Consider the following 57008-nt stretch of genomic DNA (forward strand, 5'->3'; position numbering starts at 1 on the left):
TCCAGCTGTGAGGCGCCGAGCATTTGCAGTGAGGTGGCCCTCGGGTCCGGAGCCTCCTCGGCGGTGAGGGTGACGTTGAGCCCCAGGCCGACCACGATGACCGGATCGGGCGCGGCCACTTCGGCCAGGATGCCGGCGAGCTTGCCGGTGCCCACGAGCACGTCGTTGGGCCACTTCACGCCCGCCTCGATTCCGGTCGTGGCCTTGACGGCGTCGACCAGCGCGACGCCGGTGAGCAGCGGCAGCCACCCCCAGCCCTCCGGCGGGACGGCGTCGGCGCCGACGCCGATCGACAGGGCGATCTGGGAGCGTGCCGGCGCCGACCAGCTGCGGCCATTGCGGCCGCGGCCGGCGCTCTGGTGTTCGGCGAGCAGCACGGCGCCGCGGATGTCCTCGCCCGCCCCGTGGCGGGCCAGCAGGTCGGCGTTTGTCGACCCGGTCGTCTCGACGACGTCGATGCGTTGCAACGGAAGTTCGGCCAGCGACGCGACGTTCAAGGGGGCACGGTTCACCCCAGCGAGCCTAGTGGCCCCTGCTCACAGGTCGCGGGACACCTTTTCGGTCACCCGCCGCCGCTCCAGCGCCGCGGGATCGGGATTGACCACCTGAACCAGTGAGGCGCCCGCGACGAAAACCGCGAGCAGGTTGGCGACGGCGTCGTCCGCGGTGGACCACGGCAATGACGACATCACCCGGTCGCCGGCCGCCAGGCCCGATGCGGCAGCGCAGTTCGCAGCGGCGGCAAGCACGTCATCGACCGAGCGGCCCTCCAGCGCCGCACCCGGTCGCAACTCGGCGCTGTACTGGTCACCGTGCACTCGCACCGCGGTCGCGTAATCGGTGACGCCGATCGGCAGATCGGGTGCCGGCTTCCCGAACGGATCGAGCGACAGGACGGCGACCTCACCGCCGGCCACCGCCTCGTCGGCCTCGTCCAGTCGCTCCGATGTGCACAACGCCAGATCCGCCGCCCCCGACAACACGACTTCGGCGCCGATCCACCACGCGCCCAGCAGAACTGCCGCCGTCTGCCAGTGCGCAGGCAAGAGCACCGCGACCCGAGTGCCCGGCCCGGCGCCGAGCTCGTCGCGTAGCAGGTTGGCGGTCTTGGCCGCCCAATTGGCCAGTGTCACTGTCGACAGCTCGATACGCTCGCCGGTCGCGTCGTCGTAGTACGTGATCCGCGGACCCATGGGGTCGGCCTTCAGCAGCGGATCTAGCACCGCCGCAGTCAGATTGGTCATCAGTTGACGCACTTGGGGTCGTCGGACCCCGCGGTGATGATCGGCGACGGCGGGGGAGCCGTCCCGTCGCCGGCCTGACCGGCGGCCTGGTCGACTTTCGCCGATGTCGGCAGCGACCCTTCCAGGCCTGAACCCGGGCCGGTGTAGTCACTGGCCAGCACCACGCGCACGCTCCCGGCGGGTATCGATGCGTCGGCCACCACCGGCAATCCGCCGAGTTCCTTGGCGACGGCCTGCGCGCCGAGGTCGTCCGCCTTTGCGGCCTGCACCTGGCTGCGGACAACGTGGTCTTTGTCGTTGTTGCCTATGTTGCCTGCCCCGAAGCCCTTGGCGCTCAGCACTTCTGACACAGCGCCGGCAAGCCCGTTGATGTCAGTGTCGTTGACCACGTCGGCCTTGGTCTGCTCGGGGGAGTAGGCGATCTGCTCGGTCTTGCCCTCGGCCTGATCGTGCAGCAGGCTGTCCACCCACTCCTGCACCTGGCTGGGGTCGACCCGAACCACCGACTGCATGCCGTCGTCACTCCAGCCGGCCTCGTCGAGAACAGGGATCGTCGCGAACGCCACGTTGCCGCCTGCGAGGTTCTCCAGCTGCTTGATGAAATCCATGATGTCCCAGCCCGACGAGAGGACCACGGAACGCTGGATGGCGTCCTGCAGCCTGTTCAAGGTCGACGGGCTGGTCAGTGTCTTACCCGAAATCACCTGATGCGCCAGGGAAGCCATCACCACCTGTTGGCGCACCACCCGGTCCAGGTCGCCGCGGGGGAGGTCATGGCGCTGCCGGACGAAACTCAAGGCCTGCGGGCCATTGAGCTTCTGCCAGCCGGCCGGGAAGTCGGCACCGGAAAGTGGTTCGTAGACAGCGTCTTTGAGGCACACATTGACACCACCGAGCGCGTCGGTGATCAGCGAGAAACCGAGCAGTCCGATCTCGGCATAGTGGTCGACCGTCACGCCGGTCAGGTCGGCGACGGTCTTGATCAGTGCCTCACGGCCGGCCTCGACCGCCTTGGGTTCGGCCTCGGCCGGATCCATGCCCTGCTGCTCGACGAGTTGCTTCATCTTCTGCAGCTTCACCTGGCCGTAGACGCCGTTGATTTTCGTCTTGTCCAGCCCGGGCGCCTTGACGTAGGAGTCCCGGGGGATCGAGATCGCCGTCGCCGACTTCCCGTTGTTGGGGATGCGGACCAAGATGATCGTGTCGGTGTTCGTCGACACATCATCACCGGCATGCAGGGCAGCGAGTTCATCTTCGGACAGCGGGTTGCCGTGCGCATCGGTGCGGCTGTCCATCCCGACCAGCAGGATGTCGATCGCGCCGTCCTGGCCGCCGCCGCCGAGCGCGGCCGTGCTCATGTGGAAGATGCCGTCCTCGAAGGACCGGATCTTGCCCCAGGCGACACCGGTGCTGACCATCACGGTCACAGCAATCAACGCGAGCACGGTTCGGACCACCCGCTGGGCGCCCGTCCGTGCTTCGGTGTCAGCAGGCATCAGCCCAGGCTACTGGCGAGACGGGCGCATCCCTGGTAGCCCAAACCGGCGTGCCAGACTCGTAATCGTGTTGGGGAAGATCGTGATTACCGGTGCCAGCGGCCAGGTGGGACGTTTTCTTGCAGGTGAGGCGGCCAGGCGGGGCCTCGACGTCAGCGCTTTGACGCATGCGCAATGCGACATCACCGATCCCGGCGCGGCCCAGCGGTTCGTCGCGGAATCGGATCTGGTGGTCAACTGCGCGGCGATCGCAGGAGTCGACGTCGCCGAGGCCGACCCCGATACCGCCTACGCCGTCAACGCCACCGGCGCGGAGAACGTCGCACACGCCTGTGCCCGGGTCGGCGCGTCGTTGGTGCACATTTCTACCGACTACGTCTTCGGTGGTGAGCAACGCCGCCCGTATGACGTCGGTGACGCGACCGGGCCGGTGGGCGTCTATGGACGCACCAAGCTCGCCGGTGAAATCGCCGTGCTGGCCGCCATGCCCGACGCACACGTCGTGCGGACCTCGTGGGTTTACACCGGCGACGGCGGCAACGATTTCGTGTCGGGCCTGCGTCGGCTGGCCGGCACCGATCGCACCACCGATGCGGTCGACGACCAGGTCGGTTCACCGACCTACGTCAAAGACCTGGCCGACGCGGTGTTCGAGATCGGCGAGGGCCGCATACGGGAGCCGATCCTGCATGTCGCCAATGAAGGCGCCTGCACCCGCTTCCAGCTGGCGCAGGCAGTGTTCGAGGAGCTCGGCGCCGACCCGAGGCGGGTTCGGCCGGTGAGCACCGCGCAGGCCGGCCGGCCGGCGCCGCGTCCGGCCTATTCGGCGCTGTCGATGGCGATGTCGGTGCGGGCCGGGCTCAAGCCGCCGCGGCCGTGGCGTGAGGCTTTGGCCGAGGCGCTGGCCCAACCCATTACCGACCGACAGTTACCCTCTACGCCGTGACGTCGAGCCGACCCCTGACCGTGGTGACGGTGACGTACTCCCCGGGTTCACATCTGGATCGGTTCCTGTCGTCGTTGACGGTGGCCACCGACCGGCCGGTCACGGTGGTGTTGGCCGATAACGGCTCCACCGACGGAACACCGGAGGAGGCGGTGGAGCGCTATCCCGGCACCCGCCTCGTGCGTACGGGCGGCAACCTCGGTTACGGCAGCGCCGCCAACCGCGGTGTGGCGACCGTTCCCGTCGACGACGAGTTCGTGATCGTCGCCAACCCCGACGTGGTGTGGGGTCCGAACAGCATCGACGAACTGCTGGCGGCCGCCGACCGCTGGCCCCGCGCCGCGGCCCTGGGGCCGCTGATCCGCGACCCCGACGGCTCGGTCTACCCGTCGGCACGTCACCTGCCCAGCCTGGTGCGCGGCGGCATGCATGCGGTGGTGGGCTTCGTCTGGAAGACCAACCCGTGGACGAAGGCCTACCGACAGGAATACCTGGAGCCGACGGAGCGGCCGGTGGGCTGGCTGTCGGGATCGTGCCTGCTCATCCGGCGCGCGGCATTCGATCAGGTCGGTGGCTTCGACGAGCGGTACTTCATGTATATGGAAGACGTCGACCTCGGCGAGCGGCTGGGCCGGGCCGGGTGGCTCAACGTCTACGTGCCGTCCGCGGAGATACTGCACGCCAAGGGGCATTCGACCGGCCGCGACCCGGCCAGCAACCTGCGCGCACATCACGAAAGCACCTACATTTATCTTTCCGATCGCCATTTTGGCTGGTGGCGTGCGCCGCTTCGATGGACGATGAAGGGCGCGCTGAAGGTCAGGTCGCGCGCGGCGGTACGCAAGTCCCGCCGCGAGCTGGCGAAAAGTAGGGGGATCCGGTGAGTGAAATTGACCCGTCGAAAGTCGATGCGGTGGTGCTGGTCGGGGGAAAGGGCACCCGCCTGCGGCCGCTGACCGTGTCGGCGGCCAAACCGATGCTGCCGACCGCGGGGCTACCGTTTCTGACTCATCTGCTGTCCCGCATCGCGGCCGCCGGCATCGAACACGTCATCCTCGGCACCTCGTTCAAGGCGGCGACGTTCGAGAACGAGTTCGGCGACGGGTCCAAGCTCGGCCTGCAGATCGAGTACGTCGTCGAGGATCAACCGATGGGCACCGGCGGCGGGATCGCCAACGTGATTCCGAAGCTGCGCAACGACACGGTGATGGTGTTCAACGGTGACGTGCTGTCCGGCATGGACCTGCGCCAGATGTTGTCCAGCCACCACGAGTCGCAGGCAGATCTGACCCTGCATCTGGTGCGCGTCAGCGATCCGCGGGCGTTCGGCTGCGTGCCCACCGACGCCGACGGTCGCGTGGAAGCGTTCCTGGAGAAGACCGAAGATCCGCCGTCGGATCAGATCAACGCAGGCACCTACATCTTCAAGCGCGAGATCCTCGATCAGATCCCGCGCGGACGTGAGGTGTCGGTGGAGCGCGAGGTGTTCCCGGCCCTGCTGGCCGAGGGGGTGAAGGTCTGCGGCTATGTCGACGCCAGTTACTGGCGGGACATGGGCACGCCGGAGGACTTCGTCCGCGGCTCGGCCGATCTGGTTCGTGGACTCGCGCCGTCCCCGGCGCTCGGCGGACGGCGCGGAGAATTCCTGGTGCACGACGGTGCTTCGGTGTCGGCCGGCGCGGTGATGGTCGGCGGGACGGTGGTCGGTCGCGGCGCGGAGATCGGCCCTGGCGTCCGGTTGGACGGCGCGGTCGTCTTCGACGGGGCGCACATCGAGGCGGGTTCGGTCGTGGAGCGTTCGATCATCGGCGCCGGAGCCCGCATCGGACCGCGTGCGTTACTGCGTGACGCCATCATCGGCGACGGCGCGAACATCGGCGCGCGCTGCGAACTCCTGCGCGGTGCGCGGGTGTGGCCGGGAGTTGTCATCCCGGACTGCGGGGTTCGCTACTCGTCCGACATCTAGCTCCGCGAGCGGCCGACGGCCACCAGGTGTTCGACTGCGGCATCGGTGCCGTCGGGCAGCGCGTCGACGGGCCACCACCGCAAGTCCAGTGACTCGTCACTGATCGCGATGTGCGCATCGTCGGGCGCACGGGCGATGAACTGCAGATCCAGATGGCGCGTGGGCACTCCCAGTGAGCAGGTGAGTGCGTGAACGTGGATGGCGCCCAACGACGCGTCGAGGCGCAGGCCCTCGATCCCGGACTCTTCGGTCGCCTCACGCATCGCGGCGGCGACGATGTCGGTGTCGGAGTCCTCGCAGTGCCCACCGAGCTGAACCCAGCGCCCCAATCGTGGATGCAGGGTCAGCAACACTTGGTCGCCGGCATAGTTGAGCACCAACGCGGAAGCGGTGATATGGCCTGGAACGCAGGCCCGCTCGCAGGCGTCGGTGCGGGCAAGCAAGAAGGCCAAGACGGCTTGGCGCAACGCATCCTGGCCGGCGTCGGGCACGTCCCAGTCCGTCAGCAACTCGATCGCCGATTCGCGGACACCCAGGTACGTCACCGCCGCACCAGCAGATCACCGACCGGCGGCGGGTCGCGAGGCGCGGGGGGCTCGACCGGATAGCCGATCGCGACCGCACCCAGCGGCTCCCAATCCGGCGGCAGGTCAAGGGTTTCGCGGACAAGCTCGGCGGCGAAGATGGTCGAGCCGATCCAGCAGCTGCCGACTCCGCGCACGGCCAGCGCGACCAGGAGGGCCTGCACCGCCGCGCCGACCGCGACGGTGAACATCGTGTGTTCGGCCTCGGTGCGAGCCGGGTCGGGATAGTCGTGCGCGCCCTCGGGCACCAGGAACGGGATGACGACCTCGGGCGCGTCATAGAGGATTTGGCCGCGGGCTACGCGACGTTCGACGGCATCGGCCGGCTTGCCGTCACCGCTCAGGTCGGCACGCCAGGCGTCCTTCATCCGGTCCAGTAGTGCGGTGCGACGCATCCGGTCCTGCAACCACACGAACCGCACCGGTCGCGTGTGATGGGGAGCCGGTGCGGTGAGCGCCTCGGCGACCGCCGCCTCGATGAGTGTGGGATCGACCGATTCGGCCGCGAACTGGCGCACCGAGCGGCGCAACAGTTGGGCCTGACGGCGGCCGAGTTCCAGCGACTCGGCGGTGCCCAGCCAGAACAGGTCGTCCTCACCGCCGCGCAGCAGCCGTGCGGCGGTGGAGCCGTCATCGTCGAGCTCGAGGCCGCGGACCACCGCGACCGGTACCGCGGTCAGTTTGCCCTTCACAAGGTCTGCGGCGGCGGCGATTTCATCGGCGACGGCTACCTCGGTGACCAACAGTTCGTTGCCATGCCGGTCGACGGCGCCGGCGTAACCGTAGAGAACCGGCAGTCCGGCCGAACCGATTGCGGCGTCGGTCTGCCCGTTACGCCAGGCGCGGCCCATCGTGTCGGTGACGAGTACCGCGACAGTCACACCCAGCCGCTCGTGCAGTGCCCTGCGCAGTGCGGCAGCGCTTCCGTCGGGATCGACCGGTAGCAGGGCCAATTCGGTAGACCCGACGTTCGAACCGTCGACGCCCGCGGCCGCCTGCACGATGCCGTTGCGGTTCTCGGTGATCAGCGTGCGGCCCTTGCGGGCCAGCACTCGCACCGCCTCCCTGTCGATGAGTCTGCGGCGCAGTGCATCCCGTTCGTCGGGATCTGCGGGTGCGGCGACAATGCGGCCCTCACATTTGGACATCACCTTGCTGGTGACCACGACGATGTCGCCGTCGCGCAACCAGGGGGCGGCTGTGATGAGGGCGGCGGCAAGATCGTCGCCGGGGCGGAACTCCGGAAGTCCGGGCACCGGCAGGATTTCGACGGGAGCCGCGGAACCGTGGTCGCCGCCGGGCGGCGCCGTTGGACTCGAGCCGACTGTCACGGCATCACACCCGTGAGTGCCAGCCCGGCACGAACCATCTCGGCGGTGGCCGTCGGGTCGGACATCAGCAGGGGTACCGATTTGACGGTGATTCCCGGGATTTCGGCGTGGTCGCCCTCGGAGACCATCCAGTAGTCCAGGATCCCGGTCGCCGACCGTGCGCCGTAGTGATGGGCGACGGCCTGTGAGGAGGTTTCCACCCCGATCACCGACAGGCATTCGTCGGCCATGCCGCGCAACGGCTTTCCGCCGATGATGGGGGAGTAGCCGATGACCGGGGCTGGTGTGGAGCGCAGCGCCGCGCGCACGCCGGGGATCGCCAGGATTGCACCGATGCTCACCACCGGGTTCGACGGCGCCAAGATCACGACGTCGGCGTCGGTGATCGCGTCCACGACACCGGGTCCGGCAGTGGCGTTTTCGGAGCCCACGAACGCGAAGCTGTGAGTGGTCACCTGGGCGCGATAACGCACCCACCACTCCTGGAAGTGAATGGCCTTGCGGTCGCCGGTGTCCGGATCGTCGATCACCACATGGGTTTCGCACCGGTCGTCGCTCGCGGGGAGCAGGGTGGCGCCGGGAGTCCAGCGGTGGCACAGCGCCTCGGTCACCTGGGACAGCGGATATCCGGCGCGCAGCATTTGGCTTCGCACCAGATGCGTGGCCAGATCCCGGTCGCCCAACCCGAACCAATCCGGTTGCACGCCGTAGGCCGCCAATTCCTCTTTGGCATGCCACGTCTCGTTGCGATGTCCCCAGCCACGCTCGGGGTCGATACCTCCACCTAAGGTGTACATGCAGGTGTCAAGGTCGGGACAGATGCGCACGCCGTGCATCCACGCGTCGTCGCCGATGTTGACCACGGCGGTCAGCACGTGATCAAGATCGCCTGTGGCTCCGGAAATTTGGCGGGCGAACTGGCCCAGTCCGAGCAGTCGCTGCACTCCCAGCAGGAAGCGGGCGCCCCCGACGCCGCCGACCAGAACGGTGATCTTCACACCGACCGACACTAGGCGGTCGGCCCTCTCGGCGACGCACGCGGTCACGATCGGGTCACTCTCAAGACACGCCGGGGCATCGACTCGCCGGATTTTCCAAGGAAAATGGTATTAATTTCGGTTCATTCGCTTGCGCGAAGCACCTTCGAAGTGTCTAATCACATCAGTGTCATTTCCCGGTCGGACCAGCCGGTTTCGGTGTCTCAGACCGCGATTCGACCAAGTGTTCGAACGAGTTGGGCACACTTCAATAGTGGGCGACATGCAAAAGATCTACGAAACCAGGTGAGGAGGCGGAAATGTCCTATGAGCACGTCATCGGCGCGATGGGGATGCCGCAGTCCATTCCCGGATCGCAGACGATGGGGGTAATGGCACGCGCTCACTTGAGTTTGGTGCCAGACCCGATCATCGATGCGACCCCGGAGTCAATCGACGAGGAGGACCAGTGGCAGGAGCGCGCGCTGTGCGCGCAGACCGATCCTGAAGCGTTCTTCCCCGAAAAGGGTGGTTCCACCCGTGAGGCCAAGCGCATCTGCTTGGGCTGTGAAGTCAAGGACGCGTGCCTCGAGTACGCCTTGGCCAACGATGAGCGCTTCGGTATCTGGGGCGGGCTCTCCGAGCGGGAGCGTCGTCGCCTCAAGCGCGGCATCATCTAGTACGACATCTGACAAGACACCTAGTTCCATGACGACGCGGGCCCTCGAGGCCCGCTTAGTCGTCTTCGAGGCTCGGGTCGATGACTGACGGCTCGACCCCGAGATAAGTGGCCACCTGCGCGACCAGAATGTCGTGCAAGAGATCGGTCAGATCGATCGAGTCCTTGGCCCGCCGCTCGATCGGCTTGCGAAACAGCACTATTCGGGCGCGCGTCGAGTTACCGCGGACATCCACCCCGGCAGGAATCAGCCGGGCCAATGCGATCGGCCCATCGGCCACCACCTCGGCCGGCCACTGCACACTGTCCGGATCCTTCGGCGCGATGCGCGGGATCTCGTCGACGGCAACGTCCAGGCCGGTGAGCCGTTGTTGCCAGCGCCGCTCGATCGGCTCGTAAGCCTCCAGCACCGCCATGTCGAATCGCTCCGCGCGACTGCGCCAGCCCGGCACCGTCGGAGGCAGCAACGGCCCCCGCATCTCACGCCCCCGGCGCGATCCCGGGCTGCCACCGGACCGGCCACCTCGCCGGGAGCTGCGGGAATCGGCCACGGATGTGATCGTAACGGTTGGGAATCGGCCGCCCGGCGGCTGCGCGTGTCCCCGGCCAACGTGTGAATGAACCGCGATAACCTCACGGACGTGAATGTTCCTCGTCGCTGCTGCCGGCCTGGATGCCCCCACTATGCGGTGGCGACGCTGACGTTCGTCTACTCCGATTCCACTGCCGTCGTCGGCCCGCTGGCAACGTCCCGCGAACCGCATTCGTGGGACCTGTGCATCGGTCATGCCAACCGGATCACCGCCCCGCGCGGTTGGGAGCTGGTTCGCCACGCCGGGCCGTTGCCGGAGTTCCCGGACGAGGACGACCTCGTCGCGCTCGCCGACGCTGTGCGGGAAGGTCGCGAAGTGCCCGTGCGGGCACCGATCGCCGGTTTCTCCGATCCCAGCGGCGCCGCGCACGCGCCCGCGACGGGAACTCCGATCATGCCGTCGGCCGCACATCGACCCGCCACTGCCGGGCGCCGCCGTGGGCACCTGCGGGTACTGCCGGACCCCACCGACTGACGCGATAGCCGCTCTTGCCGGGAGCCCGGAACAGATAGGCTGGCGGCCAAGAGTCCCTCTCGGTCAGGAGATCTGTCATGTCGAGGCCCGCCGACGCGGTTCGCCGTGTGATCAAGGCTTATGACCTGCGCGGGTTGGTCGGACGCGAGATCGACGACGCGTTCGTCTCCGACGTCGCCGCCGCGTTCGCCCGCCTGATCCGTGGGGAGGGCGGCGACCGGATCGCGATCGGTTACGACATGCGCGAGAGCTCGCCGGCACTGGCCGCGGCGTTCGCCGAGGGCGTCACCGCGCAGGGCCTCGATGTCGTGCGTATCGGGCTGGCGTCGACCGACCAGCTCTACTTTGCTTCCGGCTTCCTCGGCTGCGCCGGCGCGATGTTCACGGCGAGCCATAATCCGGCCGCCTACAACGGCATCAAGTTGTGCCGCGCCGGTGCCAAACCGGTCGGCGAGGAGACCGGCCTGGCAGTCGTCCGCGATGAGGTGATCGCCGGAGTGCCCGGCTATGACGGCCCGCGTGGGCAGGTGCGGGATCAGGATGTGCTGGCCGACTACGGCCAATTTCTTCGTTCGCTGGTCGACCTGGCCGAACTGCGTCCGCTGCGGGTGGCCGTCGACGCCGGCAACGGCATGGCCGGGCACACCACGCCCGCGGTCCTCGGGCCCATCGAGTCGTTGACGGTACTGCCGTTGTTCTTCGAACTCGACGGTTCCTTCCCGAACCATGAGGCCAATCCGCTGGAGCCGGCCAATCTGGTCGACCTGCAGAAATTCGTGGTGGAGACCGGTGCCGACCTAGGCCTGGCATTCGACGGCGACGCCGATCGTTGTTTCGTCGTCGACGAACGTGGCGCCCCCGTTTCGCCGTCGGCGGTCACCGCGCTGGTCGCCGGCCGCGAACTGACCCGGGAGATCGGCGCGACGGTCATCCATAACCTGATCACCTCACGCGCGGTGCCCGAGCTGGTCGTCGAACGGGGCGGAACGCCAGTGCGTTCGCGCGTCGGCCACTCCTACATCAAGGCGCTGATGGCCGAGACCGGGGCGATCTTCGGTGGCGAGCATTCGGCCCACTATTACTTCCGCGACTTCTGGGGTGCCGACTCCGGCATGCTGGCCGCGCTGCACGTGCTCGCCGCACTCGGCGAACAGGACCGGCCGCTGTCGGAACTGATGGCGAACTACCAGCGTTACGAAGCCTCCGGGGAGATCAACTTCCGGGTGGCCGATGCGCCGATGTGCGTCGAATCGGTTCTGAAAACCTTTGGTCGCCAGACTGTTTCGCTGGACCATCTGGATGGTGTGACGGTCGACCTCGGCGACGGCGCCTGGTTCAACCTGCGCACCTCCAACACCGAACCGCTGCTGCGGCTCAACGTCGAAGCGCGCAGCGTCGAGGAGATCGACGACATCGTCCGGCGGGTCTCCGAGGACATCGCGGCCCAGCCGAGTCAGGCGGCGCCATGAGCGCTGCGCACGCCACCGTCGATCTCGACGACACCGAGGGCTTGTTGGAAGCCGACCGTGACGGATTGCTGCGGGCCGCAGCGATGGCCGGCGCTCAGGTTCGGGCCACCGCAGCCGCTGTCGACGAGGGTGGGTTGGCGCTGCTGTCGTCTGACTACCGGCCGCGGACCGTCATCTGGGTCGCCGGGCGCGGCGCGGCCGAGAGTGCGGGCTCGATGCTGGCCGCCACCCTCGGCGGGGTCGCCGGTGAGCCGATCGTGGTGGCGTCGGAATCGCCGCCCTGGATAGGCCCGCTCGACGTTCTCGTCGTGGCCGGAGACGACGCCGGGGATCCGGCGCTGGTGACCGCCGCCGCGACGGCCGTCCGGCGCGGCGCCCGGGTGGTGGTGGCGGCCCCGTACGAGGGACCTCTTCGCGACGCGACCGCCGGACGTACCGCGGTACTGGAGCCCCGGGTGTGGGCGCCCGACGAATTCGGGCTGAGCCGCTACCTGGCGGCCGGGCTCGCGACGTTGCAGGCCGTCGACCCGGCGCTGCAGACCGATCTGGCCAGCCTGGCCGACGAGCTCGACGCGGAGGCGTTGCGCAACAGCGCCGGTCGCGAAGTATTCACCAATCCGGCGAAAGCGTTGGCCGAGAAGATGTCTGGCCGGCAGGTGGTGCTCGCCGGTGACAACCCGGCCACCCTGGGGCTGGCCAGGCACGCCGCGGCGGTGTTACTGCGGCTGGCCGGGCAGGCGGTGGCCGCCGCCGGGCTCGCCGACGCCCTCGTCGCAGTACGTAGTGGGATCGCCAACCAGTTCGGCGATCCGGCGGACGCGTTGTTTCACGACGACGAGCTCGACGGCCCGCTGGCCAAGGGCCCGCGGGTGCTGGCGTTGACACTGCACGACGAACGTCCGGTGCTCGCCGCGCGAGTGAGCGGTCTGGACGGCGTCGATTTGGTCGGAGCCGAAGACATCGGGGAGGCGGGGTCGGTTCAGGCTCCGGCCGGGCGGCCGGAACAGCAGCTCGCCACGCTGGCCGTGCGATTACAGATGGCGGCGGTTTACCTCAGGTTGGTGGGGGGATAACGTCACAGTGGAGTTGCTACGTGGTGCGATACGCACCTATGCATGGGGATCTCGGACGGCCATCGCGGAATTCACCGGAAGACCCTCGCCGACAGCACATCCCGAAGCCGAGCTGTGGCTCGGCGCCCACCCTGGCGATCCGGCCTTTCTGGAAACTCCCGACGGTGAGACGTCTTTGCTCGCAGCGGTGCAATCGGATCCGGACGGCCAGTTGGGGCCGGCGGTGCGGGGTCGCTACGGCGATGTCCTGCCGTTCCTGGTGAAGGTGCTGGCCGCCGAGGAACCGCTCTCGCTGCAAGCTCATCCCAGCGCCGAGCAGGCCGTCGAGGGTTGCGTGCGGGAGGACCGCATCGGCGTGCCGCTCAACTCGCCGATCCGGAACTACCGCGACCGCAACCACAAACCCGAACTACTGGTCGCACTAAGCGAATTCGATGCACTCGGCGGCTTTCGACCGGTCGCGCAAACGGTCGAGCTGATGCGTGCACTGGGAGTGCCGGACCTCGACCCGTTCATCGCATTGCTGACCGGGCAGCCCGATGCCGACGGCCTGCGCGCCCTGTTCACCACCTGGATCACCGCACCGCAGCCAGATCTGGACGTGCTGATCCCCGCGGTTCTCGACGGCGCGGTCGACTATGTGCGCTCCGGGGCAACGGAATTCGCCGACGAAGCCAAGACGTTGCTGGAGCTGGGGGAGCGTTATCCCGGTGATGCGGGCGTGTTGGCGGCCATGCTGCTCAATCGGATCACACTCGCACCCGGTGAGGCGATCTTCATGCCGGCAGGCAACCTGCACAGTTACATCCACGGCGTGGGCATGGAGGTGATGGCCAACTCCGACAACGTGCTTCGTGGTGGCCTCACCCCCAAGCACGTCGACGTGCCCGAGCTGCTGCGGGTGCTGGATTTCCGGCCTGCCGACGAGGCGACACTGCGCGCGCCCACCCATCGTGAGGGCATCGAACTGGTCTACGAGACCCCCGCACAGGAGTTCGCCACCTGCGTCCTCATGCTCGACGGCGACAATCTCGGTCACGAGATCGACGCTCCGTCCCGCCATGACGGTCCGCAGATCCTGGTCTGCACCGAGGGCTCAGTCGTCGTTCGTGCGAAGTCGGACGTGGTCAAGCTGGATCGCGGGTATGCAGCCTGGGTGGCCGCCGACGACGGTCCGATCAGGCTGGAGGCGACTGCGCCCGCCAAGCTGTTTCGGGCTACGGTTGGCATTTGAGTAACTGAGCCTGGGGAGGACACCGAATGTCGACCGAGGGCAGCACCAAGGCGATCCTCGCGGCGCTTGCCGCCAACGCGGGCATCGCGGTCGCGAAGTTCGTCGGATTCCTGATCACCGGCAGCTCCTCGATGCTGGCCGAGTCGGTGCACTCAGTGGCCGATACGTCCAATCAGGGACTGCTGCTGTTCGGGCAACGCCAGGCTCGCAAGCAAGCCGACAGTCTGCACCAGTTCGGCTACGGCCGCAGCCGGTATTTCTACTCCTTCGTGGTGGCGCTGGTGCTGTTCAGCCTGGGCTCGATCTTCGCCCTGTACGAGGGTTATCACAAGGTCAGCCACCCCGAGCCGCTCACCTCGCCGCTCGTGGCGGTCGCGATCCTGGCGGTGGCAATTGCTCTGGAGTCCTACAGCTTTCGCACCGCGATGGTGGAGTCACGCCCGTTGAAGGGCAAGAGTTCTTGGTGGCAGTTCATCCGCCGCTCGCGCAATCCCGAGCTGCCGGTGGTCCTGCTTGAGGACACCGGCGCCCTCGTGGGCCTGGTGTTCGCCCTCGCCGGTGTGGGCTTGACGATCCTGACCGACGACCCGATGTGGGACGGCGTCGGCACGGTACTGATCGGTCTGCTGCTCGGTGTGATCGCGGTGATCCTGATGGTCGAGATGCACAGCCTGCTGATCGGCGAGGGCGCCACCCCTGACGAATGCCGGGCAATCCAGTCGGCGCTCGACCAGACCGCCAACGTCGATCGGGTGATTCACTTGCGCACCCAGTATCTCGGTCCCGAGGAGATGCTCGTCGGCGCCAAGATCGCGCTGGCTCCGGACACCGACCTGGCCACGGTGGCGGCCACCATCGACGCCGCCGAGGCGGCCATCCGTGCGGTGGTGCCCGCGGCTGCGGTCATCTACCTGGAACCGGATCTCGACCGGGCACTGGCGCGTTAGCCCGCTTCTGGGCCCACCACAACGACATGTTGTGCCGGATCGTGCGGCCGAGGATCGATGCGGGCGGAACCATGTACAAGCTGTCCAGCAGGCTGAACCGGCGCAGGAACCATTCCGCCAGTACGCGGTCGGTCTCTGCGGCGCCGAGGAACTGATCGAACAGCGATCCCACCGGTCGGTACCACCAGGGCGCAGGCCCCTCGGTGCCGTGCAAGGTGAGGTCGCCGATCGCATTCATCGTCCACACCGGATAGGTGGTTTTCGCGGTCGCGCGCGCCAGGTCGTAGGCCAGGTGCCGGGTGCCGGAGGCCAGCAGCCGCCGCAGATGCCCGGCTTGCAGCGCAGTCATCGTCATACCCTGGCCATAGGTCGGGTTGAAACTCGCGACGGCGTCGCCGATCGGGATGATTCCGGCCGGGAAGCGCTGCAGTTTGTCATACCGGCGCCACCGGCTGACCGGGTATCGGTGGAAAGCGATGTCGCCCACCGGTTCTCCCTGCCGGATGGCGGCCGCCAGCGGCGCGGGCAGCACCTCGTCGGCGACCTGATAGATCTCCGCCAGGGTCTGTGGCGGCGCGATGTGATTGACCGTGAAAGCGGTCAACCCCCACGTGCCATCTTCGTAGAACAACATGCCGAGCCCGGCCTGGTTAGTGCGCGACGCCCCCGCCACGACCACCTTCTCGGCGATCAGGCCCTCGGGGATGCGCAATTGTTGTGTGGAATAACCGATTCCGACGTCGACGGTCTGTTCCTGGGGACGGGCGAACCCCCACTCGTCGAGCCAGACAGGCAAGCGGGTGCCACGGCCCGAGGCATCCACGACCAGGTCGGCGGCGACGAACTCGTTTCTGCCCGTCGCGGACAGCACCACGCCGGTGACGGTCTGGCGTTCACCGTCGAAGCGCGGTGCGTTCACGTCGCGCTGCACGATCTCGACGCCTGCCAGCGCTGCGGTGCGGCGGCGGATCTGCCACTCGAGTTGCTTGCGGCTGGGCACGTAAGCGGTGAACTCGCGTTGCAGGGTGTGCCCGGTGCCCAGCACGTGCCCCGCGGCGCCGAAGTGGATGCAGTCGGGCCGGTTCTCCAGCTTGGCCACCCCGGCGGCGACCATGTCGTCGAGCAGGCCGGGGAACAACGTCTCGAACTCGTTGGCTCCCCGCGCCATCAGGATGTGCACGTGGCGGTCCTGAGGTACCGCGGCGCGGTGGGCCGGTTCGGCCGGCAGGGTGTCGCGGTCGTAGACGGTCACTCGGTCGTAATGGTCGGACAGCACCCGGGCAGCACAAAGCCCTGCGATGCTGGCCCCGATGACGATGGCATGGCGATGCTTCGGGGGTTGGCCCACGACGTCATAGGTACCCGCTGCAACACCGTCTAACCGGGGTACAGGAGAAAAATGCAGATGACTTCGAAGTGGCGGACCAAGTCGGTGGAACAGTCCATCCTCGACACCGACGAGCCGGGGACCCGGCTCCGCAAAAATCTCACGTGGTGGGACCTGACGGTGTTCGGTGTCTCCGTCGTCGTCGGCGCAGGCATCTTCACCGTCACCGCGTCGACGTTCGGCAACATCACCGGTCCCGCCATCTCGGTGTCCTTCATCATCGCCGCCGTGACCTGCGGTTTGGCCGCGCTGTGCTACGCCGAGTTCGCCTCGACGCTGCCGGTGGCGGGCAGCGCCTACACCTTCTCCTACGCGACGTTCGGTGAGTTCGTCGCCTGGATCATCGGCTGGGATTTGATCCTGGAGTTCGCGGTCGGCGCCGCGGTGGTGGCCAAGGGCTGGTCGAGTTACCTGGGCACCGTGTTCGGCTTCTCCGGCGGGGTCGCGGCCATCGGGCCGCTGAACTTCGACTGGGGTGCCCTGATCATCGTCGCGGTCGTCACCACCCTGCTGGCTCTGGGAACCAAGCTGTCGGCGCATGTGTCCGCGGCGATCACGGCGATCAAGGTCGCGGTCGTCGCACTCGTCGTGATCGTGGGCGCGTTCTACATCAAGGCGGCGAACTTCTCCCCGTTCGTGCCCGCATCGGAAACCGGCAAGGACTCGTCGGGAACCGGTGTGAACCAGTCCGTGTTCTCTCTGCTGACCGGCGCCGAGAGCAGTCACTACGGCTGGTACGGCGTGCTGGCCGGCGCCTCGATCGTGTTCTTCGCGTTCATCGGGTTCGATGTGGTCGCGACGACGGCGGAAGAGACCAAGAACCCGCAGCGCGACGTCGCGCGAGGAATCCTCGCGTCCTTGGCCATCGTCACGGTGCTCTACGTATCGGTGTCGATCGTGCTGTCGGGCATGGTGCGATTCAGCGACCTGCGAGACAGGGCGAAGGGCGGCCATGCCAACCTCGCCACGGCGTTTTCGCTGAACGGCGTGGACTGGGCGGCGAAGGTGATCTCCATCGGCGCGCTGGCCGGGCTGACCACCGTGGTCATGGTGCTGATTCTCGGGTTGTCGCGGGTGTTGTTCGCCATGGCTCGCGACGGCCTGCTGCCGCGCGAACTGGCCAAGACCGGCAACCGCGGCACTCCGGTGCGGATCACCGTGCTGGTCGGCGTGCTCACCGCGGTGGCCGCCACGGTGTTTCCGATCGACAAGCTCGAAGAGATGGTCAACGTCGGGACGCTGTTCGCGTTCATCCTGGTCTCCGCCGGGGTGATCATTCTGCGGCGGACCCGCCCCGACCTCGAGCGAGGATTCCGCGCGCCGCTGGTCCCGGCGCTGCCGATCCTGTCGATCGCGGCCTGCGGCTGGCTGATGCTCAACCTCACCGGCCTGACCTGGATCCGGTTCGGAGTGTGGATGGTCATCGGCGTCGGGTTCTACCTGCTCTACGGGCGACGGCACTCCGTGTTGGCGCAGCGCGAGGCCGCAATCGTGCCCTGATTTACAAAACTGCCCTGTTTGTCTAGACACCCGACAAATCTGCCTCTATAGTCAAGTCAATCGAACCTGACATGGGAGGTAACTGTCGTGACGTCTCAGCTGGACAACGCTGTCCCCGCGCCGACCGCGCAATGGCGGGACAAGAAGCGCTACCTGTGGCTGATGGGCCTGATCGCGCCCACCGCGCTGTTCGTGGTGCTGCCGGTCATCTGGGGTCTGAACCAGCTCGGCTGGACCGCGGCCTCGCAAGTGTTCTTCTGGGTCGGGCCGATGCTGATCTACGTGCTGCTGCCGGCGCTGGACCTGAAGTTCGGCCGGGACGGGCAGAACCCGCCCGAGGAGCTGATGGAGTACCTGGAGAACGACAAGTACTACCGGTACTGCACGTATGCGTTCATCCCATTCCAGTTCATCAGCCTGATCTTCGGTGCCTACATGTTCACCGCCTCGGATCTGAGCTGGTTGGGCTATGACGGCTCGTTGGGCTGGTTCGCGAAGATCGGTCTGGCGCTGTCGGTCGGCGTTCTCGGCGGAACCGGCATCAACACCGCACACGAGCTCGGACACAAGAAGGACTCGCTGGAGCGCTGGCTGTCGAAAATCACGCTGGCTCAGACCTGCTACGGCCACTTCTACATCGAGCACAATCGTGGTCATCACGTCCGCGTCGCCACGCCCGAGGATCCCGCGTCGGCGCGCTTCGGGGAAACCTTCTGGGAATTCCTGCCGCGCAGCGTGTTCGGCAGTGCCCGCTCGGCGCTCAAGCTCGAGGCCGCCCGCATTCGCCGACTCGGCCGCAGCCCGTGGGACCCCCGTACCTGGCCGGGCAACGACGTCCTCAACGCCTGGGCGATGTCGGTGGTGCTGTTCGGCGCGATCATCGCGGTGTTCGGCCCGGCGGTGATTCCGTTCCTGCTCATCCAGGCGGTGTTCGGTTTCTCGATGCTGGAAGCGGTGAACTATCTGGAGCACTACGGGCTGCTGCGCCAGAAGAACGAAGGAGGCCGCTACGAACGCTGCGCCCCGCGGCACAGCTGGAACTCCGATCATCTGGTGACCAACCTGTTCCTGTACCACCTGCAGCGGCACAGCGACCACCACGCCAACCCGACCCGGCGCTACCAGACGCTGCGCAGCATGTCCGATGCGCCCGAATTGCCCAGCGGCTACGCCACTTTGATCGGCGTGACGTACTTCCCCTGGGTGTGGCGCCGAATGATGGATCATCGGGTACTCGAGCACTACAACGGTGACATCACACGAGTCAACATCGATCCGCGCCGACGGGAGAAGATCCTGGCCCGCTACGGGAGCGCGGCATGAGCGCCTACCAGTGCCCGGTCTGCGATTACGTGTACGACGAGGCGAAAGGTGCTGCGCGGGAAGGCTTCCCGCCCGGCACTGCCTGGGCTGACGTGCCCGACGACTGGACCTGCCCCGACTGCGGGGTGCGAGAGAAGGTCGACTTCGAACTGATGGAGGTTACGAAATGACCGACTACAAGTTGTTCATCTGTGTGCAGTGCGGCTTCGAGTACGACGAGGCCAAGGGCTGGCCGGAGGACGGCATCGCCCCCGGCACCCGCTGGGATGACATCCCCGAGGACTGGAGTTGCCCGGACTGCGGCGCGGCCAAGTCGGACTTCGAGATGGTGGAAGTGGCCAGACCATGACCATTACAGTCGCGCATGTGAAGAGTCCTCGGGTGCCCTATCCCGAGGCCTCGCGTGCGTTGCTGAGGGACTCGGTGCTCGACGCGATGCGAGAAGAGTTGCTGACCAAGGATTGGTCGGCGATCACGCTGTCCGACGTCGCCCGCACCGCCGGGGTCAGCAGGCAGACCATCTACAACGAGTTCGGCTCTCGCCAGGGATTGGCGCAGGGTTACGCGCTGCGGCTGGCCGACCGCCTGGTGGACGCGATCGGGACCGCGATCAGCTCGAACGTCGGCGACGTACTGGCCGCGTTCACCGAGGGCTTCCGGGTGTTCTTCACCGAGTCGGCCGCCGACCCGCTCGTCATCTCGTTGCTGACCGGTGTCGCCAAACCCGACCTGCTGCAGATGATCACCACCGACAGCGCGCCGATCATCACCCGCGCATCCGCCAAGCTGACCGAGGCGTTCATGAACAGTTGGGTCAGCGCGAGCGAGGAGGACTCAGGTGTGCTGGCCCGCGCGATCGTGCGGCTTGCGATGAGTTACGTCTCGATGCCGCCCGAAGCCGACCATGATGTGGCATTAGACCTGGCCCGATTGATGTCGCCGTTCGCCGAACGCTACGGTGTAATCGATATTCCTTAGCTGTCAGAGCGTGTCGAGCGCCTGTCCCGCGAGCCCGCAGGCTGAGGGTGTCGCCAGCGCGCGTCTGCGCGCTCACCGGCAATGACGAACGAAAAGGGGCTCTACATGTCTGAACTGACCGTCGATGTGCGCAACGGTATCGACTTCAAAGTCGCCGACCTTTCGCTGGCCGAATTCGGCCGCAAGGAGATCCGCCTCGCCGAGCACGAGATGCCCGGCCTGATGGCGCTGCGCCGCGAATACCACGACGTCCAGCCGCTCAAGGGCGCGCGGATTTCGGGTTCGCTGCACATGACCGTGCAGACTGCGGTGCTGATCGAGACGCTGGTCGCACTCGGCGCAGAGGTGCGCTGGGCGAGCTGCAACATCTTCTCCACCCAGGACCATGCCGCGGCCGCCGTCGTGGTCGGTCCGCACGGCACCCCCGAGGAGCCGCAGGGGACCCCGGTGTTCGCCTGGAAGGGCGAGACGCTGGAGGAGTACTGGTGGGCCGCCGAGCAGATGCTCACCTGGGAAGGCGAGCCGGCGAACATGATCCTCGACGACGGCGGCGACGCCACCATGCTGGTGCTGCGCGGCGCGCAGTACGAGAAGGCCGGCGTGGTGCCGCCCGCCGAAGAGGACGACCCGGCCGAGTGGAAGGTCTTCCTGGCGCTGTGCCGCAAGAGCTTCGAGAATGACAAGACCAAGTGGACCAAGATCGCCGAGTCGGTCAAGGGTGTCACCGAGGAAACCACCACCGGTGTGCTGCGCCTGTACCAGTTCGCCGCCGCCGGTGAGCTGGCGTTCCCGGCCATCAACGTCAACGACTCGGTCACCAAGAGCAAGTTCGACAACAAGTACGGCACCCGCCACTCGCTGATCGACGGCATCAACCGCGGCACCGACGTGCTGATCGGTGGCAAGAAGGTACTGATCTGCGGTTACGGCGACGTGGGCAAGGGCTGCGCGGAGTCGCTGGCCGGTCAGGGCGCCCGCGTTCAGGTCACCGAAATCGACCCGATCAACGCGCTGCAGGCGCTGATGGACGGGTTCGACGTGGTCACCGTCGAGCAGGCGATCGGCGACGCCGACATCGTCGTCACCTCGACCGGCAACAAGGACATCATCACCCTCGAGCACATGAAGGCGATGAAGGACAAGGCCATCCTGGGCAACATCGGCCACTTCGACAACGAGATCGACATGGCGGCCCTGGAGCGCTCCGGTGCCAAGCGGATCAATATCAAGCCGCAGGTCGACGAGTGGATTTTCGGCGAGGACGGCAAGTCGATCATCGTGTTGTCCGAAGGCCGCCTGCTCAACCTGGGTAACGCGACGGGTCACCCGTCGTTCGTGATGAGCAATAGCTTCTCCAACCAGGTGATCGCCCAGATCGAGCTGTGGACCAAGAACGACGAGTACGACAACGAGGTCTACCGCCTCGCCAAGCACCTGGACGAGAAGGTGGCCCGCATCCACGTCGAGGCTCTCGGCGGCGCGCTGACCAAGCTCACCAAGGACCAGGCCGAGTACATCGGTGTCGACGTCGAGGGTCCGTACAAGCCGGAGCATTACCGCTACTGAGTTTGTTCGCTCACTCCGACCGTCGGCATGCCGGCGGTCGGAGTGGCGTTTCGGCCGGCATCGCGCTCTGTTAACCTCCGCGGATGGGGTGGATGCGGTGGGGTGCCGCTGTACTGTGCTGTCTCGCAACGCTTCTCCCGCCTGCGGCACATGCCGACCGCAACTGGGACCCGAAGTACAACGAGGACGGGTACACCGAGTTCTACACTCCGCCCAACCCGATTCCGGCGGTGCCGCCGGGCGAGGTGATCCGCTCCGAGCCGTCGCGATTGGTCCTCGAACCGTCCGGTCAGCTGGGCGCCATCATGGCCACCGGCACGCGGGTGATGTATCGCAGCACCGACGGGCGCGGCAACCCGGACGTCGTCACCGGCACATACTTCGAGCCGTTCAACGACTGGTCGGGTGCGGGCACGCGACCGCTCATCGTCTACGGACCGGGCACCCAGGGACAGGGCGATCAGTGTGCGCCGTCGCGCCAGTTCAATCAGGGCATCCACTGGGCGCCGTACCTCGACTTGGCGTTCAACTATGAGGAGATGTTCGTCGCGACGATGGTCGCGCGCGGTTTCGCCATCTTCATGACCGACTACGAGGGCCTGGGCACGATCGGCGTCACGCACACCTACGTCAACCGGCTCTCCGAAGGCCACGCGATGCTCGACGGCGCGCGGGCGGCGATGCGGCTGCCGGATACCTCACTGAAGCCCGGCGGCCCGGTGACATTTTGGGGCTACTCGCAGGGTGGCGGCGCCGCCGCGTCGGCCGCCGAACTCGCCGCGACATACGCCCCGGATGTGCGTGTGGTCGGAACCTATGCCGGCGCGCCTCCGGCGGATCTGAAGGAACTGTTTCCGTATGCCGATGGCAGCGCGCTGGTCGGAGTGGTCGGCTACGCGCTGAATTCGGTGATCGCCAGCTATCCCGAGCATGCCGACGAGATCCGCGCGACGCTGACGCCGCGCGGTGAGGACCTGTTGGACAAGGTCAAAGACCAGTGCGTGGCTGAGACGCTGACCAAGTTCATGTTTCGGCACCTGCAGCCGTACTTCAACTCCGACATCAACGAGCTGGTCAACACCGAGCCGTTCGCGAGTCTTTTCGACGAGCAGCGGATCGGACGGTTGAAGCCGAATGCGCCCGTGCTCATCAACAGCAACCGCTACGACCCGCTGGTGCCGTGGACGGCGGCCAACCAGCTCGGCCGCGATTGGTGTGCGAAGGGTGCCGACGTGGAGTTCCGCACCAACGAGGAACCGCCGTTCCTGAACAAGGCCGTCGTCAACCACGCGTTGCCGATGCTCGTCGACGGTGAGGCGGCGATGCAGTGGATCGCCGACCGGGTCAACGGTCTGCCGACCACGCCGAACTGCGGGCAGTTCTGAGACGTTAGGCTGCCCGCGTGCTGATCGTCATCGAGGGACTGGATGGGGCCGGCAAGCGCACATTGACCGTTGGCCTCCAGCGCGCCTTTGAGGCCGACGGTATGTCGGTCACGACGCTGGCTTTCCCTCGGTACGGCCAGTCGATCCACGCCGACCTCGCCAGCGAGGCGTTGCACGGCCAGCACGGCGATCTGGCTTCGTCGGTGTATGCGATGGCGACGCTGTTCGCCCTCGACCGGGCCGGGGCGGTCGAACAGATTGCGGATCTGCGTCGTCGACATGACGTGGTGATCCTGGATCGCTACGTCGCCTCCAACGCCGCCTACAGTGCTGCTCGTCTGCATCAGGATGGCGCCGGTGAGGCGGTGTCATGGGTGGGTGAACTCGAATACGGCCGGTTCGCCCTGCCCAAGCCGGATCGACAAATCCTGCTCGACGCCTCGGTCGAGTTGGCCGCCGAACGGGCCAGGCAGCGGGCCCAGCAGGAGGCCGACCGGGCCCGCGACGCCTACGAGCGGGACGACGGACTGCAGCGCCGGACCGGCGCCGTCTATGCCGAATTGGGTGCCGCTAACTGGGGTGGACCGTGGTCGATCGTCGCTCCGGACGTCGATCCGGCGGCGTTGGTGGCGTCTCTACAGCATTAGGGACGTTGCATGCAGCGGAAATGTCGCAACTCGCCCGTGTGGTAGCCGGGGTTTGTCCCAATTCGGTGACACCATGGACAACATGAGGCAAAGGATTCTCGTAGTCGACGACGACCCATCGCTGGCCGAGATGCTCACCATCGTTTTGCGTGGCGAGGGTTTCGACACCGCAGTCATCGGCGACGGCTCGCAGGCGCTGACGGCTGTCCGTGAGCTTCGCCCCGATCTGGTGTTGCTGGACCTCATGCTGCCCGGCATGAACGGCATCGATGTGTGCCGGGTATTACGGGCGGACTCCGGCGTGCCGATCGTCATGCTCACTGCCAAGACCGACACCGTCGATGTGGTGCTGGGCTTGGAGTCGGGCGCCGACGACTACGTGATGAAGCCGTTCAAACCCAAGGAACTGGTCGCGCGAGTCCGGGCCCGGTTGCGGCGCAACGAGGACGAGCCGGCCGAGATGCTGTCGATCGCCGACATCGACATCGACGTGCCCGCTCACAAGGTCACCCGGGAGGGCGAGCAGATTTCGCTGACTCCACTGGAGTTCGACCTGCTGGTGGCGCTGGCACGCAAACCACGCCAGGTGTTTACTCGAGATGTGCTGCTCGAACAGGTGTGGGGATATCGCCACCCCGCGGACACCCGTTTGGTGAATGTCCATGTCCAGCGCTTACGGGCCAAGGTCGAGAAGGACCCGGAGAACCCGCAGGTGGTGCTGACCGTTCGAGGAGTGGGTTACAAGGCCGGACCGCCGTGAGTCGCGCGGAGGAGCGCCGCACGTGATTTTCGGCTCGAGGCGGCGCATCCGCGGTCCGTGGGGGCGATCGGGTCCCCTGGTTCGGGGTACGAGTGCGCTGAGTCGAGCACTGGGGCTGATCTGGCGCCGCTCGCTGCAGTTGCGGGTGGTGGTGCTGACGTTGGGCCTGTCGGCGGCCGTGATCTTGGTGCTTGGCTTCGTGCTCACCAGCCAGATCACCAACCGGGTGCTCGACGTGAAAGTGCATGCGGCGACCGAGGAGCTCGATCGGGCGCGCAATACCGTCAGCGGAACGGTCAGTGGTGAAGAGGCCCGGTCGCTGGACTCCAGCCTGCAGCTGGCCCGTAACACCCTGATCTCCAAGACCGGCCAGTCGTCGGGGGCCGGACTCGCCGGCACCTTCGACGCGGTGCTCATGGTCCCGGGGGATGGCCCGCGGGCGGCCACCGCCGCCGGGCCGATGGATCAGATCCCGAAGTCGTTGCGCGACTTCGTCAAAGCCGGCCAGGTCAGTTATCAGTACTCTGCGGTGCGCACCGAGAGTTTCAGCGGCCCGGCCCTGTTGATCGGAACCCCGGCACCGTCGCGTGTGCCGAATCTCGAGTTGTACCTGATCTTCCCGCTGAACAGCGAGGAGAACACGATCACGCTGGTGCGCGGCACCATGGCCACCGGCGGGCTCGTTCTGCTGGTGCTACTGGCCGGAATTGCGCTGCTGGTCTCGCGGCAGGTGGTGCTGCCGGTGCGGTCGGCCTCGCGGATCGCCGAGCGGTTCGCCGAAGGTCATCTGTCCGAGCGGATGCCGGTGCGCGGCGAGGACGATATGGCGCGGCTGGCCGTGTCCTTCAACGACATGGCCGAAAGCCTGCAGCGGCAGATCACCCAGCTCGAAGAGTTCGGCAACTTGCAGCGCCGGTTCACCTCCGACGTCAGCCATGAGCTGCGCACGCCACTGACCACCGTGCGAATGGCGGCCGACCTGATTCACGACCATTCCGAGGAACTCGACCCGGCGCTGCGCCGCTCCACCGAGCTGATGGTCAACGAACTCGACCGATTCGAGACGCTACTCAACGACCTGCTGGAGATCTCCCGCCACGACGCGGGCGTCGCCGAACTCTCCGTCGAGGCAGTCGATCTGCGCTCAACGGTCAACAGCGCACTGGGCAGTGTCGGCCATCTCGCCGACGAGGCGGGTATCGAATTGATGGTCAACCTGCCCGACCACGAAGTCATCGCCGAGGTCGACGCCCGCCGAGTCGAGCGCATCCTGCGCAACCTGATCGCCAACGCGATCGACCATGCCGAGCACAAACCGGTCCGGATCCGAATGGGCGCCGACGAGGACACCGTCGCGGTCACCGTCCGGGACTACGGTGTCGGCCTTCGGCCCGGCGAGGAGAAGCTGGTGTTCAGCCGGTTCTGGCGCTCGGACCCGTCACGGGTGCGCCGCTCCGGCGGAACGGGGCTCGGCTTGGCGATCAGCATCGAGGACGCCCGGCTACACCAGGGCCGCCTGGAGGCGTGGGGCGAGCCGGGTAAGGGTGCCTGCTTCCGGCTGACGTTGCCACTGGTGCGCGGCCACAAGGTCACCACCAGTCCGTTGCCGCTGAAACCCGTTGCCGCAGAACGTCAAGATGGCCGGCAACGGGAGAGCGTGTGACACGCCGGCTGCTGGCTCTGTTGATGGCCGGGCTGGTCGCGATCGCGACGGGGGCATGCGCCGGTGTGCCGAATTCCTCGGCGCCCCAGGCGATCGGGACTGTCGAGCGTCCTCAGCCCAAGAGCCTGCCGAAGCCGACCCCGGGGATGGATCCCGATCAGCTGCTCCGTGAATTCCTCAAGGCCACCGCGGATCCGGCGAATCGGCATCTGGCGGCGCGGCAGTTCCTCACCGCAGCGGCCACGAGCGGCTGGGACGATCAGGGCAGTGCGCTGCTGATCGACAACGTCGTGTTCGTCGAAACCCGTACTCCTGAACGGGTTTCGGTCACGATGAAGGCGGACATGCTCGGCTCGCTGTCCGATGTGGGTGTGTTCGAAACCGCCGAGGGCCAGCTGCCCGACCCCGGGCCGCTGGAGCTGGTGCAGACGCCGGACGGGTGGCGGATCAACAAGCTGCCCAACGGAGTGTTCCTGGACTGGCAGCAATTTCAGGCCACCTACAAGCGCAACACCCTGTACTTCGTCGATCCGACCGGCAAAACCGTCGTTCCCGATCCTCGCTACGTCGCGGTGTCCGATGCCGACCAGCTGGCCACCGAACTGATCACCAAGCTGATCGCAGGGCCGCGCCCGGAGATGGCTCGGACGGTACGAAACCTCTTGGGCCCGGTGAAGATGATCGGCCCGGTGACCCGCGCCGACGGTGGCAAGACCGGCATCGGCCGGGGCTATGGCGGCGCGAAGATCGATCTGGAGAGCTTGACCACCACCGATCCACACAGTCGGCAACTGCTTGCCGCCCAGATCATCTGGACGCTGGCGCGGGCTGACATCAAGGGCCCGTATGTGATCAATGCCGATGGCGCGGCACTGGACGACCGGTTCGCCGACGGCTGGGACACCACCGATGTGGCGGCCACTGATCCGGGTGCGGTCGACGGCGCCTCGGCCGGTGTGCACGCGCTGATTCGCGGATCGATGGTGTCGTTGGACGGGCAGCGGGCCGCGCCGGTGCCCGGGTCGTTCGGTCAGATGAACGATCAGGTGTCGGCGGCGCTGTCGCGGACCGGACAGGCGATCGCCTCGGTCACGGTGCAGCGGCCGGGCGCGCCGGACATGGTGTCCTCGGTGTGGATCGGCCCGAATGGCGCGGTGGCGGCGAAAGCCACCGACGCGCGATCGCTGACGCGGCCATCGTGTGGCCTTGGACGACGCGGTGTGGGTCGTGGTGGACGGCAACAGCGTCGTACGGGTGATCCAGGAGCAGGCTTCCGGGCAGCCCGCCCGCATACCGGTGGATTCCGCGGCGGTGGTATCCCAATTCCCCGGCGCGATAACCGAATTGCAGCTCTCCCGGGACGGCACGAGGGCGGCGATGGTCGTCAATGGCCAAGTCATCCTGGCGAATGTGGAGCAGACCCCGGCCGGCGAGTTCGCGCTGACCTATCCGCGTCGGCTCGGTTTCGGCCTCGGCGCCTCGGTGGTGTCGTTGTCGTGGCGCACCGGTGACGACATCGTCGTCACCCGGACCGATGCCGCCCATCCGGTGTCGTACGTGAATATCGACGGGGTCAACTCCGACGGGCCGACCGGCAACATCGTGATGCCGGTGACGGCGGTCGCGGCCAACCCGGCGGCGGTGTACGTGTCTGACAGCCGCGGGGTGCTGCAATTGTCGGGTAACAGTGCTGAAAACAATCAATCCTGGTCGGATGTGAGGCCTTTCCTGACGCCCGGCGCGGTGCCGGTGCTGCCGGGCTGAGAGGAGATCTGGTGTCCGGACCCGTGTTGCCCGGTGCGATCCGCCAAATCGGTTACATCGTGCAGGATTTCGACAAGGCGCTGGCTGAGTTTCTGGCGCTGGGTATCGGCCCGTTCTATGTGTTGCGCGGTATCGAGCAGACCGGGATCTATCGCGGCCAGGAGTGCACGGTGAAGCTGACGCTGGGGCTGGCCAACAGCGGCGACCTGCAGATCGAGATCATCCATCAGGACAACGATGCACCGTCGATCTACTCGGAGTTCACCTCCGCGGGCGGTAACGGCTTCCACCAGCTTGCCTACTGGGCCGAAGACTATGACGCCGCGTTGGCGGCCGGCCAGGCAGCGGGATGGCCGGTGGTGTGGTCGGGCGGCGAGCCAGGCACCGCTCGCTACGCCTACTTCGAACCACCGCCCGGAACGGCCGCGACGATCATCGAGCTGATGGAGCTCACGCCGGCGACTGTCGGGATGGGGGAGCTGGTGCGCTCGGCGGCGGTGAATTGGGACGGAAGCGAGCCCATCCGGACGCTGTTCGGGTAGCGGCGCGGGCGCCTTGCGGCGCTTCACTTGCTGCTCAGGGGTGAATTGTGGCGGAGCTGTCAAGTTAGTAGCGTTTGCTCTGTGAGTGGGGAGTTGCGGGAGCGTTGAGGCGATCGCGACTGGTTACTCGATTTGAGTGCAGCATTTCTTAGGCAAAGATCGTCGCACCCTGATTGATCCGCACGGCCAGGTGGTCGCTGTGGTGAGCGGCGGCGACCTGGTCGGCACCGTTAACGCGGTTGAGTTGGCAGTGTTTGCAACGAGCACGACGCAAGCGATCGCTCAGTCGATGATGGATCCTCTTGGACAGCCGTTGTTTGCGGTCCAGAGCGGATAGAACGCGGCTTTGGTTGTGCGCGCTTGAGTCTTGCCGCCACGACTCCCGAGATTCTCGAAAGGGTTCGAGCGAACCGCTCTCGCGGTCTGGTCATCAATCCGTCGGACCCGAATTTTCTGGTCACACTGGCGGAACTCAGCGCCCGACCACCCATTTGCGGATCTTCGGATCGCGGGCATCACGAACAAAGTGCCCGGACCCCACAAAAATGTCGATCTCAGCGCGGTGCCGGCCATCGAGACCCAGCACCAGCCAACTTAATTCTCCGGCGGAGCCTGCGGCTCGAACGGGTGATACCACTTCCATTGGGCGCGTTCGCCGATGGGCCCGCGGCATGGTGGGACATCCGGTGGTGGGTTGTTCGGCGGGCGCGCTAGCGACTGTGACGTGAGTGGATCGCCGTCGCAGTCGAGGACGGTGAGGTGCTCGGCGGGCCCGGTGATGGTGATATCGCCGCGGTGGTGTGCCCGGTGGTGATAGGGGCACAACAAGACGAGGTTGTGCAATTCGGTGGGCCCGCCGTTTTCCCAGTGCTGGATGTGATGGGCGTGCAGTCCGCGTGTTGCGCCGCAGCCGGGGACCGCGCATGTGGCGTCGCGATGTTCGAGCGCGCGGCGGAGCCGCCGGTTGATGGTCCGGGTGGTGCGGCCGGCGCCGATCGGTTGGCCGTCGCGTTCGAACCAGACTTCACAGGTGGCGTCGCAGGTCAGGTATTGGCGGTCGGCATCGGACAGCAGTGGGCCCAAATGGAGCGCACCAATCCGCTGCTCGACATCGACATGCATGACCACCGTGGTGCGTTGCCCGTGCGGCCGTTGCACCACGTCGGCGTCCCAGCCGGCCTCGACCAGGCTCATGAACGCGTCCACTGTATTCGGCAGTGGCGGCGGGGTTTCCGCCGTCTCGTGCTCGCGCTGGTATTCGGCGATGAGACTGTCGTGGTGAGACTGTAGTGCAGCCTCGACTGTCGCGGCCTCGTCGGCGGGCACGGTGATACGCCACGTGGTGGACTCGTCGCGAACGGTTTTGCGCACTGATCGTGGCGGGTCGGGTTGCGGACCAGGCTTGGGTGGCCGGGGTTCGAGCTTGATGGCTTTGCGCAGCTGGCTGACTGTCGCAACAGAGGCCAGCTGTGCGTAGTGCTCATCGGAGCCGTCGGCGGCTCGTTCGGCGATGACGCCGACCTGATCCACCGACAGCCGTCCCTCACGCAGCGCTTGGGTGCAAAGCGGGAACTCGGGAAGTCGGTGCGCCACAGCAGAAATCGTCTTGGCGGTGGTCGATGAAGTGCCCAACTTCCAAGCCACCACGGCGGCGACGGAACGTGCACCGGTCATGCCGCAGAGATTGCCGTGCTCCAGTTCGGCGACGAGTTCCACGATGCGCCCGTCGATCGCATTGCGCTGACCGGCCAGCTCCGCAAGCTCCTCGAACAAGACCTCGAGGCGTTCCTTCGGGGTGAGCACGGCGGTCGAGGACATGACCCCATCATCGCAGCAGGGTCCGACAAGAACTGACCGCTCAAAGGTGGCCCAGCGCCCGCGCCGCGAACAGCTCGGGATGTTCCCGGTGCATGAAGTGGCCGCCCGGCACTTCTTCAATGATGTACTCGCCCTCGAACATCCGGGCGGCACGGCGGAAGTCTGATGGCTTGGCGACGGGATCGTCAGATCCTGCGATGACGACGGTCGGCACGGTGATCTTCGTCCTCATCGACGCCGACGGCAACGGTGAGAGCTTGCGGTAGTAGCCGAACACGGCGTCCAGGGTGCCCGGGCTGGCGAAGCACTCGCGGACGGCATCGAACTCCGCGGCGGACGGAGTCCACGTCGGCGACCATCGCCGATAGATTGCGGGCAATGCCTCGAAATTGTTGCGGGCGAACCGTTTCGCCGCACCGGGCAGCTTATAAGCAGCGAAATGCCGTGCACCCCAGAGTTTCCGCGGAGACGGTAAGAGCGTCGCGGGATGCGGAATTGCAACGGTCATCAACTTGGAGACCCGATCGGGCCGCAGCGCTGCTGCGCCGTAAACGGCCGCGGCGCCCCAGTCGTGACCGATGAGCACGGCCTCGGACGCTCCCAGCGCAGTGATCAACGCAAGCACGTCACGCGCCAGCGTCTCCTGATCCGGGTCCGCAGTGGGTACGGCCGTCGGATGATAGCCCCGCATGAACGGGCTCACGGCCCGATAGCCGCGATCAGCAATCCGCGGACGCAGGTCATCCCAGGTGTGGGCGGTGTCCGGGAAACCATGGAGCATGAGCACCAGCGGCCCGGAGCCCTCCTCGATATAGGCGAACGTCAACCCGTTCGCCTCGACGAATCCGGTCGTCCCAGCCATGTGCTGTGGACAGTACACCCGCGATGTCACCCCACCTGGCCACACTCAAGCCATGCTCGACCTCATTCTCCCGCTCGAATGCGGCGGCTGCGGTTTGCCGTCGACCAAGTGGTGCGACGCCTGTGCCACCACCCTCGAGGTCCACACCGACGAACCGCACCTCGTCACCCCGCGCATCGATCCCGGCGTGCCGGTCTTCGCCCTCGGCCGCTACGCCGGCCCCCGACGGCAGGCCATCGTCGCGCTCAAAGAACACGGCCGTCGCGACCTCGTCGCGCCGCTCGCTCGCGCCCTGGCCCTCGGCATCCACCAGCTCCTCAGCTGGGGCATCCTCGACACCCCGTTCACCATCGTCCCGGCGCCCACTCGCGCCCTGGCCGCCCGCCGCCGCGGTGGCGACCCCGTCACCCGTATCGCCACAGAAGCCACCCGGCAGAACCACAGCATCGACGTCACCCAAGCCCTGAAGACGAAAGCCATGGTCCGCGACTCCGTCGGCCTGACGATCGCCGATCGCGAGCGCAACCTCTCCGGACGGATCAAGATCACCAAGCCGGTCGAAGGCGATGTCTTGCTCGTCGACGACATCGTCACCACCGGCGCCACCGCCCGCGAAGCGGTCCGCGCGCTGCAACTGACGGGAGCAAAAGTTACGGCCGTGCTCACCCTGGCGCACGCCTGACCAGGGGAGGCCCGCGGTCCCTGTAACAGTGGTCGAAAGAACTGGAAACAGGTGCGCCGAAAAGGTGGCACCACCCCATGAACAACGACTACCGTCGGGGCCAACACACCGTGAATAAATCACGGGGGCGGTCTAGTCAACAGGCCCGCCGCTTCGCCGAGTAACGGTAGGAGGTGAGGTAACTCGACCCCTGGCGCCGGCGGATGAAGCTCGTGCCAATCCTGTCGGCGCATTATCCAAGACAGGCCGGCACGCCCAGGTGCGTGCAACCCGTAAGAGAAACGAGTTGTCAAGCATGTCAATCGATTCCGTGAATACCGGTCAAATGCTCGCCGACGATGACGACCTTGCCGAACCCGATGCCAACGCCGAAGTGCAGGTGTGCGGTCGCAATGTCGAGATTCCCGATCACTACCGCGTCTATGTCGCGCAGAAGCTCGCTCGCCTCGAACGGTTCGATCGCTCGATCTACCGCTTCGACGTCGAGCTGGAGCACGAACGCAACCGCCGTCAACGCAAGAACTGTCAGCACGTCGAGATCACCGCGCGCGGTCGCGGGCCGGTGGTCCGCGGGGAGGCCTGTGCAGACAGTTTCTACGGCGCCTTCGAGGCTGCCGTCCACAAACTCGAGAACCGGCTGCGGCGCACCAAGGACCGGCGCAAGGTTCACTACGGCGACAAGACACCGGTATCGCTTCATGAGGCCACTGCGGTGACCGCTCTCATCGACGCGGCCGCGGCGTTCACGCCCGAGCAGCCCACCGCCCAGGAGCCGGCGGTCGACGACCACGAGCCGGGACGCATCGTGCGCACCAAGGAGCACCCTGCCAAGCCGATGACGGTCGACGACGCGCTCTACGAGATGGAGCTCGTCGGCCACGACTTCTTCCTGTTCCAGGACAAGGAGACCGATCGGCCGTCGGTGGTGTACCGCCGCCACGCCTATGACTATGGGCTGATCCGGCTGGGCTGATCGCCGCTGCCCGGGCTCGACCAGCGCGTCACCTAGGATGGGGGGCGCTTAAGCCTCCACTCCACAGGGGGCCCCTCCTACATATGTTCAGGGGAAAAACGTGCTGTCGAAGTTGCTGCGCCTTGGTGAAGGTCGCATGGTCAAGCGCCTCAAGGGGGTGGCTGACTACGTCAACACCTTGTCCGACGACCTAGAGAAGCTCTCGGACGGCGAGCTGCGGGCCAAGACCGACGAATTCAAGAAGCGCGTTGCTGACGGCGAAAGCCTCGATGACCTGCTCCCCGAGGCGTTCGCCGTCGCGCGTGAGGCGGCCTGGCGGGTGTTGCAACAGCGCCACTTCGACGTGCAGGTGATGGGTGGTGCGGCGCTGCACTTCGGCAACGTCGCGGAGATGAAGACCGGTGAGGGCAAAACCCTGACCTGTGTGCTTCCCGCCTACCTGAACGCGCTGGCCGGTGATGGGGTGCACGTCGTCACCGTCAACGACTACCTGGCCAAACGTGACAGCGAGTGGATGGGCCGTGTGCACCGCTTCCTGGGCCTGGAGGTCGGCGTCATTCTTTCGGGTCTGACCCCCGACGAGCGTCGGGTGGCGTACCACGCCGACATCACCTACGGCACCAACAACGAGTTCGGCTTCGACTACCTGCGCGACAACATGGCCCACTCGGTCGAGGAGATGGTGCAGCGCGGGCACAAATACGCGATCGTCGACGAGGTCGACTCGATCCTCATCGACGAGGCCCGCACCCCGCTGATCATCTCCGGCCCGGCCGATGGCGCTTCGCACTGGTACACCGAGTTCGCCCGGCTGGCCCCGCTGATGAAAAAAGACACCCATTACGAGGTGGACATCAAGAAGCGCACCATCGGCGTGCACGAGCTGGGTGTGGAATTCGTCGAGGACCAGCTCGGCATCGACAACCTGTACGAGGCCGCGAACTCACCGCTGGTCAGCTACCTCAACAACGCGCTGAAGGCCAAGGAGCTCTTCGAGCGCGACAAGGAATACATCGTCCGCAACGGCGAGGTCCTGATCGTCGACGAGTTCACCGGCCGCGTGCTCATCGGCCGGCGCTACAACGAGGGCATGCATCAGGCCATTGAGGCCAAGGAAAACGTCGAGATCAAGGCCGAGAACCAGACCCTGGCCACGATCACGCTGCAGAACTACTTCCGGCTCTACGACAAGCTCGCCGGCATGACCGGTACCGCCGAGACCGAGGCTGCAGAGCTGCACGAGATCTACAAGCTCGGGGTGGTCCCGATCCCGACGAACCGGCCGATGATCCGTAAAGACCAGACCGACCTGATCTACAAGACCGAGGAAGCCAAGTACATCGCCGTCGTCGACGACGTCGTCGAGCGCTACGAGAAGGGCCAGCCGGTCCTGATCGGCACCACCAGCGTCGAGCGCTCCGAGTACCTGTCCCGGCAGTTCCAGAAGCGGCGCGTACCCCACAACGTGCTCAACGCCAAGTTCCACGAGCAGGAGGCCGGCATCATCGCTGAGGCCGGCCGGCGCGGTGCGATCACGGTGGCCACCAACATGGCCGGCCGTGGGACCGACGTCGTGCTCGGCGGCAACGTCGACTTCCTGGTCGACACCCGCCTGCGTGAGCGGGGCCTCGATCCCGTCGAGACCCCCGAGGAGTACGAGGCCGCCTGGCAGGAGGAGCTGCCGAAGGTCAAGGAGCAGGCGGCGAAAGAAGCCGAGCACGTCATCGAGGTCGGTGGTCTCTACGTGCTGGGTACCGAGCGCCACGAGTCACGTCGTATCGACAACCAGCTGCGCGGCCGGTCCGGTCGTCAGGGCGATCCGGGCGAGTCCCGCTTCTACCTGTCGCTCGGTGACGAACTCATGCGGCGATTCAATGGCGCGACTTTGGAAAGCCTGCTGACCCGCCTCAACCTGCCCGACGACGTGCCGATCGAAGCCAAAATGGTGACCCGCGCGATCAAGAGCGCGCAGACCCAGGTCGAGCAGCAGAACTTCGAGATCCGCAAGAACGTCCTCAAGTACGACGAGGTGATGAACCAGCAGCGCAAGGTCATCTACGAGGAGCGCCGCCGGATCCTCGAGGGCGAGAACCTGCAGCAGCAGGCCCACGACATGCTGGTCGACGTCATCACGGCCTACGTCAACGGCGCCACCGCCGAGGGCTACGCCGAAGACTGGGACCTCGAGCAGCTGTGGACCGCGCTCAAGCAGCTCTACCCGGTCGGCATCGACCATCACGACCTGCTTGACGACGACGCTGTTGGTGAGCCTGGCGAGCTGACCCGCGAGGAACTGCTCGACGCGCTGATCGAGGACGCCGAAAAGGCCTATGCCACACGCGAAGCCGAGATCGAGGCGCTGGCCGGTGAAGGTGCCATGCGTCAGCTCGAGCGCAATGTGCTGCTCAACGTGATCGACCGCAAGTGGCGCGAGCACCTCTATGAGATGGACTACCTCAAGGAAGGCATCGGCCTGCGGGCCATGGCGCAGCGCGATCCGCTGGTGGAGTACCAGCGCGAGGGCTATGACATGTTCGTCGGCATGCTCGACGGTCTGAAGGAGGAGTCGGTCGGCTTCCTGTTCAACGTTCAGGTGGAGGCCACTCCGGCGCCCGCGGTGGCGCCGGTCGAGACCCCGGCCGGCCTAGCCGATCTGGGCAACCAACAGCAGGAGCCGGCCCCGGCCCTGCGCGCCAAGGGAATCGACGACGACGACTCACGGCAGCTGACCTATACCGGTCCCGCCGAAGACGGCTCGGCCGAGGTGCAGCGCAACGGTGGCGGCAAGCACGCCGCGACCGCGGGCACCACCCGCAAGGAGCGTCGCGAGGCGGCTCGCAAGCAGTCCAAGAGCAGTAGCAGGCTGCGCCGGGGGTAGCCCCCACGACTAGCCGATGTGCAGCGCCACCACCTGCCATCGCAACCCGGTTGGCGTCAGCACCTGTTCGACACGGCAGGCGATCGCATGGACGCGATCGTCGCGGCTGTAGGTCGCTGCGACTTCGGCGGCTGATCCGTCGGCGCCGACCGGTTGCACCCGTAGCCGGCGAAGGCATGCGGCACCGGTGCCGTCGTGGCGCGCGACCGCGGGCAACAGCGACTCCACCAGGCCGCCGGCCAGTAACGGGCGAAGCTGGGCCAATGACCGGCGCCGGTCGATCACCTCGAGCACGCGGCGCAGCGCCGCGTCGGCGAAGCCGCCCGCGGCACGCAGGGGAGCGGACGTGGCGGGCGGCGGAGCAGGGCGAGGCCGCCCAGATCCGGGGGTGCGCGGGCGAAGCAGGTGCACGCGCTCGGACGCGGTGCGCAGCACCGGCGGCTCGTAGTCGACGACGGGAACGACGCAGGACATGGGCATCTCCGGGATCGGTCGGCAGGGGCCGGCTGCCGGAGAGGGGCGAACCGATGGCGACATGATGGCACAGTTCTGTCGCTGGTGCGGACACCGATGCGGCGGCGGTGTGCGCACCCGCGATGCGGTACCCCCGGGTCGGCAGTTACCGTGTCGGGACGGGCGGGGAGTAGTCGAAATGATGAGGGGAATGGCGGACGATGGTGACTCGGCTGTCAGCATCGGACGCCTCGTTCTATCACCTGGAGAACACCTCGACCCCGATGTACGTCGGCTCGCTGGCGATCTTGCGCAAGCCTCGTGCCGGCTTGAGCTACGAAACCTTGCTGGAGACCGTCGAACGTCGATTGCCGCAGATTCCGCGCTATCGCCAGAAGATCCGCGAGGTCACCCTGGGATTGGCGCGTCCGGTCTGGGTCGACGACCCCGACTTCGACATCACCTATCACGTCCGGCGCTCGGCGCTGCCGTCGCCGGGTAGCGATGCTCAACTGCACGAACTCATCGCCAGGCTGGGCTCGCGGCCTCTCGACCGGTCCCGCCCGCTGTGGGAGATGTACCTGATTGAGGGCCTGGCCAAAAACCGACTGGCCATCTACACGAAATCCCACCAGGCGCTCGTGAACGGGATGACGGCGCTGGAGATCGGCCACGTCGTGGCCGACCGCAGCCAGAAGGCGCCCACATTCGGCGAGGACATCTGGATCCCGAGCCGAGAACCCACCAACGGCCAGCTGTTGCTCGGTGCGGTGGGGGAGTGGCTGGCCCGGCCGCGCTTGCAGATGCAGGCGGTCACGTCGGCCATCGGCGACCTGGCCCGCAACAGTGGCGAAGTCGTCGACCTGGCGCGACGGCTGACCGACGTCGCGCGCACCGTCGCTCGCGGCACCGCGCCGAACAGTCCCTTGAACACCAAGGTGTCGCGCAACCGCCGGTTCACGGTGGCCACCGGCTCCCTGGCGGACTACCGGACGGTGCGTTCGCGCTACGACTGTGACATTAACGACGTCGTGCTGGCCGTCATCGCCGGCGCGTTGCGGAACTGGCTGCTCTCCCGAGGTGAGCCGGTCACCACCAGCTCGACCGTGCGGGCGATGGCGCCGACGTCGGTGTACCCCGAGGCCGTTCTCGAATCGTCCGGTCCCGGCCAGGCGATCAGTGAGGTGGCGCCGTTTCTCGTCGACCTGCCGGTCGGGGAGGGCAACGCGGTGGTACGGCTGTCCCAGATCGCGCACACCACCGAATCGCACTCGGCGGCCGCCAGTCTGGTGGATGCCCGCACCATCGTCACGCTGTCCGGGTTCGCGCCGCCGACACTGCATGCGATGGGCACCCGAGTGGCCACTCAGTTCAACGCGCGTCAGTTCAACTTGTTGATCACCAACGTGCCCGGGCCGCAGTCGCAAATGTATGTGGCCGGGGCCAAGCTGCTGGAGATCTTTGCCGTGCCCCCGCTGCTGCACAACCAGGTGCTGGCCATCGGCGTGACATCGTATTGCGGCATGCTGTATTTCGGCATCAACGCCGACCGTGACGCCATGAGCGATGTCGACGTGTTGCCGACGTTGTTGGCCGAATCGCTCGAGGAACTGCTCGAAGCTGCTCAGTAGACGTAGGATTCGGCGATGAGCAAGGCCAACTCCGACGGTGAAGCTTCGGTCAAGAAGCGCAACCGCAAGATCCCCAAAGACATCTACGCGGCCGAATTGTTCCGGCTACAAGCGGAATTGGTGAAGCTGCAGGAGTGGGTCAAGGCCACCGGTGAACGGGTCGTCGTCGTGTTCGAGGGGCGGGATGCCGCCGGCAAGGGTGGCACGATCAAGCGCATCACCGAGTACCTCAGCCCTCGGGTCGCGCGCATCGCCGCGTTGCCCGCGCCCACCGAACGTGAACGGGGCCAGTGGTACTTCCAGCGCTACGTCGAGCACCTGCCGGCCCGCGGCGAAATCGTCCTCTTCGACCGATCCTGGTACAACCGAGCCGGAGTGGAGCGGGTGATGGGGTTCTGCACACCGCAGGAGCACACCCTGTTTCTCCGGCAGTGCCCGATCTTCGAGCAGATGCTCATCGATGACGGGATCATTCTGCGCAAGTACTGGTTCTCGGTCTCCGACAACGAACAGCTGCGCCGGTTCCGGTCCCGGCGAAATGATCCGCTACGGCGCTGGAAACTCAGCCCGATGGACCTCGAGTCCATCTTCCGCTGGGAGGACTACTCGCGCGCCAAGGATCAGATGATGGTGCACACCGACACCCCGAACAGTCCCTGGTTCATCGTCGAATCCGATGACAAGAAGCACGCGCGGCTCAACATGATGGCCCACCTGCTGGCGAGCATCGACTACCACGAGGTCGAACTACCGAAGGTCGACCTGCCCGAGCGCCAGACGCCGGGCAACTATCAACGGCCGGAGCGGGAGCTGTCGACCTACGTCGATGACCACGTCTCCACTCTGCTCGGGGACAGCAAGAAGGACGGTTAGCGTCAGAAAGCCGGCGGAAGGCCTGGTTCAAACCTCGGTCGCCGGTGATGCCCACCACTGCGCGGTTAGTCGAGCGGGTCGACCGGCAATACGCACCAATGAGACCCGCCACGGCAGGGGGATAAGGGGGCCGTGGCGGGCCTCTCTGTGTTAACGATGTTGACCCGGTCGCGGTTCCCCGGACTCCGACGTCTGCCGCCGGCTCCCGTGCCCGGAGATAGGTGAGACAATTCCAGCTGTGCATGTGACCTCGCCCGGCGCTGATGTGGCGTCGCCCTCCCCAATTCGTCTTCGGGCGTTGTCGGACTTGTCCGTCCGAATCCTCGGCGCTCCGGTCGCAGGTAACTGAGCTTCGTGCGGGTCTATATCCCGGCCACGTTGGCCATGCTCCAACAGCTGGTGGCCGACGGGTCGCTTCAGCCGCTGAGCGGGACGGCGTTCGCCGTCACGCCAGGTTTGCGAGAGTCCTACGCCGAAGGCGACGACGAGGAGCTGGCCGAGGTCGCGATCGGTGAGGCGGCGCTGGCGTCGCTGCGGCTGCTGGCGGCCGAGTCGGAGCAGACCGACGGCGAGTTGCCGCTGCGCCGCGCGGTATTGGTCGCCGATGCGGATGCGACGCCGCGGCCCGATCTCGACGACGCCGTGGTTCGGGTCGGGGGACGGGTGAACCTGGATCAAGTGGTTGCCGCCTACGTCGACAACGCTGAGGCCGAGCCCGCCGTGAAAGCCGCGATCGCCGTCATCGACGAAGCCGATCTGGGCGACGAGGACGCCGAGTTCGTCGTCGGAGACGCCCAAGACCACGCTCTGGCCTGGTACGCCACCCAAGAACTGCCGTTCCTGCTCGATTTGCTCTGACGCCTGGATACGCGACCGTAGGTTACGGTACCGTAGGTTAGAGGGCGAAAGAGGTGCGCTATGGCGAAGAACCAGGTCAAGATCAGTGCAAACGTCATCGACACCGTGCGACCGAAGGTGGCCGGCGAGGGGCGCAATCCCGCGATCGACGCGGTGCGTGCCATGGTCGGCCGGATCACCACACCGCTGTTGCCCGATGACTATCTGCAACTCGCCAACCCGCTGTGGTCGGCGCGCGAGCTGCGTGGGCGGGTGGTCGACGTCCGCCAGGAGACCGAAGATTCAGCAACGCTGGTGATCAAACCGGGCTGGGGCTTCACATTCGACTACCAGCCTGGCCAGTACATCGGCATCGGCCTGCTGGTCGACGGCCGGTGGCGGTGGCGGTCGTATTCGCTGACCTCGAGTCCGCATCGTGACGGTGCCGGCCGGTCGCGGACCATCACGATCACCGTCAAGGCCATGCCCGAGGGCTTTCTGTCCACCCACCTGGTCGGCGGCGTGAAGCCCGGCACAATCGTCCGGTTGGCTGCTCCGCAGGGTAACTTCGTGCTCCCCGACCCCGCACCCGCGTCGGTGTTGTTCCTCACCGGCGGGTCCGGCATCACCCCGGTGATGTCGATGCTGCGGACCCTGGAGCGTCGCGACCAGATCGGTGACATCGTCCATATCCATTCCGCTCCAACGGAATCCGATGTGATGTTCGCCAGCGAGCTCGCGCAACTGGCTCGCGAGCACGACGGCTACCGACTGACCGTCCGCACCACCCGCACGCAGGGGCGGCTGGATCTGGCCCAGCTTGACGATCTTGTCCCAGACTGGCGCGAGCGCCAGACCTGGGCCTGCGGTCCAGAAGGGATGCTGACGGAGGCCGAAAGGGTGTGGCAGGCCGCCGGCGTCGGTGAGCGGCTGCACCTGGAGCGCTTCGCGGCGTCCCGGGCAGCTGCGCACGGGCAGGGCGGCACGGTGACGTTCGGTCGCAGCCGCAAGTCGGTGACGGTCGATGCGGCGACGTCGCTGATGGAGGCCGGCGAGCAGGCCGGAGTCCAGATGCCGTTCGGTTGTCGGATGGGCATCTGCCAGTCCTGTGTGGTCGCCCTGGTAGACGGCCACGTCCGGGATCTGCGCACGGGCGTCGAGCACGAGCCGGGTACTCGGATTCAGACGTGCATTTCAGCCGCTTCAGGTGACTGTGTAGTGGATGTCTGAGGTTTACTCACTAGTAACCTACGGGTACGTAGGTTACGGTATCGTAGGTACGAGAAGGGAGGCGTGACTTATGGCTATTAGCGATGTTGATGCATTTGCGCATTTGACCGAAGCGGACATTGACGGCCTCGCGGTTGAGCTCGACGCCATCCGCCAGGACATCGAGGATTCCCTCGGCGCGCAGGATGCGCGCTATATCCGCCGCACCATTGCGGCTCAGCGCGGCCTCGAGGTCGCGGGTCGGCTGATGCTGGCTGCCAGCTCGAAGCGATCGGCCTGGTGGGCCGGCACGGTGACCCTGGGCGTGGCGAAGATCATCGAGAACATGGAGATCGGCCACAACGTCATGCACGGCCAGTGGGACTGGATGAACGATCCCGAGATCCACTCCTCCTCGTGGGAGTGGGATATGAGCGGGGCGTCCAAGCACTGGCGGTTCACCCACAACTTCATGCACCACAAGTACACAAACATCCTCGGCATGGACGACGACGTCGGCTACGGCGTCATCCGGGTCACCCGTGATGCGAAGTGGAAGCCGTTCAACCTGTACGGCAACCTGCTTTTCAACACCCTGCTGGCGATCGGTTTCGAGTGGGGCGTCGGGCTGCAGCATCTGGAGCTCGGCAAGATCTTCAAGGGTCGCGACGACCGCAAGGCCACACTGGTCCGGGTGCGCGAGTTCGGCCATAAGGCCGGGCGGCAACTGCTCAAGGACTACGTCGCCTACCCCGCGATCACGTCGCTGTCCCCGGGTGCCACCTACCGCTCGACCGCGACCGCCAACGCGGTGGCCAACGTGATCCGCAATGTGTGGGCGAACGCGGTGATCTTCTGCGGCCACTTCCCTGATGGCGCAGAGAAATTCACCAAGACCGACATGGTGGGCGAGAGCAAGGGCCAGTGGTATCTGCGCCAGATGCTGGGCAGCGCCAACATCGACGGCAGCCGTGCCATGGACTTCATGACCGGCAACCTGTCGTACCAGATCGAGCACCACCTGTTCCCCGACCTGCCCAGCAACCGGTACCACGAGATCTCGATCCGGGTGCGCCAGATCTGCGACAAGTACGACCTGCCGTACACCACCGGGCCGTTCCTGGTGCAGTACGGCAAAACCTGGCGCACGATCGCCAAGCTGTCGTTGCCGGACAAGTACCTGCGCGACACCGCCGACGATGCACCCGAGACCCGCAGCGAGCGGATGTTCGCCGAGCTGGAATCGGGCTATGCGGGTGTCGACCCGGCCACCGGCCGCAAGCGCGGGCTCAAGACCGCGATCGCCACTGCTCGTCAGAAGCGACGCGCCAAGCGCACAGCCAAAGCGGCCTAGCCAGTCGGCGCGCTCGCGGGGCAAGATGAGCCCGTGAGTGCGCCGTGGCAGGTCCGGACGGGCAGTGCCGACGATCTCGAAATCCTCGGGCCGTTGTGGCTGGCCGTGCATCACCGGCACGCCGAGTCGATGCCCGAACTCCAGCCCTACGTCAGTGACGCGGAATCATGGCGGGTGCGTCGCACCCTCTACGAGGAGCTTCTCGAGAAGCCGGATACGCTGCTGCTGGTCGCCGGCGTCGATGACCGCCCTATCGGTTATGGGCTGGCACACGTACTCGCGACCGAGGAAACCTGGGTCGCAGACACCTGGGCCACTGGCAGGCGCGTCGGTGAGATCGAATCCCTTTCGGTGCTTCCGGAATTCCGCGGCTCAGGCCTGGGCACCCAACTGCTCACCACGCTCGAAGAGCACCTGCGCCGCGCCGGTGTCGACGATCTGATCCTCGGTGCCCTGTCCGGCAACCGAGACGCCCTGCGTCTCTACGAGCGGCTCGGTTACCGGCCGACCTGGCTGTATCTGTCGAAGTTCGCCGGCCGGGATTGAGCGGTTAGTCCGGGATCCAGTTGAAGTCGTCCGGGTTGGGACCCTGCCGGCCGGCCTCACCCTTGTCGAGGGCGGTGATGGCGTCGATGTCGTCGTCGCTCAGCTCGAAGTCGAAGATCTCGAGGTTCTCCTTGATCCGCTCGGGGGTAACGGATTTCGGGAAAACGATATCGCCGCGTTCGATATGCCAGCGCAGCACCACCTGCGCGGGGCTCTTACCCAGCCGCTCGGCGATCTTGCCGATCACCGGGTCGCCGAGCACCGCGCCCTGAGCGATCGGGGACCACGCCTCGGTCAGGATCGTGTGGTCGGTGCCGTACGCACGCAGCTCGTCGTTGGCGAAGTACGGGTGCACCTCGATCTGATTGACGGCGGGCACCACCTCGGTGTCGCGGGCCAGCGTCTCCAGGTGATGTATCTGGAAGTTGGAGACGCCGATGCTGCGGGCCCGGCCGTCATTCTTGAACTCCTCCAACACCTTCCACGTGGAGACGAAGTCGCCGTCGTAGAGCCCCGGAAGCGGCCAGTGGATCAGGAACAGGTCGACGTAGTCGAACCCGAGAGCCTCGATCGTGGCGTCGAACGCCCGCTTGGCGTCGTCGGGCTTGTGAAACCCGTTGTTGAGCTTGCTGGTGACGTACACCTCGCCGCGGTCGATGCCGAAGTCCCGAATGCCTTGTCCGACGCCCTTTTCGTTCTGGTACATCTCCGCGGTGTCGATGTGGCGGTAGCCGATCTCCAGAGCGGTGCGCACGGCTGACGCGGTCTCGTCGGGTGCGATCTGGTAGACGCCGAAGCCGAGCTGCGGAATCTTGGTGCCGTCATTGAGTGTCAAATTCGGAACGGTGCTCATGTCTGCGGCGTGCCCTCTCGATTGGTGGTGCAAACAATTATCAGTACGCCGCGGCTTCTGACAACGCGGCCAGCAGCCGCCGCGCCGCCGCGACTCGGTGCGCCGGTGCGCCGGTCAGTGCGTCGAGCGCGCATTCCGGGTCGGCCGGGGGTCCCATATGGCCGCAGCCGCGCGGGCAGTCTGCGATGACATCAGCCAGATCCGAAAATGCCCTCAGAACGTCATCGGGCTCGATGTGGGCCAACCCGAACGATCTGATGCCCGGGGTGTCGACCACCCAGCCGCCGCCCGGCAGCGGCAATGCCACCGACTGGGTGGAGGTGTGTTTGCCCTTGCCGACGCCCGACACCTCGCCGGTGACGCGGTGCGCCTGCGGCACAAGACGATTGACCAGCGTCGACTTACCGACTCCGGAGTGGCCGAGCAGCACGGTGACCTTGCCGACCAACAATTCCTCGACTTCGTCGAGGGGGTCATCGCGCCCGGCGGTGATCACGGTGAGATCCAGATCGCTGAACTGCGCGGCGAACTCCTCGGGGGAGGCCAGATCGGTCTTGGTCAGGCACAGGATCGGGCGCAGGCCGCCGGCATACGCCGCGATGAGCGTCCGGTCCACCAGGCCGGTGCGCGGTGGGGGATCGGCCAGGGCCACCACGACCAACAGCTGGTCGGCGTTGGCGACCACCACCCGTTCGGTGGGGTCGGTGTCATCGGCGGTGCGGCGCAACACCGTTCGCCGGTCACCCCGGCGCACGATGCGGGCCAGTGTGTCGGGCCGCCCGGTCAGGTCACCGACGATGTCGACCTGATCGCCGACGACAATGGGGGTTCGGCCCAGTTCGCGGGCACGCATCGCGGTGACATGCCGGTCCGGATCGCCGTCGAGCACGCAGCCCCACCGGCCGCGGTCGACGGTGACAACCATCGCCGAGGCGGCATCGGCATGCTCGGGACGGGTTTTGGTGCGGGGACGCGAGCCACGGCCCGACCGGATCTTGACGTCGGATTCGTCGTACTCGCGTGGGCTCAACCGACCCCCACCATCTCGGCCCACAGCTGTGGGAATTCTGGCAGCGTTTTGGCGGTGGTTGCAATGTCCTCGACGGCGACGCCGGGTACCCGCAGCCCGATGATGGCTCCCGCCATCGCCATTCGGTGATCAGCATAGGAATGCCAGGTGCCGGCATGCAAGGGCGTCGCGGTGATCACCAGGCCGTCGTCGGTCTCGGTGCACTCGCCGCCGAGGCCGCCGATCTCGGCGCGCAGCGCCGCCAGCCGGTCGGTTTCGTGGCCGCGCAGATGGGCGATGCCGGTCAGCCGCGACACCGAGCCCGGTGCGGCCAGTGCGGCCAGGGCGGCCACCGCGGGGGCCAGCTCACCCACCTCGTGCAGATCCACGTCAAAGCCGCCGTAGGTCTCGGGACCCCGCACCTCGAGGTGCGAATCCGACTGGCTCACAGTCGATCCCATCAGCTGCAGGATGCCCAGGATTGTATCGGCGGGCTGCACGCTGGCCGACGGCCAGCCGGTGATGCCCACCGCGCCACCGGTCACCACGGCCGCGGCCAGGAACGGTACCGAGTTGGACAGATCCGGCTCGACGTCCCACTGCCGGGCCGCAATCGGCCCGGGTGCCACCCGCCACTCGTTGGTGACGGTGTCGTCGACATCGACGCCGGCCTCGCGCAACATCGCCACGGTCATCGCGATGTGCGGGGCCGAGGGCACCGAGGTGCCGGTGTGCACAACGGTCAGCCCCTCGGTGAACGCCGCGCCGGACAACAGCAGACCCGAGACGAACTGCGAGGAACTCGACGCGTCGATATGTACCGTGCCGCCCTTGACCGCGCCGCGGCCGTGAACGTGAAACGGCAGCCCGCTTGCGTCGATGTCGACACCCAGCCCGCGCATCGCGTCGAGCAGGGGAGCGATCGGGCGTGCCCTGGCCTGCTCGTCGCCGTCGAATTCGACGACCGCGGTGCTCAGCGCCGCCAGCGGCGGCACGAAGCGCAACACCGTTCCCGCCAGTCCACAGTCGATGCGCGCCTGACGGCCCGGGTTGAGCGCCCCGCTGACCACCAGCTCGGGGCCTTCGCCGGCCACGGCGATACCGAGCGCCTGAATCGCCCCGATCATGAGGTTGGTGTCGCGGCTGCGCAGTGCGCCGCGGATCGTGGAGTCACCCTGACCCTGGGCCGCGGCCAGCGCCGCGAGCACCAGGGTGCGGTTGGTCTGCGATTTCGAGCCGGGCACCGTGACCGTGGCGACGACGGCCTCCACCGCTGACGGCGCTGCCCACAACTCGGTGCTCACGGCATACATCCTGCCCTGTCGGCATCGTGCGCCACCATGGAGTCATGTGCGGACGATTCGCAGTGACCACCGACCCGGCGCTGCTGGCCGAGAAGATCAACGCCATCGACGAGGCGACTAACGCGGCCAAGGAGGCGCGGGGACCCAACTACAACGTGGCCCCGACGGCCACCATCGCCACCGTGGTGAGCCGACACGACCAGCCCGACGACACCCCGACCCGGCGGGTTCGGTTGATGCGCTGGGGCCTGGTGCCGCCCTGGGTGAAGGCGACCGCGGACGGCACCCCGGAGAACAAGGGTCCGTTGCTGATCAATGCCCGCGCCGAGAAGGTCACCAGCTCACCGGCATTTCGGGCGTCGGCCAAGAGCAAGCGCTGTCTGGTCCCGATGGATGGTTACTACGAGTGGAAGCCCAACCCTGATAGCCCGGCAGGCAAGAAGGCCCGCAAGACGCCGTACTTCATGCACCGCGCCGACGGCGAACCGCTGTTCATGGCCGGGCTGTGGTCGGTCTGGAAAGCAAATGACGAGGCGTCGCCGCTGCTGACGTGCACGATCATCACCACTGATGCGGTCGGCGAGCTCGCGGAGATCCACGACCGGATGCCCTTGGTGCTCGAGGAGCGGGACTGGGACCGGTGGCTGAATCCCGATCAGCCCGCAGACACCGACCTGCTGTCCGCACCGCCCGACATCGCCGACATCGACGTGCGCGAGGTCTCCACACTGGTCAACAGCGTTCGCAACAACGGCCCAGAGCTCATCGAGCCCGCCGATCCACACAACCAACCGGTTGGCCTGTTCTAGCGACTCGGCGCCGGTTAGGCTCACAGCCAAGATCCCGACCAGCGAGAGGAGCGGCCATGACCGCGGTCGAGCCCAAGGCCGATAAAGCCACCATCACCGTGCACAATCCCGCGGACGGCCGCGTCGCCGGCACCGTGCCGATCGAAGGCCCGGACGCCGTTGCGGCCAAGGCCACCGAGCTGCGGTTGTTCCAGACCGAGTGGGAGGAGATCGGCCCGCGCGGCCGCAAGGTCTGGATGTACAAGTGGCAGGACTGGATCCTCGACAACGCCGACCACCTCACCGAGGTGCTGATGTCGGAGACCGGAAAGTCGCACGGCGACGCCAAGCTGGAGCCGGTGGCCCTGGCGGACTCCATCAAGTACTGGGCCGGCAATGCCGAGGAGTTCCTCGCCGATCGGCACCCCAAGGCGCACAACCTTCTGTTCAAGGTGAAGAAGCTGACGACTGTCTACCGGCCGTACCCGCTGGTGGGGATCATCGAGCCGTGGAACTTCCCCCTGGCGATGCTGGCCCTGGACGTCGTGCCCGCGCTGGCCTCCGGCGCCGCGGTGCTCCTGAAACCCTCTGAGGTGACGCCACTCTCGGCCGTCGAGTTCGCCCGCGGCTGGACCGAGGTCGGTGCTCCGCCGGTGCTCGGGCTGGCGACCGGATACGGCGAGACGGGCGCGGCGGTGATCAACAACGCCGACTACGTCCACTTCACCGGCTCGACGGCCACCGGCCGCAAGGTCGCGGTGGCCTGTGCCGAGCAACTCAAACCGTTCAGTCTCGAGCTCGGCGGGAAGGACCCGGCGATCGTGCTGGCCGACGCCGACATCGACCGCGCTGCCAACGGCATCGCCTGGGGCGGGATGTTCAACTCCGGGCAGGTGTGCATCTCGGTGGAGCGGGTCTACGTCGAGGCTCCGGTCTACGACGAGTTCGTCGCGAAGTTGACCGCCAACGTACGCAACATCAAGCAGGGACAGGAAGACTCGGGCTTCAAGTACGACACCGGCGCCATGGCCACGGCCGCGCAGCGCGATATCGTCGGCCGCCACGTCCAGGAGGCCGTTGACGCGGGGGCGCGGGTGCTGACCGGCGGTAAGCCGACCGGCGTCGGGACGTTCTTCGAGCCGACGGTGCTCGCGGACGTGACCCCCACCATGACCTGCATCGCGGAGGAGACGTTCGGTCCGACGCTTCCGGTGGTGAAGGTCGCCGACGAAGAAGAAGCCATTCGGCTGGCGAACGATTCGCAGTACGGGCTGTCGGCGACGGTGTGGACCGGCGATGTCGAGCGCGGCGAGCGGGTGGCCCGACGGTTGGAATGCGGTGCGGTCAACGTCAACGATGCGCTGGCCAACGTGTTCTGCCCGTCGCTGCCGATGGGCGGGTGGAAGAACTCCGGTATCGGTTACCGGTCCGGGGGCGCGAGCGGTCTGATCAAGTTCTGCCGCCAGCAGGCCATCACCTCGCCGAAGGTTCCGACGCAGAAGTCTGAGTTGATGTGGTACTCGTCGTCGAAGCGACAGGGTCAGCTCGCTCTGGCGGCGATGCGCGCAATGGCCGGTAAGGGTGTGCGGCGCTTCGGGATTCGCCCGAAGAAGTAAGCATCGACGGCGCTCCCCAGCGCCGTCATCGATCCTGGTCAGTCGATCAGGATGCTAATGTGCCGTATGACTACCGCGGCGCGCAAAGACAGGCCAGCCAAGCCGGGTCCTCGGCGTGCCACCGCCAGCCCGAAAGTCGATGACGGCGGGACTCGGCAGCGGCTCATCGAGGCCACGGCGGAGATCATGCACGACGAAGGTTATGCCGCGGCCACCTCGCGGCGCGTTGCGACGAAGGCCGGTGTGAAACAGGCACTGGTCTACTACTACTTCCCGACCATGGACGATCTCTTCCTGGCGGTGTTGCGGTCCGGGGCGGAGGCCGCGCTGGACCAATTGCGGAAGGTGCTCACCGAGGAGGATCCGCTGCAGGCGCTGTGGCGGATCAACAGTGATCCACGGCAGACGGTGATGAGTACCGAACTCATGGCTCTGGCAAATCATCGCAAGGTGATCGGCGCCGAACTGCGGAACTTCGCCGAACGGGTGCGAGATATCGAGACAGCGGCGGTGACGATGTCGCTGCGTTCCTATGGCGTCGACCTCGAGGCGTATCCGCCAGTGGTGATCTCGATGCTGGTTGCGCAGATCGCCCGAAGTGTCGGCAACGAGAGCGCGGTCGGATTGACGCGCGGACACGCCGAGCTGGAGCAATTCGTCCAGGCTCAGTTTGCGATGCTCTCCGGGAAGCAGTCCTGATCGATCGACAGATCGACTCGGCAGGCACCGTGAACCAGGCATCACGCCGGGGCAGGCATCTGCGGGCGCCGGCGATTGGCTAGGACCGTGGTGGCCGGGCGGTGAACAGATCGGTCCGTAAAGCCCTCTACTGCAACGTGTTCTAGCTGTGGTTCCTGACGCCGTGCGCATCGGAACACGCCGGGTTACTCATTTGCGCCGAACTTCTTGACACGCCGTCGCGCCCCCTGCTATGAAGTTCATCACATTAAAGTTGATCGATCGATCAGCATTTCTCATCTCGGAGGCACGCCATGTCGGACGTCGGTATACGCGTCAACCCGCTTTTCATTTCGGCCCCTTCAGGGGCGCTGCAGCATTGCGGACCATCGCAGGGCGCCGCGCGATCGGCCGTGAAATTCGGCGGATACGGCGGAATGGCAGTCGCCATATGGCTGTTCAGCGCCCTGGCTGCGGGTTATGGGGTCGCCTCCGCCGACACGGGGTCCGACTCGTCCGGTGCGGCGTCGTCGTCCGCTTCGTCTTCTGACTCCGCGGGCGGTGGCGGTGCGGCATCGGCGCACTCCGGGCGCCGCGCCACAGGTGGCGTCAAGCCGCATGCCACGTCCGGGAAGTCGGCTGCTGGTCAGGTGACCAGCGGCGGCGGGTCGAAGTCCAGCACCCCGCCCCCGACGCGTACCGCCGCCGCGACGTCGCCGTCGCCGGTTTCCGCCGCCGTTGCCGAGTCGAAGATCGCCCGGCCGACGGCAGCGGTCACCGACACCAGATCGACCAGTGTCGTGCAACCGACGACCGGCACCGCTCACGCAGCGTTGGCGATTCATCCGACCGCTGCGGCGGTAAATGCGAAGGCGACGCCGAACGCAGCGGCACCGGCCGGGCCGGTTGACTTCCTCAACCATGTCATCACGTCGCTGCTCAACCCCTTCCTCAACCCGCCGCCGGACACCCCGGGGCCGTTGGTGCCGCTGGTCTGGTCAGTGCTCGGTGCGGTGCGCCGCGACCTGTTCAACCAGGCGCCGACGATCTCTGACCCGACCACCACGGTGCAGACCGGACAAACCGTGACCGGCAGCATCGGCGCCACCGACATCGAAGGTGACGCGCTGAAGTACACCGTCACCCAGGGGCCGAGGTACGGCACCCTCACGATCGACCAGGTCACCGGCAACTACACCTACACCCCAGACGACATCAACTACACTGCCGCGCAGACGGATTCATTTACGGTGACGGTTTCTGACGGCAAGTTCAACATTCTGACGCCGCTGAGCTCACACAGCGCTCAGGCCAGCGAGGGCGTGACGGTGCTCAATCCCACTGTGCAGCGGGCCATCCTGGCCATGCCCGCCGGCGTGACCAAACCGGTCAACCCGCGCTACTCCGAAGACGGGCAGTCCATCTACTTCGCGGCGACCCCGGCGGCCGGCGGTCGCCAGGAGATATATCAGATCAACATCGACGGTACGAACGCGACGTGCCTGACCTGTGGTGTCGCCCCGAGCGTGACCGCGAATCTGGGCAAGCCGGTTCCGTTCACCGACGGATCCGGTCGGGTTGTGGTGCTCGTGGACAGTGGCGCCCAGTCGGGACCGACGTATTCCGTTCTGCAACAAGGTGACAGCGGAGCCGAGCTGATCCCGATCGTGACGCCTGCCGGAGCGCCGGGCGTCATCTCCATCAACGCCCAACGTGAGCTGCGGATCTCGCCGGACGGGCAGCATGTACTCTTCAGCCGGATCATGCTCAACGGCGCCACCGGTGTCCTGCAGATCGTTCCGGTCGTGGGCGGCCTGGAGTACAACGCCGCCACCAACACCTACGACGTCACCGACCCGCGGGTGGTGTTCCCCACCGGCGAGGGCAAGCAGTGGACGCCGGACGGCAAGGGCGTGGTCATCCTCGGCGGCTCCTACGAGCAGGGCAATGCCGACGACATCGTCGTCGATTTGGCCACCGGCGGCATCACCCGCGTTACTGCCAACCTCGACTACGACGAGGACATGGACTACTCACCCAACCAGCAGTGGATCGCAATTGGCAGTACCCGCGGCCTCAACGCGCTGACGCCGATGACCAGGATCGTGCGGCAGAGCCTACTGCCGGTGTACGTAGCCGCGCCGGTCTACGGCTACTACGCGACTCCGGTCAATGTCTCCAACCAGGAGTGGGCGGTCGCCGTTGGGGATGAACTCAACCGGGAGAACGGAATTCCGCTCTTCGACACCGGTGACGGGTGGGCCGCGCGAAGCATGCCCAGTTGGAACACCGACGGAACCGCGGTGACGTTCTGGGAATCCAGCGTCTCCGATCCCACGAAGTCGCGGCTGGTGATCGCAAACCTGAAGTACACCACCAGTGTTGGGCCGGCGGCGGCCGACCGGACCACTCCGGATTCGTCATCGTGGGCGCCGGCGCTGAGCACCTACCATCCCAGCACTACACCGCTGGATCCGGTCGGCAGCTACAACGGCGTAGGCGGCGGCACCGCGGTGGTCACCGAGGCGCCGGACAGCGCGAATCCGGGCCGGACCATCCGGACGGTCACGTACAACAATTACGTGAACGAGGACGGGATGATCCTGAACGGCACCGAGTCGGCCGACTACCTGCCCAACCAGTCGTCGGTGCACTACCTCGCCAACATCACTGTGACGGGCGCGCACACCGGCTACCTGCACGCCGATGCGACCATCAACGCTTTCCAGCAGACGCTGACCGGCTACATCGTGTCCAACGTCGACGGCGACATCGAGGGCCTGCCGGATCCGGCCAGGGCCGCCGACTCGCAGCAGAGCGCCTAGGGATTGCGATAGCCGGGCGGGTTGGGGGTGTCGACCCACAGGTCCACCCCCAACTCGGAACCCGGCACGCAGTCGTAGACCGACAGGTCGCTGACGCCGGCGTCCACCAGCACGTCTTCGCACAACAGTGTCTGGCCCGTGTACTCACGGGCCGGCTTGGTCAGCACGGCGTACGCGGCATCGGAGTAGACCTCGGGCTTGCGGGAGCGGGCCATCGCCTCGTCACCGCCCAGCAGATTCTGCACCGCCGCGGTGGCGACCATGGTGCGCGGCCACAGCGTGTTGGAAGCGATGCCGGCATCGCGCATCTCCTCGGCAATCCCCAATGCGCACAACGTCATTCCGAACTTCGCCATCATGTACGGAGTCGGCTTGAGCCACTGTGATTCCAGCCGGATCGGCGGGGACAGCGTGAGGATGTGCGGGTTCTCCCGGCCCTTCATGTGCGGGATGCAGGCCTGCGAGACGGAGTAGGTGCCGCGCACCTGGATTCCGTTCATCAGGTCGAACCGCTTGAGCGGCACCTCCTCGATGGAGCCGAGGTTGATGGCCGACGCGTTGTTGACGCAGATGTCGATGCCGCCGAACTGCTCGACAGCCTTGGCTACAGCAGAGGCCACCGAGTCACCGTCGCGGACGTCGCCGACGATCGGCAGGGCCTGGCCACCGACCTCCTCGATCTCCTTGGCGGCGGTGTAGATGGTCCCGGGCAGCTTGGGATGCGGCTCGGTGGTCTTGGCCACCAGTGCGATGTTGGCGCCGTCGGCCGCGACGCGCTTGGCGATGGCCAGGCCGATGCCGCGGCTGGCTCCCGAGATGAACATGGTCTTGCCGGAGAAGGGTTTGCCTGCCATGCCTGCCACCTTATTCGGCGCCGATGTCGCATGACCAGGGGCACTCAGACCCGCGCCGAGTTCTCCACGATGATCTCACAGGCGGCGTCGTAGAACGCGCTGATCAGCGTCGAGAACGACAGCTGAAAGGGATAGATCATGTGCACGTCGAGCGGCTCGAGGCTCCACTCCGGCAGCACGGGCACGAGGCTACCGTCGCGCAGCTCGTTGGTGCAGATGATCTGGTTCGGCATCGCGCCGATGCCCAGCCCCTGAAGAATGTATTGCTTGCACACCTGAAAGCTGTTGGCGCGGGCCCGCACTACGGGCGACAGTTCGTAACGCCGTTTGTGTTTGGTCACGGTGAGTTTGCGTGTCCGGTCGGACAGACCGAAGTCGATGTACGGTAGCGAGTTCAGCTCAGAGGGTGTGGCGATCGGGCCGCCCAGCTGCTGCAGATACTCTGGTGAGGCGCACAGAAAGAGGTTGAGACTGAACGCCTTCCGTGCGATGAGCGTCGAATCCTGCAGCGGCCCGGTTCCAAAGACGACGTCGAATCCGTCGTGGACAGGGTGAACCTGGTCGTCGACCAGCCGGATGTCGAGTCGGGAATGCGGATAGCGGCTCAGAAACGTCGCCCCGACTCGTGACGCATAATCGACGCCGATAAAGATCGGCATGGCTACCCGCAGCTCGCCCTGCGGCTCTTGCTTACTGCCTTCGGCCAGCGCGCGAACGCCATTCGCTTCGGTCAGGATCTTCACCCCGTGCTCGTAGATCTTCTCGCCGAGATCGGTGACGGTGAGCTGACGGGTGTTCATCCGTAGCAATTTGATCCCCAGATCAGACTCCAGCTTGCTCAGCTTTCGGCTCACCGTCGATTTGGGCATGCCGAGCGCCGTTGCGGCCTTGGACACGCTGCGGCACTCCACCACCTTGCCGAATATCAGCAGTGCGTCCACGTCGAACGGAAGGTTCTGCTCCATCCGCGCGAGTGTTCCAGATGTGCAACAGCCTGTTGCGATTTCGCCACTATCTAGCTGCTTTTGTCAGGTGCTACGTTCGGCCTCTAGGCCTGGATGGGAGCACTCTCATGAGTACAGAAGCCCTGGTCACGAAGCCGGCAAGTGGGCATTGGACCGATGCGTATCCGGAGCTGGGCCGGGGCCCGGTGTCTCTCGAGGACTGTGTGTCCGAGGAGTTTTATCACAAGGAACGCGAGCACATCTTCAAGAAGACCTGGCTGTACATGGGCCGCGTCGAGCAAGTCCCCAAGTCTGGCAGTTACTTCACCCGCGAGCTGAGGTTCCTCAACACTTCGATCATCATCGTGCGCGGCAAGGACGGCGTGATCCGTGCGATGCACAACGTGTGCCCGCACCGTGGCAACAAGATGTTGTGGGACGACGACCCGTTCCGAGAGGTGCAGGGTCGGGCGCCGTTGCTGTACTGCCGCTTCCACGGCTGGCGCTACCACCTCGATGGCTCGCTGCATTCCGTCACCCGTAAGGACCTGCTGCTCGACTTCGACGCCGACAGCTGCCGGGTGCCGGCGATTCAATGCGACGTGTGGGAAGGCTTCATCTTCGTCAATCTCAACCCCGACAACACCGAGTCGGTGCGCGACTACCTCGGCGAGCTGGCCCACGGCATCGAGGGGTATCCCTTCGCCGGGCCGCACCAGGTCTACCGATTCAACGCCGAGTTGCAGTGCAACTGGAAGATCTTCCTCGACGGCTTCGCCGAGAGTTACCACGGACCGTATCTCCATGCGTCGTCGTTCGGCGCGGTCACGGCGGAAGCCAGGGAGGCGTTCGACCAGCCCAATCCGTTCACCGATGCCCTGTCCTATCGGCTCAGCGGTCCGCACCGGACGTACTCGTTCGCCGGCGAACCCTCGCAGAAGACCCCGTACTCCAAGCCGATCGAATGCGTGATGGAAGCCAGCGCGGCGGGGCCGTGGAACAAACGCGCCGACCGGGGGCCGATGCCGCCCGGGCTCAATCCCACCCGCTCAGAGAAATACGGGTTCGACTCATACCAGTTCTTCCCCAATTTCATTCTCATCTTCGGTGCCTCCGGTTACACCATCCACACCCACTGGCCGACCGGGCCGCATTCGCACATCTTCGAAACCGAGATGTACTACCAGCCACCGCGGACCCACAAAGAGCGGTTGGGCCAGGAGCTCACGGTGACGTTCCTCAATGACATCATCCTGGAGGACGCCAGCCCATCCGAAGGTCTGCAGGCGATGCTCAACAGCGGTGCCATCACGCACTTCACGATGAACGACGAAGAGATTCTGCTGCGTCACCTGCACAAGGTGGTGGCCGATTACGTGGCGGCGGGGGAGGGGGCATGAGTACTGTTCTGCCACAGGAGTTTTCCGAGCTGGAACACCTGGTGCCGGAATGGGCCATCGAGGATGGCCACCAGCGCTACGTGAAGCGGGTGAACAGTTCCATGGAGCAGATCCGGGCGTTCTACGACGAGGTATTTCCGCACGCAGAGGAAGCCGTCGCCTACATCGACAAGTTCGACTACGCCGAGCCGCTGCCGGAGGACGTAGCCAATCTCCGGAACCTGCTCTACTCGCTGATCACCGTCTCGCTTGCGGTGGAACTGTGGAAGCAGCCGCGGGTAAAGCATTCGGCCAACACCATTCTCACGAGAGTCAGCTGACATCATGGCACCTACCCGGACACAGCTCGACGTCGTCGATGTCGCTCCGCGAATCGGTAGTGAAATCAGAACCGATCTCGAGACGCTGCTGAGCGGCCGCGAGGCCACGGCCATACGCGCGACGCTCGAGCAGCGTGGCGTGGTGTTCTTCCGCGGCCTGGAGATCGGCGACGACGAGCAGGTCGCCATCGCCAGGACGTTAGGCAACCTCGTGCAGAACGAGGGCGCCGACGGCATCTACAAGATCTCACTCGATGACACGGTGAATGAACGCGCCAAATACCTGAAGGGCTCGCTGTTCTGGCATTTCGACGGTTCATTGCAGCCCTACCCGAATCTGGCAACCCTGTTGCGGGCGATCACGCTGGCCGACACCGGCGGCGACACCGAATTCTGCAACACCTACGCGGCCTACGAGGATCTGCCGCTCAGTACCAAAGAACTCATCGCGGATCTGCGGGTGGTGCACAGTGCCGAGCGGTCGCAGTACTACGTGACCCCCGAGATGAGCCACGAGGAGGTCGCGTTCTGGCAGAAGTCGCCGACGAAGGCATGCCCGATCGTGTGGACACATCGATCCGGTCGTAAGTCGCTGCTGCTGGGCGCGACCGCTGACTACATCATCGGATACTCCGTCGAAGAGAGCCGGGCTTTGCTTGCCTACCTTCGCGATTGGGCCACCCAGCCGCAGTACGTATACCGCCATCGGTGGCAGGTCGGCGACCTGCTCATCTGGGACAACACCGGCACGATGCACCGGGCACTGCCCTACGCCGTCGACAGCGGTCGGCTCATGCACCGCACGATCCTCGCCGGTGAAGAGCCGCTGGAGTGAAACTAGGCATTGCCACCCCCGTCGTCACCAACGTCGCAGGCGCCGAGTTGACGTGGGAAAAAGATGCCACCATCGAGCACATCGGCCGCGTTGCCGAAACCGCCGACCGGCTCGGGTACCACCACATGACCTGCAGCGAGCACATCGGACTACCCGCGGCCGAGACCGCCCGCCGGGGCGCCCGATACTGGGATCCGCTGGCTACGTTCGGATATGTATCGGCACGCACAAGCCAGATCAAGTTCGCCACCATGACCCTGGTGCTCGGCTACCACCACCCCCTGGCGATCGTAAAGCGTTACGGCACTCTGGATCACGTCAGCAATGGTCGGGTGATCCTCGGACTCGGCGTCGGCTCACTGAAGGAGGAGTTCGACCTCCTCGGCGCCCCGTTCGATGATCGCGGCGCCCGCGGCGACGACGCCTTGCGGGCGCTGCGGGCAGCGCTGCCAAGCAACCAGCCGACCTACGACGGTGAGTTCTACTCGTTCGGAGGGCTCACTGTCGATCCGTGCGCGCTGCAGCCCCGTGTGCCGCTGTGGGTCGGCGGTCGGACCAAACGCTCACTGCGCCGGGCGGTCACGCTCGCCGACGGCTGGTGTCCGTTCTACGTCGACGTCGAGACCGCCGCGCGGTGGTTGCAAAGTTTTGATTTACCAGCCGATTTCGAGGTGGTCATGCCTGCAGAACAACCCCTCGACCCGGCGCGGGAGCCGCAGGCGACCCTGGACACTTTGGAACGCATGGCCGCGGGAGGGACCACGACGGTCTCGGCCCGGTTCGTCCATCATTCACTCGAGCACTACCTCGAACAGCTGCATGCGCTGGCCGAGCTGAACACGTGACCCAGCAGCGCCAATATTCCGCATTACCGTCACCGACGGAATTCGATTGCGGGAGCATGGTCGGCGGTTCACCCCACCGAGTTCGAGGAGTGC

Annotated in this window: 54 protein-coding genes and 1 pseudogene (1 of these 55 cut by a window edge); 39 read left to right on the top strand and 16 right to left on the bottom strand. The window is 66.2% G+C overall.

Translation table 11 applies throughout. The features are described from left to right. The 3 genes in view from AB431_RS07820 to AB431_RS07830 are tightly spaced (at most 24 nt apart) and all read right to left on the bottom strand, a layout consistent with a single transcriptional unit that may run on beyond the window. Positions 1-512, bottom strand: the 5' portion of a protein-coding gene (locus tag AB431_RS07820) for a biotin--[acetyl-CoA-carboxylase] ligase (protein WP_047329459.1). 274 nt of this gene lie to the left of the window's left edge; 512 of the gene's 786 nt are visible here — the first part of the coding sequence; it begins with the start codon at positions 510-512; its stop codon lies beyond the left edge, outside the window. 24 nt (positions 513-536) lie between these two features. Then, complete coding sequence (locus AB431_RS07825) at positions 537-1244, bottom strand: TIGR03089 family protein (protein WP_047329460.1); 708 nt, start codon at positions 1242-1244, stop codon at positions 537-539. Further along, entirely contained in the window at positions 1244-2740 is a 1497-nt protein-coding gene (locus tag AB431_RS07830) for an LCP family protein (RefSeq protein WP_047329461.1), read from the bottom strand. Before AB431_RS07830 ends, AB431_RS07825 begins: the two co-directional genes overlap by 1 nt. Positions 2741-2807: 67 nt before the next feature. On the opposite strand from AB431_RS07830, the gene rfbD reads away from it, so the two are divergent. The 3 genes from rfbD to AB431_RS07845 are packed head-to-tail and all read left to right on the top strand — an operon-like array spanning position 2808 to position 5652. Next, positions 2808-3686: a dTDP-4-dehydrorhamnose reductase gene (gene rfbD / locus AB431_RS07835; RefSeq protein WP_047329462.1), complete on the top strand. Its 879-nt coding sequence runs from the start codon at positions 2808-2810 to the stop codon at positions 3684-3686. Beyond that, positions 3683-4570 (top strand): glycosyltransferase family 2 protein, encoded by an 888-nt coding sequence (locus AB431_RS07840; RefSeq protein ID WP_235435851.1) that lies wholly within the window; start codon positions 3683-3685, stop codon positions 4568-4570. The genes rfbD and AB431_RS07840 overlap by 4 nt, the downstream gene beginning before the upstream one ends. A 5-nt stretch (positions 4571-4575) precedes the next feature. Then, a complete protein-coding gene (locus AB431_RS07845) occupies positions 4576-5652 on the top strand; it encodes a sugar phosphate nucleotidyltransferase (RefSeq protein WP_047333192.1) in 1077 nt (358 codons plus the stop codon). On the opposite strand, the gene AB431_RS07850 is transcribed toward AB431_RS07845, so the two are convergent. From AB431_RS07850 to cofD, 3 genes are read right to left on the bottom strand one after another with little or no spacing between them, the layout of a single operon-like run. Continuing rightward, entirely contained in the window at positions 5649-6188 is a 540-nt protein-coding gene (locus tag AB431_RS07850) for an NUDIX hydrolase (protein WP_047333193.1), read from the bottom strand. The genes AB431_RS07845 and AB431_RS07850 overlap by 4 nt on opposite strands. Before the next feature lie 5 nt (positions 6189-6193). Continuing rightward, on the bottom strand, positions 6194-7567 hold the full coding sequence (locus AB431_RS07855) for a coenzyme F420-0:L-glutamate ligase (RefSeq protein ID WP_047329463.1): 1374 nt from the start codon (positions 7565-7567) through the stop codon (positions 6194-6196). Further along, entirely contained in the window at positions 7564-8565 is a 1002-nt protein-coding gene (cofD, locus tag AB431_RS07860; RefSeq protein WP_047333194.1) for a 2-phospho-L-lactate transferase, read from the bottom strand. Before cofD ends, AB431_RS07855 begins: the two co-directional genes overlap by 4 nt. Positions 8566-8864: 299 nt before the next feature. Between cofD and AB431_RS07865 the strand changes: the two genes are divergently transcribed. Then, complete coding sequence (locus AB431_RS07865; protein ID WP_047329464.1) at positions 8865-9224, top strand: WhiB family transcriptional regulator; 360 nt, start codon at positions 8865-8867, stop codon at positions 9222-9224. Positions 9225-9279: 55 nt separating this feature from the next. Here the strand turns inward: AB431_RS07865 and AB431_RS07870 are convergent, their stop codons facing one another. Continuing rightward, the gene (locus AB431_RS07870) at positions 9280-9702 is read right to left on the bottom strand and encodes a metallopeptidase family protein (RefSeq protein WP_047329465.1); all 423 of its coding nucleotides are present in this window, start codon (positions 9700-9702) and stop codon (positions 9280-9282) included. A gap of 162 nt (positions 9703-9864) precedes the next feature. Between AB431_RS07870 and AB431_RS07875 the strand changes: the two genes are divergently transcribed. The 5 genes from AB431_RS07875 (at position 9865) to AB431_RS07895 (ending at position 15013) form a co-directional block, all read left to right on the top strand. Beyond that, positions 9865-10290, top strand: a complete 426-nt coding sequence (locus AB431_RS07875; RefSeq protein ID WP_144418217.1) for a DUF3499 domain-containing protein — start codon at positions 9865-9867, stop codon at positions 10288-10290. A gap of 77 nt (positions 10291-10367) precedes the next feature. Then, positions 10368-11759 carry a phosphomannomutase/phosphoglucomutase gene (locus tag AB431_RS07880; RefSeq protein WP_047329467.1) on the top strand — a complete coding sequence of 464 codons (1392 nt, stop codon included), beginning with the start codon at positions 10368-10370 and terminating at the stop codon, positions 11757-11759. Further along, on the top strand, positions 11756-12832 hold the full coding sequence (locus AB431_RS07885; protein ID WP_047329468.1) for a hypothetical protein: 1077 nt from the start codon (positions 11756-11758) through the stop codon (positions 12830-12832). The genes AB431_RS07880 and AB431_RS07885 overlap by 4 nt, the downstream gene beginning before the upstream one ends. Before the next feature lie 7 nt (positions 12833-12839). Further along, positions 12840-14066: a mannose-6-phosphate isomerase, class I gene (gene manA, locus AB431_RS07890; RefSeq protein ID WP_047329469.1), complete on the top strand. Its 1227-nt coding sequence runs from the start codon at positions 12840-12842 to the stop codon at positions 14064-14066. 26 nt (positions 14067-14092) lie between these two features. After that, entirely contained in the window at positions 14093-15013 is a 921-nt protein-coding gene (locus AB431_RS07895; protein WP_047329470.1) for a cation diffusion facilitator family transporter, read from the top strand. On the opposite strand, the gene AB431_RS07900 is transcribed toward AB431_RS07895, so the two are convergent. Beyond that, positions 14970-16361, bottom strand: coding sequence for an NAD(P)/FAD-dependent oxidoreductase (locus AB431_RS07900; protein WP_047329471.1), 1392 nt, complete (start codon positions 16359-16361; stop codon positions 14970-14972). The two genes, AB431_RS07895 and AB431_RS07900, sit on opposite strands and share 44 nt — an antisense overlap. 57 nt (positions 16362-16418) lie before the next feature. Here AB431_RS07900 and AB431_RS07905 point away from each other — a divergent pair, with 57 nt between their 5' ends. From AB431_RS07905 to AB431_RS30360, 13 genes and pseudogenes are all read left to right on the top strand, one after another. After that, positions 16419-17900, top strand: coding sequence for an amino acid permease (locus AB431_RS07905; RefSeq protein ID WP_047333195.1), 1482 nt, complete (start codon positions 16419-16421; stop codon positions 17898-17900). Positions 17901-17987: 87 nt separating this feature from the next. Next, positions 17988-19223, top strand: coding sequence for an alkane 1-monooxygenase (locus AB431_RS07910; protein ID WP_047329472.1), 1236 nt, complete (start codon positions 17988-17990; stop codon positions 19221-19223). Next, the gene (locus AB431_RS07915; protein ID WP_047329473.1) at positions 19220-19393 is read left to right on the top strand and encodes a rubredoxin; all 174 of its coding nucleotides are present in this window, start codon (positions 19220-19222) and stop codon (positions 19391-19393) included. The genes AB431_RS07910 and AB431_RS07915 overlap by 4 nt, the downstream gene beginning before the upstream one ends. Beyond that, complete coding sequence (locus tag AB431_RS07920; RefSeq protein WP_047329474.1) at positions 19390-19572, top strand: rubredoxin; 183 nt, start codon at positions 19390-19392, stop codon at positions 19570-19572. The genes AB431_RS07915 and AB431_RS07920 overlap by 4 nt, the downstream gene beginning before the upstream one ends. Continuing rightward, positions 19569-20201, top strand: a complete 633-nt coding sequence (locus AB431_RS07925; RefSeq protein WP_047329475.1) for a TetR family transcriptional regulator — start codon at positions 19569-19571, stop codon at positions 20199-20201. Before AB431_RS07920 ends, AB431_RS07925 begins: the two co-directional genes overlap by 4 nt. A gap of 105 nt (positions 20202-20306) precedes the next feature. Next, complete coding sequence (gene ahcY, locus AB431_RS07930) at positions 20307-21767, top strand: adenosylhomocysteinase (protein WP_047333196.1); 1461 nt, start codon at positions 20307-20309, stop codon at positions 21765-21767. A gap of 92 nt (positions 21768-21859) precedes the next feature. Then, positions 21860-23152, top strand: coding sequence for a lipase family protein (locus AB431_RS07935; protein WP_369803058.1), 1293 nt, complete (start codon positions 21860-21862; stop codon positions 23150-23152). A gap of 17 nt (positions 23153-23169) precedes the next feature. Beyond that, positions 23170-23799, top strand: coding sequence for a dTMP kinase (locus tag AB431_RS07940; RefSeq protein ID WP_047329477.1), 630 nt, complete (start codon positions 23170-23172; stop codon positions 23797-23799). A 73-nt stretch (positions 23800-23872) separates the two neighbouring features. Beyond that, a complete protein-coding gene (mtrA, locus tag AB431_RS07945; RefSeq protein WP_005140464.1) occupies positions 23873-24559 on the top strand; it encodes a two-component system response regulator MtrA in 687 nt (228 codons plus the stop codon). A gap of 22 nt (positions 24560-24581) precedes the next feature. Continuing rightward, a complete protein-coding gene (mtrB, locus tag AB431_RS07950; protein WP_047329478.1) occupies positions 24582-26222 on the top strand; it encodes an MtrAB system histidine kinase MtrB in 1641 nt (546 codons plus the stop codon). 23 nt (positions 26223-26245) lie between these two features. Further along, positions 26246-27986, top strand: a pseudogene (lpqB, locus tag AB431_RS07955) (MtrAB system accessory lipoprotein LpqB). An 11-nt stretch (positions 27987-27997) separates the two neighbouring features. Next, positions 27998-28528 carry a VOC family protein gene (locus AB431_RS07960; protein ID WP_082135594.1) on the top strand — a complete coding sequence of 177 codons (531 nt, stop codon included), beginning with the start codon at positions 27998-28000 and terminating at the stop codon, positions 28526-28528. A 136-nt stretch (positions 28529-28664) separates the two neighbouring features. Beyond that, the gene (locus tag AB431_RS30360; protein WP_144418218.1) at positions 28665-28865 is read left to right on the top strand and encodes an Imm61 family immunity protein; all 201 of its coding nucleotides are present in this window, start codon (positions 28665-28667) and stop codon (positions 28863-28865) included. 257 nt (positions 28866-29122) lie between these two features. Here AB431_RS30360 and AB431_RS07965 read toward each other — a convergent pair whose 3' ends face one another. Continuing rightward, complete coding sequence (locus AB431_RS07965) at positions 29123-30346, bottom strand: HNH endonuclease signature motif containing protein (RefSeq protein WP_047329480.1); 1224 nt, start codon at positions 30344-30346, stop codon at positions 29123-29125. A 40-nt stretch (positions 30347-30386) separates the two neighbouring features. Continuing rightward, positions 30387-31208: an alpha/beta fold hydrolase gene (locus AB431_RS07970; protein ID WP_047329481.1), complete on the bottom strand. Its 822-nt coding sequence runs from the start codon at positions 31206-31208 to the stop codon at positions 30387-30389. 52 nt (positions 31209-31260) lie between these two features. Between AB431_RS07970 and AB431_RS07975 the strand changes: the two genes are divergently transcribed. The 3 genes from AB431_RS07975 to secA all read left to right on the top strand — a co-directional run bounded on the left by AB431_RS07975 (position 31261) and on the right by secA (position 35741). Then, positions 31261-31890 carry a ComF family protein gene (locus tag AB431_RS07975; RefSeq protein ID WP_047329482.1) on the top strand — a complete coding sequence of 210 codons (630 nt, stop codon included), beginning with the start codon at positions 31261-31263 and terminating at the stop codon, positions 31888-31890. 325 nt (positions 31891-32215) lie between these two features. Then, the gene (hpf, locus tag AB431_RS07980) at positions 32216-32863 is read left to right on the top strand and encodes a ribosome hibernation-promoting factor, HPF/YfiA family (RefSeq protein WP_369803059.1); all 648 of its coding nucleotides are present in this window, start codon (positions 32216-32218) and stop codon (positions 32861-32863) included. Positions 32864-32963: 100 nt separating this feature from the next. Further along, positions 32964-35741, top strand: coding sequence for a preprotein translocase subunit SecA (gene secA / locus AB431_RS07985; RefSeq protein WP_047329483.1), 2778 nt, complete (start codon positions 32964-32966; stop codon positions 35739-35741). 9 nt (positions 35742-35750) lie between these two features. Here the strand turns inward: secA and AB431_RS07990 are convergent, their stop codons facing one another. Then, positions 35751-36215, bottom strand: a complete 465-nt coding sequence (locus AB431_RS07990; RefSeq protein WP_235435852.1) for an Rv3235 family protein — start codon at positions 36213-36215, stop codon at positions 35751-35753. Positions 36216-36415: 200 nt separating this feature from the next. Here AB431_RS07990 and AB431_RS07995 point away from each other — a divergent pair, with 200 nt between their 5' ends. The 6 genes from AB431_RS07995 to AB431_RS29490 all read left to right on the top strand — a co-directional run bounded on the left by AB431_RS07995 (position 36416) and on the right by AB431_RS29490 (position 42644). Continuing rightward, positions 36416-37825, top strand: a complete 1410-nt coding sequence (locus AB431_RS07995; protein WP_047329485.1) for a wax ester/triacylglycerol synthase family O-acyltransferase — start codon at positions 36416-36418, stop codon at positions 37823-37825. A 15-nt stretch (positions 37826-37840) separates the two neighbouring features. Next, a complete protein-coding gene (gene ppk2, locus AB431_RS08000) occupies positions 37841-38698 on the top strand; it encodes a polyphosphate kinase 2 (protein ID WP_047329486.1) in 858 nt (285 codons plus the stop codon). Between the two features lie 384 nt (positions 38699-39082). Further along, entirely contained in the window at positions 39083-39556 is a 474-nt protein-coding gene (locus tag AB431_RS08005; RefSeq protein WP_144418445.1) for a hypothetical protein, read from the top strand. 60 nt (positions 39557-39616) lie between these two features. After that, positions 39617-40765 (top strand): ferredoxin reductase, encoded by a 1149-nt coding sequence (locus AB431_RS08010; protein ID WP_047329488.1) that lies wholly within the window; start codon positions 39617-39619, stop codon positions 40763-40765. A 70-nt stretch (positions 40766-40835) separates the two neighbouring features. Further along, on the top strand, positions 40836-42098 hold the full coding sequence (locus AB431_RS08015; protein WP_047329489.1) for a fatty acid desaturase: 1263 nt from the start codon (positions 40836-40838) through the stop codon (positions 42096-42098). A gap of 33 nt (positions 42099-42131) precedes the next feature. Next, positions 42132-42644 (top strand): GNAT family N-acetyltransferase, encoded by a 513-nt coding sequence (locus AB431_RS29490; RefSeq protein WP_052960232.1) that lies wholly within the window; start codon positions 42132-42134, stop codon positions 42642-42644. Positions 42645-42648: 4 nt separating this feature from the next. On the opposite strand, the gene AB431_RS08030 is transcribed toward AB431_RS29490, so the two are convergent. The 3 genes from AB431_RS08030 to aroA are packed head-to-tail and all read right to left on the bottom strand — an operon-like array spanning position 42649 to position 45810. Next, positions 42649-43497: an aldo/keto reductase gene (locus tag AB431_RS08030; RefSeq protein ID WP_047329490.1), complete on the bottom strand. Its 849-nt coding sequence runs from the start codon at positions 43495-43497 to the stop codon at positions 42649-42651. Between the two features lie 40 nt (positions 43498-43537). Then, positions 43538-44527, bottom strand: a complete 990-nt coding sequence (gene rsgA / locus AB431_RS08035) for a ribosome small subunit-dependent GTPase A (RefSeq protein WP_047333200.1) — start codon at positions 44525-44527, stop codon at positions 43538-43540. After that, complete coding sequence (aroA, locus tag AB431_RS08040) at positions 44524-45810, bottom strand: 3-phosphoshikimate 1-carboxyvinyltransferase (protein ID WP_235435853.1); 1287 nt, start codon at positions 45808-45810, stop codon at positions 44524-44526. The genes rsgA and aroA overlap by 4 nt, the downstream gene beginning before the upstream one ends. Positions 45811-45854: 44 nt before the next feature. On the opposite strand from aroA, the gene AB431_RS08045 reads away from it, so the two are divergent. The 4 genes from AB431_RS08045 to AB431_RS08060 all read left to right on the top strand — a co-directional run bounded on the left by AB431_RS08045 (position 45855) and on the right by AB431_RS08060 (position 51717). Next, positions 45855-46619 carry an SOS response-associated peptidase gene (locus AB431_RS08045; RefSeq protein ID WP_047329492.1) on the top strand — a complete coding sequence of 255 codons (765 nt, stop codon included), beginning with the start codon at positions 45855-45857 and terminating at the stop codon, positions 46617-46619. A 56-nt stretch (positions 46620-46675) separates the two neighbouring features. Then, complete coding sequence (locus AB431_RS08050) at positions 46676-48214, top strand: aldehyde dehydrogenase family protein (RefSeq protein ID WP_047329493.1); 1539 nt, start codon at positions 46676-46678, stop codon at positions 48212-48214. Positions 48215-48280: 66 nt separating this feature from the next. Next, entirely contained in the window at positions 48281-48913 is a 633-nt protein-coding gene (locus tag AB431_RS08055; protein ID WP_047329494.1) for a TetR/AcrR family transcriptional regulator, read from the top strand. Positions 48914-49329: 416 nt separating this feature from the next. Continuing rightward, entirely contained in the window at positions 49330-51717 is a 2388-nt protein-coding gene (locus AB431_RS08060; protein ID WP_144418219.1) for an Ig-like domain-containing protein, read from the top strand. Here AB431_RS08060 and AB431_RS08065 read toward each other — a convergent pair. Together AB431_RS08065 and AB431_RS08070 are read right to left on the bottom strand one after the other, a co-directional pair. Then, entirely contained in the window at positions 51714-52571 is an 858-nt protein-coding gene (locus AB431_RS08065; RefSeq protein ID WP_047329495.1) for an NAD(P)-dependent oxidoreductase, read from the bottom strand. The two genes, AB431_RS08060 and AB431_RS08065, sit on opposite strands and share 4 nt — an antisense overlap. 44 nt (positions 52572-52615) lie before the next feature. After that, the gene (locus AB431_RS08070) at positions 52616-53536 is read right to left on the bottom strand and encodes a LysR family transcriptional regulator (protein ID WP_047329496.1); all 921 of its coding nucleotides are present in this window, start codon (positions 53534-53536) and stop codon (positions 52616-52618) included. Positions 53537-53643: 107 nt separating this feature from the next. Between AB431_RS08070 and AB431_RS08075 the strand changes: the two genes are divergently transcribed. From AB431_RS08075 to AB431_RS08090, 4 genes are read left to right on the top strand one after another with little or no spacing between them, the layout of a single operon-like run. After that, on the top strand, positions 53644-54915 hold the full coding sequence (locus AB431_RS08075; RefSeq protein ID WP_047329497.1) for an SRPBCC family protein: 1272 nt from the start codon (positions 53644-53646) through the stop codon (positions 54913-54915). After that, complete coding sequence (locus tag AB431_RS08080; RefSeq protein WP_047329498.1) at positions 54912-55235, top strand: hypothetical protein; 324 nt, start codon at positions 54912-54914, stop codon at positions 55233-55235. The genes AB431_RS08075 and AB431_RS08080 overlap by 4 nt, the downstream gene beginning before the upstream one ends. A gap of 4 nt (positions 55236-55239) precedes the next feature. Further along, a complete protein-coding gene (locus tag AB431_RS08085) occupies positions 55240-56070 on the top strand; it encodes a TauD/TfdA family dioxygenase (RefSeq protein ID WP_047329499.1) in 831 nt (276 codons plus the stop codon). Next, the gene (locus AB431_RS08090; RefSeq protein ID WP_047329500.1) at positions 56067-56915 is read left to right on the top strand and encodes a TIGR03619 family F420-dependent LLM class oxidoreductase; all 849 of its coding nucleotides are present in this window, start codon (positions 56067-56069) and stop codon (positions 56913-56915) included. Before AB431_RS08085 ends, AB431_RS08090 begins: the two co-directional genes overlap by 4 nt. Positions 56916-57008: the final 93 nt, after the last annotated feature.

This window comes from Mycobacterium sp. EPa45 (genome assembly GCF_001021385.1).
Taxonomy (GTDB): Bacteria; Actinomycetota; Actinomycetes; order Mycobacteriales; family Mycobacteriaceae; genus Mycobacterium.

What these genes read in the sequence shown, in the direction of transcription:
- AB431_RS07975 (WP_047329482.1), top strand. Translation starts at nt 31,261, where the DNA reads ATGCTCGACCTCATTCTCCCGCTCGAATGCGGCGGCTGCGGTTTGCCG.
- AB431_RS07925 (WP_047329475.1), top strand. Translation starts at nt 19,569, where the DNA reads ATGACCATTACAGTCGCGCATGTGAAGAGTCCTCGGGTGCCCTATCCC.
- AB431_RS07825 (WP_047329460.1), bottom strand. Translation starts at nt 1,244, where the DNA reads ATGACCAATCTGACTGCGGCGGTGCTAGATCCGCTGCTGAAGGCCGAC.
- AB431_RS07905 (WP_047333195.1), top strand. Translation starts at nt 16,419, where the DNA reads ATGACTTCGAAGTGGCGGACCAAGTCGGTGGAACAGTCCATCCTCGAC.
- ppk2 (WP_047329486.1), top strand. Translation starts at nt 37,841, where the DNA reads ATGAGCAAGGCCAACTCCGACGGTGAAGCTTCGGTCAAGAAGCGCAAC.
- AB431_RS07830 (WP_047329461.1), bottom strand. Translation starts at nt 2,740, where the DNA reads ATGCCTGCTGACACCGAAGCACGGACGGGCGCCCAGCGGGTGGTCCGA.
- AB431_RS07895 (WP_047329470.1), top strand. Translation starts at nt 14,093, where the DNA reads ATGTCGACCGAGGGCAGCACCAAGGCGATCCTCGCGGCGCTTGCCGCC.
- AB431_RS08050 (WP_047329493.1), top strand. Translation starts at nt 46,676, where the DNA reads ATGACCGCGGTCGAGCCCAAGGCCGATAAAGCCACCATCACCGTGCAC.
- AB431_RS07995 (WP_047329485.1), top strand. Translation starts at nt 36,416, where the DNA reads ATGGTGACTCGGCTGTCAGCATCGGACGCCTCGTTCTATCACCTGGAG.
- AB431_RS08070 (WP_047329496.1), bottom strand. Translation starts at nt 53,536, where the DNA reads ATGGAGCAGAACCTTCCGTTCGACGTGGACGCACTGCTGATATTCGGC.
- AB431_RS07990 (WP_235435852.1), bottom strand. Translation starts at nt 36,215, where the DNA reads ATGTCCTGCGTCGTTCCCGTCGTCGACTACGAGCCGCCGGTGCTGCGC.
- AB431_RS07965 (WP_047329480.1), bottom strand. Translation starts at nt 30,346, where the DNA reads ATGTCCTCGACCGCCGTGCTCACCCCGAAGGAACGCCTCGAGGTCTTG.
- AB431_RS07885 (WP_047329468.1), top strand. Translation starts at nt 11,756, where the DNA reads ATGAGCGCTGCGCACGCCACCGTCGATCTCGACGACACCGAGGGCTTG.
- mtrA (WP_005140464.1), top strand. Translation starts at nt 23,873, where the DNA reads ATGGACAACATGAGGCAAAGGATTCTCGTAGTCGACGACGACCCATCG.
- AB431_RS08030 (WP_047329490.1), bottom strand. Translation starts at nt 43,497, where the DNA reads ATGAGCACCGTTCCGAATTTGACACTCAATGACGGCACCAAGATTCCG.
- AB431_RS08055 (WP_047329494.1), top strand. Translation starts at nt 48,281, where the DNA reads ATGACTACCGCGGCGCGCAAAGACAGGCCAGCCAAGCCGGGTCCTCGG.
- AB431_RS07970 (WP_047329481.1), bottom strand. Translation starts at nt 31,208, where the DNA reads ATGGCTGGGACGACCGGATTCGTCGAGGCGAACGGGTTGACGTTCGCC.
- AB431_RS07870 (WP_047329465.1), bottom strand. Translation starts at nt 9,702, where the DNA reads ATGCGGGGGCCGTTGCTGCCTCCGACGGTGCCGGGCTGGCGCAGTCGC.
- AB431_RS08010 (WP_047329488.1), top strand. Translation starts at nt 39,617, where the DNA reads ATGGCGAAGAACCAGGTCAAGATCAGTGCAAACGTCATCGACACCGTG.
- AB431_RS07880 (WP_047329467.1), top strand. Translation starts at nt 10,368, where the DNA reads ATGTCGAGGCCCGCCGACGCGGTTCGCCGTGTGATCAAGGCTTATGAC.
- AB431_RS08045 (WP_047329492.1), top strand. Translation starts at nt 45,855, where the DNA reads ATGTGCGGACGATTCGCAGTGACCACCGACCCGGCGCTGCTGGCCGAG.
- AB431_RS08005 (WP_144418445.1), top strand. Translation starts at nt 39,083, where the DNA reads ATGCTCCAACAGCTGGTGGCCGACGGGTCGCTTCAGCCGCTGAGCGGG.
- hpf (WP_369803059.1), top strand. Translation starts at nt 32,216, where the DNA reads ATGCTCGCCGACGATGACGACCTTGCCGAACCCGATGCCAACGCCGAA.
- AB431_RS08075 (WP_047329497.1), top strand. Translation starts at nt 53,644, where the DNA reads ATGAGTACAGAAGCCCTGGTCACGAAGCCGGCAAGTGGGCATTGGACC.
- AB431_RS08060 (WP_144418219.1), top strand. Translation starts at nt 49,330, where the DNA reads ATGGCAGTCGCCATATGGCTGTTCAGCGCCCTGGCTGCGGGTTATGGG.
- AB431_RS08015 (WP_047329489.1), top strand. Translation starts at nt 40,836, where the DNA reads ATGGCTATTAGCGATGTTGATGCATTTGCGCATTTGACCGAAGCGGAC.
- AB431_RS07920 (WP_047329474.1), top strand. Translation starts at nt 19,390, where the DNA reads ATGACCGACTACAAGTTGTTCATCTGTGTGCAGTGCGGCTTCGAGTAC.
- AB431_RS07915 (WP_047329473.1), top strand. Translation starts at nt 19,220, where the DNA reads ATGAGCGCCTACCAGTGCCCGGTCTGCGATTACGTGTACGACGAGGCG.
- ahcY (WP_047333196.1), top strand. Translation starts at nt 20,307, where the DNA reads ATGTCTGAACTGACCGTCGATGTGCGCAACGGTATCGACTTCAAAGTC.
- AB431_RS07935 (WP_369803058.1), top strand. Translation starts at nt 21,860, where the DNA reads ATGCGGTGGGGTGCCGCTGTACTGTGCTGTCTCGCAACGCTTCTCCCG.
- AB431_RS07865 (WP_047329464.1), top strand. Translation starts at nt 8,865, where the DNA reads ATGTCCTATGAGCACGTCATCGGCGCGATGGGGATGCCGCAGTCCATT.
- AB431_RS08080 (WP_047329498.1), top strand. Translation starts at nt 54,912, where the DNA reads ATGAGTACTGTTCTGCCACAGGAGTTTTCCGAGCTGGAACACCTGGTG.
- AB431_RS08085 (WP_047329499.1), top strand. Translation starts at nt 55,240, where the DNA reads ATGGCACCTACCCGGACACAGCTCGACGTCGTCGATGTCGCTCCGCGA.
- AB431_RS08065 (WP_047329495.1), bottom strand. Translation starts at nt 52,571, where the DNA reads ATGGCAGGCAAACCCTTCTCCGGCAAGACCATGTTCATCTCGGGAGCC.